Source organism: Oceanobacillus neutriphilus (assembly GCF_014645515.1).
Classification (GTDB): Bacteria; Bacillota; Bacilli; order Bacillales; family Amphibacillaceae; genus Oceanobacillus; species Oceanobacillus neutriphilus.
Window position 1 is genome coordinate 1 of sequence record NZ_BMLW01000008.1, and the last position, 57,671, is coordinate 57,671.

Here is a 57,671-nt window from a genome sequence, read left to right on the forward strand (position 1 = left end):
CACCTGACCAATTCATTATAAAGGATTTTTTTATGGCTTAAAACAGTAAAAACCGAAAATTAGGATTATTTTGTATTATTAGACATAATTAATGCAATGCTAGTGTTAAATTATTAAATATTCAATTTTCACATCTGAGAATAAACATCTATATCTTGCTATTCCAGGATGGACATGTTCTCTATTTACATGCTTGCTTTTAGCTAACTCATCTTTTTTAGCCTAAATAACAATCATGCTGGTGTTTCAAATGGTTTTTAGCAATTCAAATCATGGCAGCATGAATAATTCATATCAAGAATAGCTTTCATGCATCCCAAATAAGGATTGCTGAACATGTTTACCATGCAACACGAAAAATTTCTTCTGTCAGAACTGCCTTTTATTTGTTCAGTTATTTTAGTATAGAATACCCTGCTAGCGGAGGCGGACCGTTTTGACTCCTGAGGGATTAAGCACCATCTGAAGATCCACTTTTGCCAAGTGATCTTCTTGGCAAAAGTTAGCTGAAGAGCGTGCCCCTAGGAAAGCAAAACGGTCCGCCGCAGCGGTCGCTTTACACTTTACCTTCTATCTTTGTCAACAGATATATGGAAGAAATAATCAACCCCTGTTCCTATGGATAGGAAGTTACTTTTTAATGTGCGAATGCCAGGAAGTAAAACCTTTCATTCAACTTACATGAAAGAATTTCATAACATGGATAAACAAGCAATACAATGCCAGAAGACATCACTCTATTTTCCTATTTCTTGGTTTTGCCCTTGTAACAAAAAAGTTTATAGTATAAAATTCAATAAAGATACAGTATAATGGTACTATTATAGATAGAGAAGAAATGCTAGGGGGAAAAAAATTGAATTTAAGTTTAATAAACATTGGTTTTGGTAATGTTGTTTCCGCAAACCGCATTATATCTATCGTGTCTCCGGAATCAGCACCAGTGAAAAGAATTATTACCGTAGCCAGAGATAATAATAAATTAGTGGATGCAACATATGGACGACGTACCAGAGCTGTTATAATAACAGATAGCGATCATGTTGTATTATCTGCAGTGCAGCCTGAAACGGTTGGCCAAAGGCTTGTTACCAACGATGAAATTGCAGACGAATAACGAAGCTGGAAAATAGGAGGAAATGGTTTGATTAAAGAGAAAGGCATTTTATTCATTTTATCCGGCCCATCAGGTGTCGGTAAGGGTACAGTACGCAAAAAATTATTTGAGGAAGAAATGGATCTTCAATATTCTATTTCCATGACCACCAGAGAAAAAAGAGCTGGTGAAGTTGATGGTGTCGATTACTTCTATAAATCACAAGAAGAATTTGAAAAGCTGATTGAAGAAGGTGAGCTTTTAGAATACGCTCAATATGTAAATAATTATTACGGGACTCCCAGACAATATGTAGAGGAAACCATTGAAAAAGGATTTGATGTTTTTCTTGAAATAGAGGTACAGGGAGCGATGCAGGTGAAGAAAAATTTCCCTCAAGGTGTATTTATCTTCCTATTCCCTCCTAGTTTAGAAGAGTTGAAAAATCGTATCGTTAATCGTGGCACAGAATCGCAGGAACTCGTCCTTAATCGTCTGAAAGAAGCACGTAATGAAATAGAAATGATGGATGCTTATGATTATGTTGTTGTAAACGATAAGGTTGAGACAGCAGTAGAAAAAGTAAAAACAATTATTAAAAGTGAGCACTTAAAGCGTGAAAGAATCGCTAAACAATACAAGCAAATTTTGGAGGATGAGTTATCATGATGTTAGAACCTTCTATTGATTCATTGCAGACAAAAATTAAATCAAAGTACAGCTTAGTTACTTTATCAGCAAGAAGAGCCAGAGAGCTGAGTGAAACAAATGATGTGTTAGTTGAGCATCCAAAATCGCATAAATTTGTTGGAAAAGCATTGGAAGAAATTGAGGCTGGAAAACTGTATATTAAGAAATAAAACTTGGGATAACAAACTGAAAATGGACCTTTGCACAGTGTAAAATTCTTCATACAAGAATTTTCACCATGCAGAGGTTTTTCTTTTTGCAGGGATCCTTTTTCTGAACGATTTTTCTACAAGCCTTTATTCGGCAGAAGAAGCTTATTATATGTTATAACTATGTATAGAGAAAATAAAAAAATATGTCGAAATATACCTCCAAATGAAGAGGAATAGAATAAACTTTTTATACAGCAGACATATTCATTCCAAAGGATTACATGGAGATTAAAAAGTGCTTTTTTAGAGTATGAGTACGTGAAAAATAAATTAAAGAGAGGAAGTTTTCCATGCTCAATCAGAAAAAAATACTTTTAGGTGTTTCTGGTGGTATTGCTGTCTATAAAGTAAGTGCTCTGGCAAGTAAATTGACACAGCTTGGAGCGGAAGTGAAGGTTATCATGACAGAAAGTGCAGCCGAATTTGTTACACCGTTGACCTTTCAGGCTTTGACAAGAAACCCGGTATATACGGATACCTTTGATGAAAAAAATCCAAAGAAAATAGCGCATATTGATTTGGCCGATTGGGCGGATATTGCAATCATTGCACCGGCAACAGCAAATATTATTGCAAAATTAGCTCATGGACAGGCTGATGACATGCTGTCGACAACAATGCTGGCGACACAGGCAGAAGTATATATTGCACCGGCAATGAATGTGCATATGTATGGACATCCTGCTGTTATTCAAAATATGAAACAGCTTGAAAAGTGGGGATATCATTTTATCGAGCCGGGTGATGGATATTTAGCCTGCGGATATGTTGGGAAAGGCCGTCTGGAGGAGCCGCTGGAAATTATTTCTGCCATTGAACGCCATCAGCAGAAAGCTCTTGATTTGCAGGGGCAAAAAGTACTTGTATCTGCCGGGCCGACAAAGGAAATGATTGATCCAGTACGTTTTTTCACAAACCGTTCTTCAGGGAAAATGGGCTTTGCCTTAGCTGAAGCTGCTGCTGAACGCGGTGCGGATGTTACCTTAGTTGCAGGGCCGGTTTCTATAGAGGCCCAGCATCCATCTATTAAACGAATCGATGTGGTTTCTGCCGAGGAAATGTATCATGTGATGAACGATCAGTTTGCAGATAAGGATATTGTGATTAAAGCGGCTGCCGTAGCAGATTACCGTCCAAAAGAGGTGCATACCTCAAAGATGAAAAAGCAAGAGGGCGATGATGTCATCACTTTAGAACGAACAGAAGATATCCTGAAAAAGCTTGGTGAAAGAAAAGAAAATCAATTTCTGGTGGGGTTTGCTGCTGAAACAGATACTCCTATGGAATATGGATTAGGGAAGCTGAAAAAGAAAAATTTAGATGCTATTGTTGTGAATGATGTCAGCCGCCAGGGAGCGGGATTTGAAGGTGATACGAATATTGTTACCTACATTAATAAAGAGGAGTCCGTAACGAATTTGCAGCAGGCGACAAAAAAAGAGATAGCCGTACAGCTCTTAGACTGTATTTTACGAGATATGAAGGATGATTCCATTTGAAAATTGCAAGTGTCATAGTTGATGTTCCATCAAGTGCAACAAACCAGACATACGATTATCTGGTTCCGGAGAGATATCATGAAATAATCACTCCCGGAATGCGGGTCACTGTACCGTTTGGTCCCCGGAAAATCATGGGGTTTGTTGTGCAGCTGAAGAATGAGACCAGCTTATCAAAATTAAAAGAACTGCATGAGGTTTTAGATATTACGCCTGTATTAACAGAAGAGCTGCTGCAGCTTGGAAAATCGGTAGCCAAGAAAACGCTCAGTCTGTATATTACAGTGTTTCAAACAATGCTGCCCCAAGTATTAAAATCGCAGTATACAAAAGATTTAGTTCGTGAAACAGATGAATTCCTGAGTCCTGAGCTGGAAGATTTATTTGCAGGAAGAGAATCGATAGCCTTTGAAGAATTTACGGCATCTTCTATCAGTTATTATCATTTACAAAAACAAATAGAAGCAGGAAATATCGTTATCTACTATCATGTGAAATCAAGAATCACAAAAAAACAGCTGACAATGGTCCAGCTGGATGTATCAGAAATGCGTGCTTTGGAGGCTCTGGAGGATTTATCGAAGCAGGCAAAGAAACAAAAAGAATTAATTCAATATTTTATTGAAAATCCGGAACCGGTTGAACAGGCAAAATTGATTCAAACCATGGGCACCTCGGCACAGACTGTTAAAGCATTAGTATCAAAAGGGATTGTTAAGACATTTCAACAGGAGGTATTCCGCGATCCCTATAAAAATCAGCCTATTGAACAAACAGAAGCCTTCGAGCTGACGAATGAGCAGGATGCTGCTATGGAGCCGATTATCACATCTATAGATGAAAAAGAGGATAATGTATTTCTATTACATGGTGTGACAGGAAGCGGTAAAACAGAAATCTATTTACAATCTATTCAGCATGTTATTTCAAAAGGTCAGGAGGCCATCGTTCTTGTTCCGGAAATTTCTTTAACGCCGCAAATGGTCCGACGTTTTAAAGGCCGCTTTGGGTCAAATGTAGCTGTGATGCATAGTGGACTTTCCGCTGGAGAAAAATATGATGAATGGAGAAAAATTCAGCAGAAACAGGTTCAAGTTGTTGTTGGCGCTCGTTCTGCGATATTTGCCCCATTTACCAATATAGGTATTTTTATTATTGATGAGGAGCATGAAACAACATATAAGCAGGAAGACCAGCCAAGGTATCACGCCCGGGATGTAGCGATTGAACGGGCGAATAGTCACCGTTGTCCTGTAGTGCTGGGCAGTGCGACGCCTTCTTTAGAAAGCTTTGCCAGAGCTAAAAAAGGAGTTTACAAGCTTTTAACACTCAGCCACCGTACAAATTACCAGCAAATGCCAAGTGTAGAGATTGTTGATATGCGCAAAGAGCTGCACGCAGGGAACCGGACGATGTTTTCTGCCTCTCTGATGGAGAATATGAAGGCTCGTATAGAACGGGGAGAACAAATTGTCTTGCTGCTGAACCGCAGAGGATATTCCACTTTTGTGATGTGCCGTGATTGCGGGCACGTATCTGAATGTCCGCACTGCGACATTGCTTTAACCTATCATAAGAACAGTCACCGGCTTAAATGTCATTATTGCTCTTATGAGCAGGCTGTTCCTGAACGTTGTCCATCCTGTGAGAGCGACTCTATCCGATATTTTGGAACAGGTACGCAAAAGGTAGAAGAATCACTGGCAAAACTGTTACCAGAAGCCCGAGTGATTCGAATGGATGTAGATACAACCAGAAAAAAAGGATCGCATGAAAAATTATTAAAACAATTTTCCGAGAAGAAAGCTGATATTTTATTAGGGACGCAAATGATTGCAAAAGGTCTTGATTTTAAGGATGTCACTTTGGTTGGAGTTTTATCTGCCGATTCAATGCTGCATCTTCCTGATTTCCGAGCTTCGGAGCGTACTTTTCAATTATTGACACAAGTGAGCGGCAGAGCAGGAAGGCATGAGCTTACCGGGAATGTTATTGTCCAGACCTATACACCTGAGCATTATAGCGTGACCTACGCTGCAAAGCATAATTTTCTTGATTTTTATCAGCATGAAATGGCTGTCCGGAAAGCATTTCAATATCCGCCATTTGTATTTCTTGTGCTGATTACTGTCTCCCACGAAAATCATGTGCGGGCGGTTCAGGTGACAGGAGAAATCGTAAAGCGGCTTAGTGAGATTGTATCTCCGGGTACAACTATCTTGGGCCCGACGGCTTCTACTATTGCACGGATAAAAGATAGATATCGGTACCAGTGCATGATAAAATACAAGAATGAACCAGAATTAATAAGTTATTTAGAGCATATTCAATCGGCTTATGCTGATGAAATACGAAAACAATCTTTACAGCTGTTTATTGATATGCAGCCCTATTACATGATGTAAGGAAATGAGGGGAAAATCATGAAACGAATCGTTTTTATGGGAACACCGGATTTTGCTGTTCCTGTTTTACAAAAAATTATTGAAAATAAATATGAAGTAGTTCTTGTTGTTACACAGCCGGACAGACCTAAAGGAAGAAAGAAAATCATTACTCCTCCGCCGGTAAAAGAGGAAGCTTTAAAGCATGGGATAGAAGTATTTCAGCCAGAAAAGCTGAAGAATGATTTCCAGGCACTTGCAGATGCCAAACCGGACCTGATTATCACAGCAGCTTATGGGCAAATTCTTCCTAAGGAAGTGCTTCATATAGCGCCTTTTGGAGCAATCAATGTCCATGCTTCCCTGCTGCCAGAGCTGCGTGGCGGTGCACCAATTCATTATTCTATTATGCAGGGAAAGAAAAAAACAGGAGTAACGATCATGTACATGGCGGAAAAATTAGATGCAGGTGATATCCTGACTCAGGTAGAGGTAGAGATAGAAAACACAGATCATGTCGGCACACTGCATGATAAACTGTCCAGTGCCGGGTCAGATTTGCTGATTGAAACATTGCCTGATTTATTCGCAGGCAAAATAACTCCAAAAAAGCAAGACGAAGAATTAGCAACCTTCGCATCAAATATAAAGCGTGAGCAGGAAAAGATTGACTGGAATAGACCTGCAGGTGAGATTTACAATCAAATAAGAGGGCTTCATCCCTGGCCGGTTGCATTTACAACTTATGAAGGTAAAGTAATGAAAATCTGGTGGGGAGAAGAAGCTTCTGAGTCAAATTCAACAAGCCCGGCAGGTGAAATTATTGCCAGAGATAGTGAATCCTTTACTGTTCAGTGCGGAGAACAAACAAGTCTTAAAATAAAAGAAATTCAACCTGCCGGAAAGAAACGTATGAAAGTAAAAGATTACTTACAGGCTTCACAGGACAGGATTCAAATTGGTGTAATACTAGGAGAATAATATAATTATGAAATATCAATTGAGACAAACAATGCTCGACATTCTTATCCGGATTGAAAAAGATAAAGGATTCAGCAATCTGCTTTTAAATCATGAATTACAGCAAAAGGATTTGAATGAAAAGGATAAAAGGTTACTTACAGAGGTCGTTTATGGTACTGTACAAAATCAAATAACGATTGATTACTATATAGCGCAATTCATGAAAAATAAAAAGAAATTAGACTTATGGGTGAAGCAGCTTTTAAGAATGTCTGTTTACCAGATGGTTTATTTGGAAAAAGTTCCGGATCACGCCGTTGTTCATGAATCTGTTGAAATTGCTAAAATCCGCGGACACAAAGGAATTGCTAATTTTGTAAATGGAATATTACGCAGCATTCAACGAAACGGGCTTCCGGATTTATCCCTGATTAAGGATTCTGTAGAGCAGATTTCAATCGAGACAAGTCATCCAGTCTGGCTGGTTAAAAGATGGATGGAAATGTATGGAAAAGAGCAGACAGTGGCGATGTGCCGCGAGAATTTAAGACATTTTCCCATGTCTATCCGGATTCAGCCTATGAAAACGGATCGTCAGGCTATTATGGAGCAATTAGAAAAGCAAGGCTTCACTGTAGCAGCATCACAATTTTCACCACAGGGCATACTGATTCAAAAAGGAAATATATTTAAAACGAATCTGCTGAAGGAGGGCCTTGTAACCATACAGGATCAAAGCTCTATGCTGGCAGCAGAATCATTAAAACTGGAACCGGGTATGAAAGTACTGGATACTTGCAGTGCTCCAGGGGGGAAAGCTACGCACATTGCTGAAAAAATGGCGGATCAAGGTGAAATTCATGCTTATGATCTGCATAAGAAAAAAGTGAAATTGATAGAAGAAAAGGCAGCTATATTGGATTTGCATGCAATATCAGCTCTTCAAGGAGATGCCAGGAATCTTTCTGAGCAGTATGAAGAGGAAAGCTTTGACAGGATTCTTATTGATGCTCCATGTTCAGGATTAGGTGTTATTAATGGAAAGCCTGAGATTAAGTACGAAAAGCAGGCTTCTGATATTGAACGGCTTGCATTGATACAGCTGGATATTATTCAATCTGCAGCCAAACTGCTTAAGCCTGACGGGCTGCTTATTTACAGTACTTGTACGGTTGATAAATTGGAGAATAATCAGGTGGTCCGTACATTTTTAGAAGATAATCCTGCTTTTAGCATAGACCTCTCGTTCAGAGAAGCGCTTTCCGAATCATTACAGGATGCCCCAGGCTGGTCGCCGGAAGGTTTACAGCTGTTTCCTCAGGATTTTCAGACAGATGGTTTTTTCCTTACACGGATCAAACGGAATAAGTAAGCGATTTTTATCAGAGAAAATCTTCTGTAAAAATCCCGCTTCAGGCTGTCAGAAAATATTTTTGTGACCTTTCATAGTCAACACATAAGAAAGAAGTTTAAATATATTATTCAACTTGTACACTGCATAGTTTTATTATGCGGAAGATTGTGCAATAATTAAGGATAGAAGTATTTATTCAAAAAATGAGAAATTCGTAATGACGTTTTTAATGAACTTATTGAACAGCATTTAATGACAAAGTAATGATAATTGTTTGAAAAGGATATATTTTGATCTGTAAAGGGGGGAGCAGCTCTTGAAAGGGCTTTTCTTAACGCATTGCGGACAAGTTCGCAACCATAATGAAGATGCAGGCGGTATTTTTGAAAATAAAACAAATCAGCCTATTGCGATTATTGCTGATGGCATGGGCGGTCACAAAGCCGGTGATGTAGCAAGTATGCTGGCTGTTGAAAATATGAAAAACAGATGGCAAGAAACAGAAGCAGTTCAAAGTCCAAACGATATTGAACAATGGCTTGAAAATATAATTAATGAAACGAATGAGCAAATTTTTCGGAAATCGCAGGAAAACAAACAGCTGGAAGGAATGGGAACGACACTTGTTGCTGCAGTTATGTCAGGTAATTCGCTTACCATTGCCCATATCGGGGACAGCCGTTTGTATATTGCGAGAGGAGAGAATGTTGAGCAGTTAACGGAAGATCATTCCTTTGTGAATGAGCTTGTAAAAAGAGGCGAGATAACAGAGGGAGATGCAGAAGTTCACCCCTACAAAAATTATATTATCCGCGCGTTGGGAACAGAAGCTCAAGTGAATACAGACATAAAAACACTGACATGGGATACTGGAGATCGATTATTACTGTGCTCAGACGGTTTATCCGATAAGCTCAGCCAAACTGAATTAGCACAATTTATTACAGCAGATAAAGGGATGAATGAGATAGGTCAGGAACTTATTGATTTAGCGAATGAGCGCGGTGGAGAAGATAATATCTCGCTTATATTAATAGCACATGACGGTTCAGACTCGGAGGCAGGTGAACCTGCATGAATAAGGGACACTTATTAAATGACCGTTATAAAATCGAAAGAAAAATCGGCGGCGGAGGCATGGCAAATGTCTTCCTTGCCAGAGATACTATTCTTGACCGTGATGTAGCAGTTAAAGCATTGCGGACGGACTATATTCATGATCAGGAGTTTATTGCCCGTTTTGACCGGGAGGCACAATCTGCAAGCTCTCTTTCCCACCCGAATATTGTAAATATCTATGACGTGGGTGAGGAAGATCAAACGCTGTATATGGTCATGGAATATGTTGAAGGAATGACTTTAAAGGAATATATCCAACAATTTGGACCAGTGGAGGTTCCGCTTGCGCTGGATATTATGAAGCAGATTTCTTCTGCAATCGCACAGGCACATGAGAATGGTATTATTCATCGTGATATTAAACCCCAAAATATATTAATTGACCGTTTTGGTCAGGCGAAGGTAACTGACTTCGGGATTGCTATGGCTCTTAGTGCTACGGCATTAACACAAACAAATTCTATTTTGGGTTCTGTTCATTATTTGTCGCCAGAGCAGGCGCGGGGCGGGATGGCAACAAAAAAATCCGATGTCTATTCATTAGGAATTGTCCTTTTTGAATTGTTAACAGGGAAGCTTCCTTTTTCCGGACAGTCCCCTGTATCCATTGCTTTAAAGCATTTACAAAGTGATACACCGTCTGTCAAAGAGATTAATCCGGATATTCCGCAGAGCGTAGAGAATATTGTATTACAGGCAACAGCAAAAAATCCTTTTTATCGTTATGCGGATGTCTATCAGTTTGAGGCGGCCCTGGAGACAGCACTTTCTCCTGAAAAATTAAATGAAGAGCCGTTTAAAATTCCGGATGAAGCTGGTGATGAGACAAAAGCAATCCCGATTATTACGGATGATGACTTGACCTCAGAGGATGAGGCGGGCCAGACTATTGTCCATCAGGCAGCAGATACGGAACCGACAAAAAGCTATCCTGATGAAGGCAATGGAAAGAAAAACAATAAGAAAAAGAAGAATAAAAAGCCATCCAGTAAAAAGAAAAAAATAATCTGGATTTCAATTCTATTATTGTTGCTTATTGGTATTGGCACTGCTGCTGTTGTGTATGCTATGCAGCCAAAAGATGTTACGATAGATGATTTTATCAATAAGCCGGCTGATGAAGCAAAAGAGGCGCTGGAAAACAAGAAACTGACCGTGGAAACAGAAGAGGTCAATTCGGATGAGGTTGAATCTGGATATGTTGAAAGAACAGACCCTGTTGCAGGAAGAACGGTCAAAGAAGGATCGACGATAACCCTGTTTGTCAGCCAGGGGCCTGAACAAGTGGAATTTGATGATTACGTCGGAGAAGATTTTGAAGAAGTGAAAGAAGAGTTGGATCAAAAAGGATTTAATGTGGATGAAATTACGCCGTTTGAACGATACTCTGATCAGCCGGTCGGTGAGATTATTTCCCAAGTCCAGCCCGATCCGGGAGCATCTGTAGTGCCGGCAGATACAAAAGTAATTTTTGAAGTCAGTGCCGGACCGGAAATGGTGAGCCTGAATAATTTGACAGGAATGAATGAAGAGGAAGTAAAGGGTTATTTAGATCGTAATGAATTAAGCATAAATCAGCATGAGGAGCATTCCGATAGTGTCGAGAAAGGGCTGGTCAGCAGCCAATCTCCTGAATCTGGAACGGAGGTAGAAAAAGGATCAACAGTAGATGTTTATTTCTCTCTTGGACCGGAAGAGGAACCGCCGCGGTCTCACTCTGTTACTTACACGGTTATGTACACGCTGGATGAAGAAAACTCTGAATCCGGAGAAGAATCATCTGATGATGAAAATAGTGAAGAAGATCAAAATGATGAGACGAATGAAGAAAATACCGATGAAGAAAACGGAGATAATGAAAATACAGACGAAGGAAATGAAGAAGAGACTGAAAACCAGGATTCTGGAGAACAAATAGTCCGAATTTATATCGGTGATGCCAATAACGACATCTCAGATGTATATGAAGAACAGACCATCACAGGAGATACGGAGGTACGTTTTACACTGACCATTGCACAGGGAACTGATGCAGAGTATCGAATTACCAGAGATGATGAGGTGGTAGCTGAAAGGACTGTATCCTATGAGGGAGAGGAAGAGTAGATGGCAGTAGGCAGAATTATTAAAGCATTAAGCGGCTTCTACTACGTACAGTCAAATGAAGGAATTTATGCCTGCAAGGGGAGAGGTCTTTTTAGAAATAAAAAAATCTCCCCGTTAGTCGGTGATTATGTAGAATTTGAAATCCGTAACGAAGATGAAGGGTATATTATGAAAATAAAGGATAGGTCGAATGAACTTATTCGGCCTCCTATTGCTAATATTGACCAGGTATGTATTGTCAATGCAGCTACTTCACCGGATTTTAATCCGTTATTACTTGACCGGTTTCTTGTCCTTGTGGAGTCCAAGCATATTCAGCCTTTAATTTTTATTACAAAAATGGATTTAGCGACACCTCAGGAAGCAGCCAGAATTCAGGAATACCAAGCAGCTTATCAGCAAATTGGCTATGAGGTGAAACTATTATCTTCAAAAGAGCCTGAGTGGATTTCTGAAGTAATACCTTATTTCAAAGATAAAATTTCCGTATTTGCCGGGCAGTCTGGAGTAGGTAAATCAACCCTGTTAAATACGCTCGATCCTAATTTGTTTATAGAAACAGCGGAGATTTCTAAAAGTCTCGGGAGGGGTAAGCATACAACAAGACATGTTGAGCTTCTGGCAATCGGAGAAGGTCTGGTAGCTGATACACCGGGATTTAGCGCATTAGAGTTTTCTGATTTAGGGGCCGAGGATTTAGGTGTTTGTTTTCCGGAAATAAGGCTTCATATGTCAGACTGCAAGTTCAGAGGCTGTCTGCATGATAAAGAACCTAAATGTGCTGTTAAGGCAGCTGTTGATGATGGCACAATAGCTGAATTCCGATATAATCATTATTTACGATTTTTGGAAGAAATTAAAACAAGAAAGCCGAGGTATTAATGATGACAAAAATAGCACCTTCTATTTTATCAGCGGATTTTGCAAAGCTTGGAGAAGAGATTAAAGAGGTGGAGCAGGCCGGAGCTGATTACATCCATGTTGATGTGATGGATGGACATTTCGTTCCTAATATTACAATCGGTCCTTTAATAGCAGATGCCATTAAGCCAATTACCGATTTGCCGTTGGATGTTCATTTAATGATAGAAAACCCGGATGCGTATATACCGCAATTTGCGAAAAGCGCGTCCATTATCACCGTTCATCAGGAGGCATGTGTGCATCTGCACCGTACATTGCAATTGATTCGTTCTTATGGCGTAAAACCGGGAGTAGTAATTAATCCGGGGACGCCGGCAGAAATGATTAAACCTGTTTTAACAGAAGTGGATCTCGTATTATTAATGACAGTAAATCCAGGCTTTGGAGGGCAATCCTTTATTAAAGAGGTAGTTCCTAAAATTGCTCAAATTGCAGCATGGCGTGAAGAAATTGGCTTAAATTTTGAAATAGAAATTGATGGAGGAGTTAATGAGATAACAGCTCCAATCTGTACTGAAAATGGTGCAGATGTATTAGTCGCCGGAAGTGCTGTTTTTAACCAGAGTAATCGGAAAGAAGCTATTGACCTGATTCGTAAGAGTGCGGAGAAATAATGAAACGTGTTGGTATTGTGGGTAATGGTCCTAAAGGGCAATTACCCACTCTTTTAGACTATCAGGAGAAGATGGATTTTTGGATTGGTGCTGACCGGGGGGCACTTTATTTAGCAGAACAAGGAATAACGATTGATGTTGCACTGGGAGATTTTGATTCTGTCTCTGAAAATGAGTACACTATAATCGAAAAGCATGCTAAGGTATTTGATAAACATCCAGTGATGAAGAATCAGACAGATTTAGAGATTGCCATTGATATGGGAATAGAGAAAGAAGCAAGTGAATTTTATTTTTTTGGTGTAACCGGAGGCAGGATGGATCATGCATTAATGAATATTCAATTGCTATATCCATTATTACAGCAGGGAAAGCGCGCTGTTATTATCGATAAAGGGAATTATATGGAAATGTTTGAACCAGGTACTTATGCCGTTGAGCCGGAGGGATATTTCTATATATCTTTTTTATCATTTACTTCAGAGGTTACCGGATTAACATTGACAGGTTTTTTATATCCGTTAGAGAATCAAACAATACATTGGGGATCTTCTTTATGTATATCTAATGAGCTTAGTCAAAAAAAAGGTACTTTTTCTTTCTGTAAAGGCATACTAATACTAGTAAAGAGTTTTGATGCAGTTTAACTAGAAGCAAACAGGATGGTTAAACAGGGAGGGCCTTTATAAATGAAATTCTATACGATTAAGCTTCCTAGGTTTGTAGGCGGGTTTGTAAAAGTCATCATTGGTGTATTCAAAAAAGAAAAGTAATAGTAAACGAGCTTTTGTCATTGATGGCAAAAGCTCGTTTTTTAGGATATATAAATTGAAACAAACATTTCGATAAAGCAAAAAAACACCATGTATTTATGGTGTTTTTAGGGCATATGCACATATTTTCGTATATTATACACGTTCTACTTTGCCTGATTTTAATGCACGAGCAGATACATATACTTTCTTCGGTTTTCCATCTACCATGATACGTACTTTTTGTACATTTGCTTTCCAATTACGCTTGTTGGAATTCATAGCGTGAGAACGTTGGTTACCACTACGTGTTTGGCGTCCAGTTACAACACATTTTCTAGCCATGTTATTCCCTCCTTACATTCCAAAATCAGTATACCACTAACTTAATTTATCATAACTCACCCGATATTGCAATTGAATCTTTTCATTATCGCGAGAGAAGCTAAAACAAATAGATTTCAAATCATTATATTTTACTCTTTTGAAATGCTGTTTTGTTAAATAAGTAACTCAACTTTCGTACCTTAAAAAATAACTTGCTTATTATAGAGACAAGTGTTGATTGTTCCTTCCATCTCCCTCTTGACAAAGCATAAACTCTATCTAGAGAAGGTAACATGTAAGGCCACCGCTGCGGCGGACCGTTTTGCTTTCCTAGGGGCACGCTCTTCAGCTAACTTTTGCCAAGAAGATCACTTGGCAAAAGTGGATCTTCAGATGGTGCTAATCCCTCAGGAGTCAAAACGGTCCGCCTCCGCTAGAAGGGGATTCTATACTTTTTAATACAACGGAGCCAATAGAAATTAGATAGTAAAGAACATATTTTTCGTGGTGCATATAAAAATCTCCCGTTACGATTACTTTCTGTTCATAAAAAGTATCATTCCTTTCGCTGTGCTCAAGGCACAAATCTTAATGAAAGTAACTCTCTCCCCTCATGTTAAATGCTATACTATAGATGGATAGGCAGATACACTACAGAGCACGGTGGGGTGAGTGGTGTCAGTGATATACTGCCCGAATAAAAAGATGTGTCGTTTGCTTTTTCAAGCACAAATAAGTGTGCCATCGAGCACGTAAACTAATCCTTGTATAAACAATTCCTGTTTATCATGCGGCAAACAGTCAATGTCTGCCTTATCCACTATAAACTTTCGAGGGGATGTGTTATACGCCAAACAATTATCTTGCTATGCATCTTAGATTGCAGAATATATAGTTATACAATACTCAAATCTTTTGGAAACCAGATAGATTTTAAAAGCTTAACACCAAAATTACATTTTTTTACAATTTATATTTTGTGTTAAGTTTATTTGTCGTGTGCATTTTTTCTGATGATGCATTTTTACGTTCTTTCAAACTAGCTATTCCCGATATTTATTATTCATGCTGTGTGCTGTGTCATCGTTTCAATTGCCAAACTAACCATTTGAAACACTAAAATGATCTTTTCATCAAGCAAAAAGCAATGATTTCATTCAACTCCATCAGGATATGATTTCTTTCATTCGCTGTAGAAGCCTAACTGAGCGCAGACCAACCACGTAGACTCCTATGGGAACAGGGCGAGCTGAAGATCCACTTGAAAAGCGGTCTTCTTTTCAAGTTAGCTGAAGCCGTCCCCATGGAAAGCGGAGTGGTTGGTCGGAGCGGAGCTATACACAATCTGCATTTCAATAAAAAGGTGACAAAATGCAAGCAGGATAATGGAGAACATGCTTATCCTTGTAAGGTAAGGTATAGATGTCTATTCTTAGGTGCGAAAGTTGAGTAAGCAACAAAGAAAAATTGCTTGACAGATGAATGAAAATAATCCATTGTAATAGTGGAGTTTTTCTTCATTAAGAAAAACTTATAGCAGGATAGTGGAGGCGCAGGTTTTTCGTTTCCCGCAGGCTTACTTTTAAAATAACAGAGCGTATAGTATAATCTTAAGCATAAATAGTTGAGAAATTGAAAATATCAAGACGTAAAGTCTTAAAAGATGATACTGTATATTATTTGATGAATCATAATTCGTAATAAAAGGAGCTGTAGTTATGTCAATAGAGTTACATACAAACGATGGACTCGTTACGATAACAACAGATGTTATTGCAACAATAGCTGGTGGAACAGCTGTTGAATGCTATGGCATTGTAGGAATGGCTTCCAAAAGCCAAATTAAAGATAATATTGCAGAGATATTGCGTAAAGAAAATTATTCCAAAGGAATTGTTGTTCGTCAAGAAGACGGAAAGCTACATATTGATCTGTACATTATTGTAAGTTACGGGACAAAAATTTCTGAAGTGGCGCATAATGTCCAATCGCAGGTGAAATATACGCTTAGTCAATCTCTTGGCTTAGAAATTGATTCGGTAAATATATTTATTCAAGGTGTTCGGGTAGAAAAAGAATAGGGCAGAAGGAGGAGAAAATGTGGTAGTCGAGAAAATTGATGCGGCGTTATTATCGCAGATGGTGCTGACGGGAGCATATCATCTTTCAAATAATGCACAAAAAATTGACGCTTTAAATGTATTCCCTGTTCCTGACGGGGATACTGGAACAAATATGAATTTAACAATTACTTCTGGAGCAAATGAAGTAAAAAAACTGGATACGGATAAAGTTTATGAAGTTACGAGTGCATTTGCAAAAGGATTATTGATGGGAGCCAGAGGAAATTCCGGTGTTATTTTATCACAGATTTTCCGCGGCTTTGCAAAAGCGTGTGAAGGTAAAGAAGAACTCTATGTCACAGATCTTGCCGCGGCTTTTGAAGGCGCTGTTAATACAGCTTATAAAGCAGTTATGAAGCCTGTGGAAGGTACGATTCTTACCGTAGCGAAAGATGCAGGAAACAAAGCGGTTGAAATTGTGGATCGTGATTTAGATATCATTGAGTTTATGGAAGAAATATTAACAGAAGCAAAAGCATCATTAAAGCGTACACCGGACCTATTGCCGATTCTGAAAGAAGTAGGAGTAGTTGATTCCGGTGGACAAGGCTTAGTGACCATCTATGAAGGATTTTTGGCTGCTTTAAAAGGTGAAGAGCTGCCGGAAGAATCTGATGCTGATAATAAAATGGAAGAAATGGTTAACGTAGAGCACCATAAAGTAACACAAGACTTTATGAATACAGAGGACATTGTATATGGATACTGTACTGAGTTTATGGTGAAGTTAGAAGAGGAGAAATTAAAACAGCACCCATTTGATGAAACGGCTTTTCGTAATGAATTAAGCGAGTGGGGAGACTCTCTGCTGGTTGTTTCTGATGATGATATTGTAAAAGTCCATGTACATGCAGAATCACCGGGGACATGCTTAAATCTGGCCCAGCAGTACGGCAGTCTGATTAATTTGAAAATCGAAAATATGCGTGAACAGCATACAGCTATCGTTGGAGATAAAAATGAGAAGCCAAAAGAAAAATCTGCTTACGGTATTGTTACTGTAGCTATGGGAAATGGTCTGAAGGAGCTATTTGAGAATCTCGGAGTTGCAGTGGTCATTGAAGGCGGACAAACAATGAATCCGAGTACCAAGGATATCACTGACGCGATAGAAAAAGCAAATGCAGAAAAAATCATTATCCTTCCCAACAATAAAAATATCCAAATGGCAGCTGAGCAGGCAGCCGAACTGGCTGGTGACCATGTCAAAGTGGTACCGACAAAAACGATTCCTCAAGGTATTAGCGCCATGCTTGTTTTCCATCCGGAAGCCTCTTTAGAGGAGAATAAATCTGCAATGGAAGAAGCAGGGAAACAAGTACGAAGCGGACAGGTCACCTATGCAGTAAGAGATACTCAAATTGACGGTATTGATATTGCTAAAGGACATTTTATGGGAATAGATGAGGGCAGGATTGTAACAACACATAAGGATAAACAGCAAGCAGCCCGGGACCTTATTGACAAAATGATTTCTGATGACAGCGAGATAGTAACCATTCTTTCGGGAGAAGATGTGTCAGAAGAAGAGGTCGAGGCGTTAGAATCCTATGTGGAAGAGAAATACGATGAACTGGAAGTAGAAGTTCATCAGGGCGAACAGCCTATCTATTCTTATATATTTTCTGTAGAATAAGGATAAAACTTCAGTGTTCAAAGGTGGGAGAAATGGTCCCGGCCAGAAAAATATTTTATAATCTTTTTAACTGATACAAAGCCCCGTCTGATTATACTTATCAGGCGGGGCTTTGTTCTGTATCAATCTTTTAAAGGGATTCGAACGCATGATTGCCTTTTTTTGGATTAAGTTGTGAATCAATCCCGGATTTTTGTTATAATAATAGTAGTAGTCTTAAATAATTATAGGACGGTGTTATTCTATGAAATATAATTCCGTATTTGATATTATTGGTCCGGTTATGGTAGGACCTTCAAGTTCACATACAGCCGGAGCTGCACGAATTGGCAAAGCAGCCCGGAATCTTTTTGGCAGACAGCCCTCCTGGGCGAAAATTCATCTATATGAATCCTTTGCTAAAACCTACCGGGGGCATGGAACAGATTTTGCACTTGTTGGCGGTCTTTTAGGTATGGAAACCGATGATCCGCAAATTAGTAAGGCATTACAGCTGGCCAAAGAGAAAGGGCTGGAGGTTGAATTCATTGAGGACAGTGCATCGGCGAATCACCCGAATACGGTCCGCATGATTATTGGCGATGACAGCGATCAGCAGGAGCTGATGGGAATATCTATTGGCGGCGGTAAAGTAGAGATTACAGAATTAAACGGTTTCGAACTCAGGTTATCCGGGAATCATCCGGCTATTCTAATTATGCATAATGATCGTTTTGGAGCGATTGCATCTGTAACAAAGATCTTAGCGAAATATGAATTGAATATAGGCCATATGGAAGTAAATCGCAAAGATGTTGGCAAAGAGGCACTGATGGTTATAGAAGTAGATCAGAATGTAGATGATACTATACTGCAGGAGCTTCAGGCTGCTGACCATATTACCTCTATTGCAAAGATTGTAAGTTAAAAAAGGAGAAGGGGGTAAGATCATGTTTAGAACAGTGGCGGAATTAGTAGAGATGGCGGAAAAAGATAATATTCCGATTTCGGAAGTGATGATACGTCAGGAAATGGATGTTAAAGAGAAGTCAAGGGAAGAAATTTTTTCGGAAATGGAAAAAAATCTTGTTGTTATGGAAAAAGCCATTGAGGATGCTTTAAAGGGTGTCCAATCAGTAACGGGACTTACCGGCGGTGACGCTGTTAAAGTACAAAAATATATGAAAGAGAAAACGCCTCTTTCCGGGAATTTAATGATGGATGCTGTCAGTAAAGCGATGGGAACAAATGAAGTAAATGCCGCTATGGGGATTATTTGTGCGACACCAACTGCAGGGAGTGCCGGCTGTGTACCAGGTACGTTATTTGCGGTGAAGGAGCAATTAAACCCGACAAGAGAAGAGATGATCCGTTATTTATTTACTTCCGGTGCCTTTGGCTTTGTAGTGGCAAACAATGCTTTTATTTCTGGTGCAGCAGGAGGATGTCAGGCTGAGGTTGGATCAGCAGGGGCAATGGCGTCAGCAGCTATTGTAGAGATGGCAGGAGGTACACCAAAACAATCATCTCATGCTTTTGCAATTACATTAAAAAATATGCTCGGCTTAGTGTGTGACCCGGTTGCCGGTTTAGTGGAGGTCCCATGTGTGAAGAGAAATGCAGCAGGATCATCTCTTGCTATTGTATCCGCTGATTTGGCATTGGCAGGTGTAGAAAGCCGTATTCCGTGTGATGAAGTGATTGGTGCCATGTACCGAATTGGAAAACAAATGCCTTCATCCCTTCGTGAAACTGGAGAAGGCGGCTTGGCGGATACACCAACAGGGCGGTTCCTGAAAGAAAAAATATTTGGTGTATCTGTCTAAGTAATAGAAAGGGGAAGTCCCATCGGAAACCGTTGTAGCGGACATCCCCTTGGCAAGAACACCAGTATCTTAAAGATCAAGCAGTTTTCTTGGTTTTTCTTATTAAGCAGGAGCGAATTGCGCTTCTAGTTCTGGAAAAGGATGTTGGAAATGAACGAACCAATATTAGAAGTGAAAGGTGTCGGCGAAAAATTAGCAGAACAGCTTGCTTTAATGCGTATTTATGACACTGACGATATATTAGAATATTTCCCGTATCGATACGATATTTATGAAGAAAAACCTCTGCAAGAGCTGGTTCATGACGAGAAGGTCACGATTAAAGGGAAGGTCATTTACGATCCTTCTCTTACTTTTTTTGGGAAGAAAAAGTCCAGACTGAGCTTTACAGTAGAAGTCGAAGGTATTGCTGTAAAAGCAATTATGTTTAACCGGGCATTTGCAAAAAAACAGATTCAGCAAGAACAGGATATTACCTTAACAGGAAAATGGGACGCGCATCGGCTGCAAATTACAGTCAGCAAATATAAAATCGGGAAAATGGAAGAAAATGATTCGATTACACCTGTCTATTCAGTGAAGGGAGATTTGACTTCCTATAAATTTCAGAAGCTTTTAAAGCAGGTGTTTAACTCACATGAAGAAGATATCAGAGAAATTCTTCCTGCCTCTTATTTAGAAAGTTATAAGCTTCCACCACGGAAAGAAGCAGTAAGAACAATGCATTTTCCCGAGAGCAGAGTTGCTTTAAAGCATGCACGGCGCAGGTTTATTTATGAGGAATTTTTGCTATTCCAGCTGAAAATGCAATTAATTAGAAAAATAAATCGCGAATCAACCAAAGGAAATGCGCAAGCGTTTCAGACCGGCAAGGTAGACCGTTTTATCGCCTCATTCCCTTTCACTCTTACAGAGGCACAGCAAAAAGCGTTGACAGAGATTTTAAAGGATATGAAGAGTGCTTATCGAATGAACCGGCTCCTTCAAGGTGATGTTGGTTCAGGGAAAACGGCTGTGGCGGCAATCTGCTTATACGCTGCTGTTACTGCGGACAAGCAGGGAGCGCTAATGGTTCCTACTGAAATTTTAGCAGAGCAGCATTTTCAATCTTTTCAATCGATGCTGGGGGAAAGAGCAAGCGTTGCTTTGTTGACGGGATCGGTAAAAGGGAAGAAACGCAGAGAGTTAACACAGAAAATAGAAAACCAGGAAATAGATATCGTAATTGGCACACATGCACTTATTCAAGAAGACGTTCTGTTTAAAAATCTCGGTTTAGCAATTGTCGATGAGCAGCATCGCTTTGGGGTTGCACAACGCAGAACATTGCGGGATAAAGGTCTGGACCCTGATATATTATTTATGACTGCAACCCCGATCCCCCGGACACTTGCAATTACAACTTTCGGTGATATGGACGTTTCTATCATTAATCAGCTTCCTTCTGGAAGAAAAGAGATAGAAACACTATGGGTCAAAGAAAATATGTTTGAGCGGATTCTTGATTTTATTCAAGAGCGGGTAAAGCAGGGAGAGCAGGCATATATCATTAGTCCGCTGATCGAAGAATCGGATAAATTAGATATTCAAAATGCCGTTGATCTGTATCATCAGCTGACAGCTTATTATGATAATGAAATGGAAATCGGCTTAATGCACGGACGTTTATCCTCAGCGGAAAAAGATGAGGTGATGCGCGATTTCGCTGCTAATAAAGTAAAAGTTTTAGTATCGACTACCGTTGTTGAAGTAGGGGTGAATGTTCCCAATGCTACGGTGATGGTTATCTATGATGCGGAGCGCTTTGGTTTATCACAACTGCATCAGCTTCGGGGCAGGGTAGGAAGAGGAGACAAGCAAAGCTATTGTATCCTGATCGCAGAGCCTAAAGGAGAGGTCGGCAAGGAACGTATGCGGATTATGTCAGAAACAAGTGACGGATTTGAGCTGTCTGAACAGGATCTGCAGTTACGCGGACCGGGAGATTTCTTTGGCAGAAAACAAAGCGGTATGCCGGAATTTAAAGTAGCTGATATGGTGCATGATTACAGAGCACTGGAAACCGCACGGCAGGATGCACAAAATATTGTTGAGCACAATTTATTACAAACCAGAGAATATCAGCAATTGAAAGAAATGCTGGCAGATGAAGAAGGTCTTTTGGAAAAATTGGATTAAACAAAAGTGTGATAGGACTATAGCGAATAATCATCCTATGACAGTCTTTATTTCAGAAATTTAATTTTGATCTATCAGGCATGAAGCACTATAATCAGTATGAATTTTCTCCAGGAGTATGATTGCTCAACAGTGATTTCTTTCCTTTAAAATGTATTATTTTGTACACCGATTAATCAATAGATTACTTGCATAAAAAAGACTGCTATTATATATTACTATTAGTACCAAGTCATAAATTGAAATTTCCTTCCGCTGGAGGGTTGGTTCTTTCCCTGTGGAAACCTGAACTAATCAGGAGATAAGCTGTCTGTTTTCCCCATTTATACGCATTGTTTCCTTCAAACTTCTATAGGGGATTACGGATAATTATAATATGATAAATTGAATTGACATCTCTGAAAAATATTAAATGAAAGTTTGATGGTAGAAATGAGACGTTCAAAAGCAGAACGACAGTCGTTGTTAAGAGAAAAAATAGAAGACTCCCCATTTGTAACAGATGAGCAGCTTGCGAAGGATTTTCAGGTGAGCATACAAACGATCCGTCTGGACCGTATGGAGCTATCCATTCCTGAACTCCGTGAACGGATTAAACATGTTGCGACAAAGCAATGGAACGAGACCGTAAAAGCCTTGCCAGTTGAAGAAGTAATTGGAGATATCATAGATTTGGAATTGGATCAGCGGGCGATATCTATGCTTGATATAACATCAGAGTTCGTTTTTTCCAGAAATAAGATTGCCAGAGGGCATCATTTGTTTGCCCAGGCTAATTCATTAGCAGTAGCTGTAATTAACGATGAGCTTGCTTTGACAGCCAAGTCTAACCTGCGTTTTAAAAGACAGGTGAAAGAAGGAGAACGAGTGGTTGCAAAAGCTGTTGTTAAAGGAAAAGATAACCGCGGACACACGATTGTAGAAGTAAACAGCTTTGTAAATAATGAGCCTGTTCTTACAGGTGAATTTTTCATGTTCCATTCCAGTGAAAGCAAAGGAGAATAGATGAATGCGATTAGCAATTGATGCAATGGGAGGCGACCATGCACCAAAGGAAATTGTTTTAGGTGCAATGGAAGCTGTAAAAGAAAATAAGGATTTACAAATAACACTTTATGGTGACGAGAAACAGATTAACCCAATTTTAACGGATAATCAGCAAATCAAAGTAATACATACAGATGAAAAAATTACATCAGAGGATGAGCCGGTGAAAGCTGTACGCCGCAAAAAGAATGCTTCTTTGGTTTTGATGGCAAAGGCAGTCAAAGACGGAGAAGCAGATGCCTGTATTTCTGCCGGTAATACAGGTGCGTTGATGAGTGCGGGCTTATTTGTTGTGGGGCGCATCCCCGGAATTGATCGTCCTGCATTAAGTCCAACCTTTCCGACTGTTGATGGACAAGGATTCCTGATGCTGGACGTTGGAGCGAATGTGGACGCAAAACCGGAGCATCTGCTTCAATATGCCATTATGGGGTCGGTATATGTAGAGAGGGTAAGAAATATCAAAAGCCCTAGAGTCGGATTGTTAAATGTGGGTACTGAAGATGGAAAAGGGAATGATTTAACGAAAAAAGCATTTCAGCTTTTAGAAAATGCTCCTATCCATTTTGTAGGCAATGTAGAGGCAAGAGATATATTAAATGGCGTTGCCGATGTTGTTGTGACAGATGGATTTAGCGGGAATGTAGCATTGAAGACAATGGAAGGTGTTGCTGAGACGATTTTTTCACTTTTAAAAGGTGCTTTTATGTCCTCTGCTAAAACAAAAATTGCTGCTGCACTTATTAAAAATGATTTAAAAGGTTTAAAGAACCGGTTAGATTACTCAGAGTATGGCGGTGCGGGTTTATTCGGTCTTCGTGCTCCGGTTATTAAGGCACACGGCTCCTCAAAAAGCAGGGCGATAACGAATGCTGTAAAGCAAGCTGTTTACATGGTTGACAACAATGTTACAGCCACTATTCAAGAAACGATTGAGACGATGAATAAAGAGGAGGAGAAATAAATGAAACGTATTGCATTCATGTTCCCGGGGCAAGGGTCACAGGCTGTAGGTATGGGGAAAAACTTGTATGATGCTTACCCGCAGGTGAAGGAATTGTACAAGGAAGCAAATGAAGTTTTAGATATGGATTTACAGACATTGATGTTTGAAGGTCCTAAAGAAACATTAACAGAAACAGAGAACACACAGCCGGCATTATTATTATCAAGTGTAGCAGTAACCAGGCTGTTAGAGGAAAATGATATTCAGCCTTCTATGGTTGTCGGACATAGTTTAGGAGAGTACAGCGCACTTGTTGCAGCTGGTGCAATTACATGGCAGGATGCTATCCAGCTTGTTAAAGTGAGAGGCCGTTTAATGGAACAGGCTTTTCCTAAAGGGCAAGGAACGATGGCAGCTGTCTTAGGTCTTGGTCAGGATAAGGTTCAGGAAGCACTTAATCAAGTGACAGACGAAATTGTAGATATGGCAAATTTGAACTGTCCGGGACAAATTGTTATTTCCGGTTCTGTACCAGGTGTTGAACAAGCAACAGCATTATTAAAAGAAACTGGAGCAAAACGGGTACTTCCACTAAATGTAAGTGGTCCATTCCATTCCAGATTGATGAAGCAGGCGAACGAAGGTTTTGCAGCTTATTTAAGCGACACAGCTTTAGAAGATGCGAAGATACCTGTTTATGCAAATGTTTCTGCCAGCGCAGTCACTTCGAAAGAAACAATTAAAGAATTATTAGTACAACAGCTATACTCACCAGTTCGATTTGAAGAATCGGTTCAAAATATGTTAGATGAAAATGTTGATGCCTTTGTTGAAGTGGGCACAGGAAAAGTACTATGTGGATTGTTAAAGAAAATTGACCGGAAAACAAAAACGTTTGCCGTCCAGGATCAGGAATCACTCGAAGCGTTTATTCGCTGGTACAAGGAGGAAGAATAATGTTACAAGATCAAACAGCAGTAGTAACAGGAGCTTCCAGAGGGATTGGCAGAGCAATTGCTTTGGAGCTTGCTAAAAACGGGGCTAATGTTATTGTGAACTACTCCGGAAGTGAAGCAAAAGCCGAAGAGGTTGTCGGAGAAATCCAGGCTCTTGGAGTAAAAGCAGTTAAAATTCAAGCAAATGTTGCTGATGAAGAGTCTGTGAAGCAATTAATGAAGCAGGCAGTTAAAGAATTCGGTTCGATAGATATTCTTGTTAATAATGCCGGTATTACCAAAGACAATTTATTAATGCGAATGAAGGAAGATGAATTTGATCAGGTGATTCAAACAAATCTGAAAGGTACATTCCTGTGTACAAAAGCAGTCAGCCGTCAAATGATGAAACAAAAATCAGGACGTATTATTAATGTTGCATCGATTGTCGGAGTGAGCGGTAATCCCGGACAGGCTAACTATGTTGCAGCAAAAGCCGGTGTAATAGGTTTAACAAAAACAACAGCAAAAGAGCTTGCCTCCCGGAATATTTTGGTGAATGCTGTTGCTCCCGGTTTTATTTCTACAGATATGACGGACCAATTAAGTGAAGAGCAGCAGGAATCTTTATTACAATTAGTACCACTTGCCCGTTTAGGGAAACCGGAAGATGTGGCAAGAGTTGTCCGCTTTTTAGCAAGCGAGGATGCAAATTATATTACAGGGCAGACCATTCATATTGACGGTGGAATGGTGATGTAATACAATTACAGAACAAAAATAAACACAAAAAATAGTGGTATATTCTTGAAAGGGGGTGAACGGAAATGGCAGATGTGTTTGAACAAGTAAAGTCAATTATTGCTGATCGTCTTGATGTAGACGAAGAAAAAGTAGTTTTAGAAGCTTCATTTAAAGATGACCTTGAAGCAGACTCATTAGACGTTGTTGAACTTGTTATGGAATTAGAAGATGAGTTTGATATTGAAATCGCTGATGAAGACGCTGAAAAGATTAATACAGTAGGTGATGCTGTGAATTACATAAACAGCAAATCTTAATGAATAAATGGCTAAAGGGAAAGCTTCTTCGTAAGAGGCTTTCCTTGTATTGTTTAAAGGCAAGTAATTTTCTTGGTTTTTCTTATACAATGGAGGAGGTTAATATGGACTTAAGTCAGCTGGAGAAGGAATTAGGAATAACCTTTCAACAAAAGGATTTATTAAAAGAAGCATTTACACATTCTTCTTATGTCAATGAGTATAAAAAAAGTAAGCTGAAGGATAATGAGCGGCTGGAATTTCTGGGTGACGCAGTGCTTGAATTAGCTGTTTCACAATATTTGTATCGGAATAACCCGGATATGCCTGAAGGAGAAATGACAAAATTACGGGCGGCCATCGTTTGTGAAGCATCTTTAACCGTCTTCGCAAAGCAATCTGACTTTGGGCAGTATATCCTTTTAGGGAAGGGCGAGGATAAAACAGGCGGAAGACAAAGACCGGCAATTTTAGCTGATGCATTTGAGGCTTTTTTAGGAGCGCTCTATTTGGATCAGGGCTTCGATGTAGTATTGAACTTTTTGAACCTGCATATCTTCCCTACATTAACAGTAGACACATCAACAAGTGTGATGGATTATAAAAGCCATCTGCAGGAAATTGTCCAGCAGCAGAAAGATAGAAAAATTGAATATCAAATTATTAGTGAGCAGGGACCCTCTCATCACAAAGAGTTTGTTGCCCAGGTTATGATTCAGGGAGAACCGGCAGGAAAAGGAAATGGAAGAACAAAAAAAGAAGCAGAACAAAAGGCAGCAAAAGCAGCATTGGAGAAAAAACTCCCGAAATAAAAAGTGCTTCTTATTCTGAAAAGAAGCTCAAAAAAACGTTACGCAAGAGTAATTTGGTTGCTTGTTCTTGCGTAACGTTTTTTTACTAAATCCTATTTTCGAATAGCGGCCAATTCATTAATAAAAGCTTGTGTTTCTGAGGTACTTAAACGGCCTTTACTCATAACCATATCATACATCCATTTTAAATCTTCATATTTTTCGATATTGTAATCCTCTGCATCCATAATAGAACGATTTACTACTTGAAGCTTTTCAGCTAATTCTTGAAGCATATATTCCATATTTTCCATACTTGGCTGTTCTAATTGCATGATGTCCTCCTTATACCTGTTCCTAGTCAAGAATTTATTATAACATAAGTTTTCTAAATCGTTAAAGGCCTGTTTCTTAATTAATAGCGTGCAACGCATAGGCTAAAGTGTCATAATATGATAAAATATATTAGCTAAAGAATTCGGGAAATGATAGAAGATCATGTTGTATTCTACATAGATTTAATAACTATAAAGATTAGTAAGTTTTAGGAGAATGATTATGCATTTAAAGCGATTAGAAAGTGTTGGATTTAAATCCTTTGCAGAGCGTATCAGTGTAGACTTCGTGCCTGGTGTGACAGCGGTAGTGGGTCCAAATGGCAGCGGGAAAAGCAATATTACGGATGCGATACGCTGGGTGCTGGGAGAACAATCTATGAAATCCCTTCGCGGATCGAAAATGGAAGATATTATATTCCAGGGGAGTGACTCAAGATCTCCTTTAAATATCGCTGAAGTAACACTTGTATTAGATAATAAAGACCAGCGTGTGCCGCTGGATTATGAAGAAGTCAGTGTGACGAGGAGAGTTTACCGCTCTGGAGAAAGTGAATTTTATATCAATAAGCAGGCCTGCCGCCTGAAGGATATTGTTGATCTGTTTATTGATTCAGGTCTGGGCAGAGAGGCTTTTTCTATAATCAGCCAGGGCAGAGTAGAAGAGATTCTCAGCTCAAAGGCAGAAGAGCGCCGTGTCATCTTTGAAGAAGCAGCGGGCGTTTTAAAATATAAACAACGCAAGAAAAAAGCCGAATATAAGCTTGCTGAAACACAGGAAAATCTGAACCGTGTCGAGGATATTGTTTATGAAATAGAGCAGCAGCTGGAACCGCTTGAACAGCAATCAAAAAAAGCAAAAGAATATCAGACCTTACAGGCCGAGCTTCAAGAAACAGAGATTTCGGTATTAATTACCGAAATGGAGCTGATTCATAATGAATGGCAACAGCTTTTAGAAAATTTGGCAGTGAATGAGAAGAAGCAGAAAGAGCAATCGGAAACCATCCGTTTTATTGAAGGGGATTTAGGGAAAGAAAAAGAACTTGTGCAGCAGTATGAAGCAGAAATAGAGCAGCAGCAGGCAAACTTATTAGATGTAACAGAACATCTGGAGAAGTTTGAAGGAAAAAAACAGTTATTTGAAGAACGGTCCAAGCATGCAGATGAGAACAAGGAAAAATTGGCTCAGCAATTAGACCGGGTTATCAATAATGTTAAAGTACTCGAGGAGCAAAAGGAAAAAGAGCAGAAAAAACTGGAAGTGTTAGAAGCGGAAAAGGCAGATACCCTAGCTCAAAAAAAAGAGATAGAAAAGAAATTAGCGATACGTCCGGAAGATGTAGCAAATCGAATTGAGGATTTAAAAGCGGAGTATATTGAATTGCTGAATCAGCAGGCTGCTTACCGGAATGAAAAGCAGTCAATCAACCGTCAACAGGAACAAATTGAGGTAAAAAATAATTCACAATCGATGAAATTTAAAGATATACTTACGGAGAGAAATGAGCTGCAGGACAAGCAGACAGCCGCAGAAAAAGTCCTGCAGTCCTATCAGAACCATTTAGAGAAAAAGAATCAGCAATTACAGGCGTTAAAGCATGAAATGCAATCAGAGCGCATGAAATATGAGGAAGCACAATCCAAGCTTTATCAGGGCTATCAATATATTGAAAAAGTAAAATCAAAAAAAGAAATGCTTGAAGAAATGAAAGAAGATTTTCAAGGCTTTTTCCAGGGCGTCCGCCAGGTTTTGCGGGCAAGAGAAGAAGGAAAATTAACCGATATCGAAGGAGCGGTAATTGAACTGATTGATGTTCCTAAAGACTATATAACGGCTATTGAAACAGTATTAGGCGGTCAGGCACAGCATATTGTTGTGGAATCAGACCAGGCAGCAAGAGCAGCTATTAATTGGCTGAAAAAAAACAATAGCGGCCGGGCAACATTCCTACCGCTGCAGTCGATTCAACCGCGCTTTTTATCAAGTGAAGGAAAGCAGGAATTAAAAAATCATCCCGGATTTATCGGGATTGCTTCTGAATTAGTACGCCCAAAAGCTAAAAAATATGACAAAGCTGTGCAGCATTTAATTGGAAATGTTGTTATTGCCAAAACCTTACGGGATGCGAATGATATTGCGATAAAACTGCACAGGAGATACCGGATTGTTACCTTAGACGGGGATATGGTGCATCCGGGCGGATCCATGTCAGGGGGAGCGCAGAAGAAGCAAAATCAATCACTCTTCACCCGTGAAAAGGATTTGCAGGAGCTGCATGTGCGGTTAGAGGAATACAGGCAGAAAACAGAGCAATTCGAAAAAGGCGTACAAGAAAAAAGAGATTATTTAAAGGAATTAGATGAGAAAATAACGCTTACTGAACAAGCTGTGCAGAAAATGCAAAAAGATGTTCATGAAAGTCAAGCTGATTTCCAAACGCTGCAGGCAAAACTGACATCCATCAATGATAATTTATCCATTTATGATATGGATAAAAAGCAGAATGAAAAGAGCCATACGAAGTTGGAAGACCGAAATGAAGTGCTGACAAAAGAATTAGAAGGAATAAGTAAACAGCTTCAAACTGTACAAAAAGAAGTGGATGAATTAACCGAAGAAGAGTCAAAACTAAAAGAAACGCGTGCAAAATTACAGGATTCATTCTATGAAATTAAAATAACTTCAGCAGAACAGGAAGAACGTTTTAAAAATCAGCAGGCTAATACAAAAGCATTACAAACGCAGCTTGAACGGGCTGTACATGAGAAAAAGCAGGTAGAAGAAGAACTCGATGCGATAACGGCAATTAAAAATCAAGAAGAGACCGAGGAAGAGATAGAAGAAAAGATTATTCTCGCGAGAAGCTCTAAACAAGAGATAACAGAAAGCATTGAGAAGCTTCGTAAAAAAAGAAAAGAAAGCTCTGATACGCAGCAGATCCTTGAAGAGAAGCTGAAAGAAGCGCAGAAACAATATGCCATGACAAATGAGCATTATCAAAAGCAGGAAGTGAAATCCAACCGCTTAGATGTAGAGCTTGATAACCGTCTGCATCAGCTTGAAAAAGAGTATATGATGACATATGAGATGGCAAAAAGAGATTATACGAAGGTTGAAAATATGGAAGAAGCAAAATCGGTTGTCAGCCGCCTGAAAAATAAAATAAATCAATTAGGCACAATTAATCTGGGAGCTATTGATGAATATGACCGTATCTCTGAAAGATATCAATTCTTAAAGGAGCAAAGAGATGACCTTGTAGAAGGCAAGAGAACGCTATATACTGTTATTGGAGAGATGGACACGGAAATGAAAGAAAGATTTGAGTCAACTTTTTCAAAAATAAAGGAAGAGTTCTCCCAAGTATTTATACATTTATTTGGCGGCGGCCACGCAGAGTTAAAATTAACAGATCCCAAGAACTTATTAGAAACAGGTGTAGATATTATTGCACAGCCGCCAGGTAAAAAATTGCAGCATTTAAGTCTGTTATCGGGTGGAGAACGTGCATTAACTGCAATTGCGCTGCTCTTTTCCATTTTACGTGTCCGGCCGGTTCCTTTTTGTATATTGGACGAAGTAGAAGCAGCATTGGATGAAGCAAATGTAGTCCGCTTTGCTAAGTATGTGAAGAAATTTAGCAGTGAGACGCAGTTTATCGTAATAACACATCGTAAAGGTACAATGGAAGAAGCTAATGTTCTTTATGGTGTAACGATGCAGGAATCGGGTGTATCGAGACTGGTTTCTGTCCGGTTAGAGGATACAAAAGAATTGATTCAATCGTAGGGGGATATCAGTATGGGATTTATGGATAAGCTTAAACAGCGTTTTAAGCAAAACGAAGAAACAAAAGAAGTTTCCGAGAAATATCAGGAAGGTATGACAAAGACAAGAAATACCTTTTCAGGGAAAATAAATGATTTAATTGCGCGTTATCGCAAAGTAGACGAGGATTTCTTTGAGGAATTAGAGGAAGTTCTAATTACTGCAGATGTAGGTGTTTCGACAGTTATGGATCTTGTCGAGGAACTGAAAATGGAAGTAAAACGCCAAAAGATCAAAGATTCTTCTGAAATGAAGGATGTTATCTCTGAGAAACTGGTAGAAATTTATTATGGAGAAGAAGATAAGTCTATCCAGCATTTACAGCTGGATGGAGAAGGGTTACAGGTTATTCTTGTTGTTGGTGTTAATGGAGCCGGGAAGACAACAAGCATTGGTAAGCTTGCGCATCAATTGAAGGCAGATGGCAAGAAAGTTATTTTAGCAGCTGGGGATACCTTCCGTGCCGGGGCAATTGAACAGCTTGAGGTTTGGGGCGAGCGCGCCAATGTTCCAGTAATTAAACATAATGAAGGAAGTGATCCGGCAGCAGTGATTTATGATGGAATTAAGGCTGCCAAGTCCCGTGAAGCAGATGTTTTGATCTGCGATACTGCCGGAAGACTTCAAAACAAAGTAAACCTGATGAATGAGCTTGCCAAGGTAAAACGTGTGATTGAACGCGAGATTCCCGGAGCACCTCACGAAGTTCTGCTTGTTTTGGATGCTACTACCGGTCAGAATGCCTTAACACAGGCACGCATCTTTTCAGAAGCAACAGATGTAACAGGAATTGTTTTAACAAAATTAGATGGTACTGCCAAAGGTGGAATTGTATTAGCCATTCGCAATGAGCTGCAAATTCCGGTGAAGTTTGTCGGATTGGGTGAAGGAATTGACGACTTGCAGCAATTTGACGCAGATGCGTTTGTATATGGGCTGTTTGCTGATTTAGGGATAAATGAAGAAGAAGAGGAATACGAATAAGCAGCAGCTCGTCTACTTGACAATTCACGATTTTGTTGGATATGATAAATGTAAAGGAAAATCACTTAACAAGAGGTGTACCCGGTGCTGGAAAAGACGAATCGGATAAATTATTTGTTTGACTTTTATCAAGCGCTGTTAACACCAAAACAGCGCAGTTATATGGAAATGTATTATCTGGAAGATTATTCTTTGGGCGAAATTTCCGAGCTCTTTGAAGTTTCCAGACAAGCTGTATATGATAATATTAAAAGAACGGAAAAAATGTTAGAGTCCTATGAGGATAAGCTTCATCTTTTTTCGAAGTTTGAAAAGCGAACGCAAATTATCTCTAAGCTTTCGGAAGCTGTAAAGAGCCCGGAAGTAAAAAAGTATGTTCAACAATTACAAGATTTAGATTAGGGGGATACCTTCTATGGCATTTGAAGGATTAGCGGACCGTCTCCAGGGTACGATAAAGAAAATTACTGGTAAAGGTAAGGTCTCTGAGCAAGATGTAAAAGAGATGACAAGAGAAGTCCGTCTGGCACTTTTAGAAGCTGACGTAAACTTCAAAGTTGTAAAACAGTTAATTGCCAGGATAAAAGAAAGAGCTGTTGGACAAGAAGTGATGGAGAGCTTAACTCCAGGACAGCAGGTTATTAAAGTTGTAAAAGATGAATTAACAAATTTAATGGGCGGAGAGCAAAGTAAAATTGCAGTAGCGGACCGTCCACCGACAGTTATTATGATGGTTGGTTTACAAGGTGCCGGTAAAACGACGACTACCGGGAAGCTGGCTAACCATTTACGTAAGAAGCATAATCGCAATCCTTTGCTGGTTGCGTGTGACATTTATCGTCCGGCGGCTATTAAACAGCTGGAAACACTTGGTACACAGCTGGATATGCCGGTGTTCTCATTAGGAACAGAGGCTAACCCGGTTGATATTGCCAATCAGGCGATTGCCAAGGCAAAAGAAGACCATAATGATTATGTCATTATTGATACAGCAGGCCGTCTTCATGTTGATGAGAATCTTATGGAAGAATTGCAACAGATTAAAGCAGATGTTAAACCGGATGAAATTTTCTTAGTGGTTGACTCTATGACAGGACAGGATGCTGTTAATGTAGCAGAGAGCTTTAATGAACAGCTAGATATTACGGGAGTAGTTCTTACAAAATTAGATGGAGATACCCGTGGAGGTGCTGCGCTTTCTATCAAAGCAGTTACGGATAAGCCGATTAAATTTGCCGGGATGGGTGAAAAACTGGATCAATTAGAAGCTTTCCATCCTGAACGTATGGCATCCAGAATTCTGGGCATGGGCGATGTTCTCTCCTTAATTGAAAAAGCACAGACTAATGTTGATGAGAAGCAGGCAAAAGAATTAGAAGAAAAAATGCGTACGATGTCCTTTACATTTGATGATTTCCTGGATCAGATGGGACAGGTCCGTCAAATGGGACCGCTGGACGACTTGATGGCAATGATTCCTGGTGCGAACAAGATGAAAGGATTGAAAAATGCGCAATTAGACGAGAGTCAATTAACAGAGGTAGAAGCAATTATTCAATCCATGACGAAGAAAGAACGACAGGACCCTGCTATCATTAATGGAAGCAGAAGAAAACGTATTGCAAAAGGTTCAGGAACCTCTGTTGCGGCTGTAAACCGTCTATTAAAACAGTTTTCAGAGATGAAAAAAATGATGAAGCAAATGACCAATATGCAAAAAGGCAAAAAAGGAAAAGGCGGATTTAAATTTCCTTTCATGTAGGGGTTGATTCTTGCGTATTTTTATAATAAAATATGCTTGTAATGGAAAAATACTTTACAGACTAAAAACTATCTGTTAGAATCAATTCTTGTGATAACATAATTATTGGAGGTGCAAAGCATGGCAGTAAAAATTCGTTTAAAACGCATGGGTTCAAAAAGAAATCCATTTTATCGTATTGTAGTAGCGGACTCTCGTTCTCCACGTGACGGACGTTCTATTGAACAAATCGGTACGTACAATCCTGTAGTGAATCCGGTTGAGGTTAAAATAGATGAAGAAAAAGCACTTGATTGGATGACAAAAGGTGCAAAACCTAGCGATACAGTACGTAATTTATTCTCTAACGAAGGCATCATGAAAAAATTTCACGAACAAAAAAATTCTAAATAAGTAGTGTGATATCATGAAAGCCCTGATTAAATCGATTGTTACCTCATTAGTAGATCATCCGGATGATATTGTTATTAAAGTAACAGAGGAAGATTCGAAGGTTATTTATCATTTAACAGTTCATCCTGATGATGTCGGAAAAGTCATTGGCAAAAATGGACGTATTGCTAAAGCAGTACGTACGGTTGTGTATGCAGCGAACACTGGTGGTAATAAACGCATTTTTTTGGATATTATGTAAGGTTCGTATCCAAAAAGCTGATACATTCAGTCTTTTTGGATAAACTGGTAAAGGGAAAGCTGACCCTGCTTTTAGGGGCTCAACTTTCCCTTTTTTAAAAGAAATAGGAAAGAATTAAAAAAGCTGGAGATAGCCGTTCCAACGTTTTTCATGGGGTGAGTAATCTTAGGCCCCGGAAATACACTACGCTTTCCGTGGGCCCCGAGCTCATCTTCTCGAAAAAAAGAAGAGCACTTTTTTTCTGTGGGGGGCATACAGGATGTATGTCAGTTCGGTGCCTGAGACAGGACGTCGCGAGCTTAACCGAACTTCCTTTTTCCGTTCTGCGCATTCCCACTGGAGTCTCCGTGTATTTCTTCCGCTAGAATAGTTTGATTTCATTGTAAGAGAGCAAAAGAAATATATTTTTTCTTAGATGGGAGCGGAAGGAAGTCGACTCCTACGGGAAAAGCAACAGGTGAAGACCCCGCAGAAAGTGGTTTTCTTTCGAGGAGGCTGAGGCGTTGCCCGTGGAAAGCGACTTCCTGTAGCGGACATCTTTCTGGCAAGAACACTAAATCTTTAAAGACTAAGTGATTTTCTGAACATTTGTTACTCGAATCTATCAGGCAGGAGCTGAATCTGAATGAAGTTAATAAAAAAAGTTCCCATCAAGCTAGTAGTGACAGAAGAAAGCAAAGAAAAGATCCGCCAGAATTTTAATAATCATAAATTACGTCTTGAACAAGAGTGTCAACAACTCCAATTTGAAATACGAAAATTAAAAAATAAAAGTGTTAATGTTCGTTCAGATATGGAAACACGGTTTAACCAGGAAATTAAAAACCGCCAGGAAAAAATGAAGCTATTGGATTTTAAAATAGAGCAATTAGATGAATTAAAAATGGGTAGCGAAATCGTTGAAAAAGAAGTTGAAGTTCTTGTTGAGGTCGAAGTCGGTTCTGATTGGAATCACATTATGAAAGAGCAGGCTATCGTAATTAAAGATGATAAAGTTATCCGAATTGATGAGTAGAATAGGTGAGAGATATGAATACAGAGAAATTAAAAATTGGTAAAATCGTTAATACACATGGAATTCGCGGCGAGGTGAAAGTTTTACGCATCACAGATTTTGAAGAACGTTTCACACCAGGAAATGAAGTGATTATTACATCTGAACAAAAGGATATCACTTTAACGATTGATTCACACCGTATCCATAAAGGCTTTGATTTGATTACTTTTAAAGGATATACAAATATTAATGATGTTGAAAAGTGGAAGGGCATGAATTTGTATATTAATAAGAATCAGGCTGCAGAATTGGAAGAAGATGCTTATTATTATCATGAAATTATTGGCTGCAGGGTTGAGACAACTGAAGGTGAAGCTTTAGGGGAAATAAAAGAAATATTGTCTCCTGGAGCAAATGATGTATGGGTAGTACAGAGACCCGGCAAGAAAGATTTGTTATTGCCTTACATTGAAGATGTGATTAAAAACGTGGATATTGATACTGGTACAATTTCCGTTGAATTAATGGAAGGGATGTTAGATTAGATGCATATTGATATTCTGACACTTTTTCCAGAGATGTTTCATGGTGTTATGGAGAGTTCTATTTTAAAGAAAGCAAAAGAGAAGGAACAGTTTTCGTATCAGCTCGTTGATTTTCGTAACTATTCCACCCATAAACATAAGAAAGTGGACGATTATCCCTATGGCGGAGGAGCCGGTATGGTACTGACGCCACAGCCTGTATTTGATGCTGTTGGGGCAGTAAAAAAAGAATCACGGCCCCGTGTGGTTTTATTGTGCCCTCAGGGAGAAACATACACACAGAGAAAAGCAGAAGAACTGGCTAAGGAAGATCACCTTATTTTTATCTGCGGGCATTATGAAGGGTATGATGAACGGATTCGTGAGCATCTCGTTACAGATGAAATTTCTATTGGGGATTATGTTCTGACAGGTGGAGAGTTAGGGGCAATGGTTATTATTGATAGTGTTGTCCGGCTGTTACCAGAAGTCCTGGGGAATGAGGAGTCTGCACAGCAGGATTCTTTTTCAACCGGGTTACTGGAGCATCCACATTATACCCGCCCTTCTGATTTCCGCGGATTGAAGGTTCCGGATGTATTATTATCAGGGAATCACGCTAATATTGAAGCCTGGAGAAGGAAGGAATCCTTGAAACGGACTGTCCAAAGACGGCCTGATTTATTAGAAAATCATGAGCTGAGTGAAGCAGATAAAAAAATACTTCGAGAAATAAAAAATGACTAAAAATAGTTGTACTTTACGATGGGATATGCTATATTATTAATTGTGCTTATATGCGTGTAAGCATGTAGAACGATGTTCCGCTGTTCAAATAAGGGCATGAGCATTAGTTTGGAAGGAGTGAAAATCATGCAACAAATTATTGCTGATGTAACAAAAGATCAATTGCGTACAGATCATCCTGATTTTCGACCTGGTGACACTTTAAAGGTTCACGTTAAGGTTGTAGAGGGTACTCGCGAACGTATCCAGGTATTTGAAGGTGTTGTAATTAAGCGTCAAAACGGCGGAATCAGCGAAACATTCACAGTAAGAAAAATTTCTTATGGTGTTGGTGTTGAACGTACTTTCCCATTACATTCACCAAGAGTTGATAAAATTGAAGTTTCTCGTCGCGGTATCGTACGTCGTGCGAAGCTTTACTATCTGCGTAACCTGCGTGGAAAAGCAGCTCGTATTAAAGAACGTCGCTAATCAACGAGTGAGAAATATGAAACTAATAAAAAGGGGCTATGTCAATATTGGCAATAGCTCTTTTTCATTGTATAGGAAAATATAATCAGATTAGATGCAATTTAGATTTTATATATAATGTTGTGCAAATGCCGCGCCTTTTAAAGAATGGTTTATCAATTTTTCTTTTTTATTCGGGAAAATTAATAATACTTAGAAGTTGTTTATCTAGTGGTTACTAGCTACAATAAAAGGTAGACTGAAGTTATCGGAGGAAGTCAGATGACAGAGAAAGAGCAAAAAAAGAAAAAAAATGAATGGTTGGAGTGGATAAAAGCAATATTGCTTGCTGTTGCATTTGTATTCATCGTGCGAATGTTTTTATTTGCTCCTATCGTTGTCGAAGGGCCGTCCATGCTGCCAACCCTGCATGACCGCGATCAAATGATTGTTAATAAAATTGCTTACACAATTGGGGAACCGGATCGATTTGATATTGTTGTCTTCCATGCACCCGAGAAAAATGATTTTATCAAGCGTATCATTGGTTTACCTGGAGAGCATGTAGAAGTAAAGGATAATGTACTATATATAGACGGAGAGCCCATAGATGAGCCTTTTCTAAACGACCAGATCTATACGAATGATTTTAAGCTGGAAGAATTAGAAGAGGGTTATGAAGTGGTCCCAGAGGACAGTGTTTTCGTAATGGGTGATAACAGGAGCAACTCGACAGACAGCCGGATTATTGGTGTTGTACCAATGGATGAGGTTGTCGGGAAAGCAAAATTTGTCTACTGGCCATTGGACCGTATACATTTCAGTGAATAAGGAGTGAAAAAAATGCCTATACAATGGTTTCCAGGTCATATGGCAAAAGCACGCAGAGAAGTGCAGGAGCAGTTAAAGCTCGTTGATTTTGTCATTGAATTAGTAGATGCAAGAGCCCCATACTCCTCACAAAATCCAATGCTGCAGGAAGTTTTAGGTCAAAAACCGAAGCTTGTTCTTTTAATGAAAAAGGATTTGGCAGATCCGGCAAAAACGGCTGAGTGGATAGAAAGCTATCAGGAAAAAGGTGTACAGGCAGCCGCAGTTGATGTGAATCAAAAAGGAGATATTCAGCAGGTTATTCAGCTGGCAAAGGCAATGGGGCAGGAAAAAATGGATAAGCTGAAAGCTAAAGGAATTAAACCGAGACCTGCAAGAGCAATGATTGTCGGTATCCCAAATGTAGGAAAATCTACATTGATTAATCGGCTGGCCAATAAAAAAATTGCTAAGACGGGGGATCGCCCCGGAATTACGAAGCAACAATTATGGATTAAGATAAAGAAAGACTTTGAATTATTAGATACACCAGGTATTTTATGGCCGAAATTTGAGGAAGAGATTGTAGGATATCGGCTTGCGGCAATAGGGACGATAAAAGACCAGCTGCTTCCTCTTCAAGATATAACGGCATTTGTTATTCGTTTTTTATTTGAGGAGTATCCCAATCTTCTCAAGGAACGTTATGGCATTGAGAATAGCTCTGATATGGTAGAGTTATTTGAAGGGATAGGAAGAAAACGCGGGGCTTTGGAAAGTGGAGGACATGTGAATTTTGATAAAGTCTCAGATATTGTACTTCAGGATTTACGTTCAGGAAAGCTGGGTAAATTTACGTTGGAACAACCGTAAATCCCTCCCTGCTGAACTCCATAAGTTTCTACATCAAGAAAAAAGAATTTTTATTCAATCAGTAGCCTGCAGGGATTGTTCTTTGCAGGCTATTTTCTTAGAGCATAGGAAACTATAGAATTGTAGCCTTGTGGATAACTATTTATAAAAATACAGCCGAGTCCAGCTCCGAGCGCCAAAAACTAGGAGATTTCACGTCGCGCCCTACGATAAGTCAACATCGGTTCGTCACCTCACCGTGTTTCCTTTATCTCAGTTGCGCCGCTCCAATCTCTACGTTTTTAAGCAGGCGCTCTGCGCTTTTGTTCTTAAAAAAAGAAGATGACTTAATATGTCTGATAAAATGACGATAATAAAAGAAAGCAGGGTAGCTATGAAGAAGCAGTCAATCGCAGAGATTAAAATATTGCTTAATGAAGGCAATCTGACCACTGAAGAATGGGATATACTCGTTCAAGATGATAGAAAAGGTGTGCAGACACTCATAAAATCATATCAGCGAAAAAAAGAACGTGAGACATTATTAATAAATCAGTTTGAAGAAATGCAGCAATATGAGAACAAAGCTTTTCAAAATGGCGCAGGACGGGTTGCCGGTGTAGATGAGGTAGGGAGAGGGCCGCTTGCAGGCCCTGTTGTTGCAGCAGCAGTCATACTCCCTAAAGATTTCCGATTAATCGGCTTAAATGATTCAAAGAAACTAAAGGAAAATGTAAGGGAAGAATATAGTGCTTATATTAAGGAGCACGCAATCAGTTATCATATTTCATTTATAAATAATCAGGTTATCGATCAAATCAACATTTATGAAGCGACTAAAAAAGCAATGTATGAAGCTTTAGCTGGTTTAACGGCATATCCTGATCATGTTTTGATTGATGCAGTCCATTTACCGAATTTAAACTGCTCTCAGGAAGCAATTATAAAGGGAGATGCATCCAGCATCAGTATTGCAGCTGCCAGTGTTTTGGCAAAAGTGGCCCGTGATCAGTTTATGAAGGAACTGCATGAGGAGTTTCCTGGATATGGCTTTAATAAAAATATGGGATATGGCACAAAAATCCATTTAGACGGGTTAGCCAAATTTGGGGTAACACCCTATCATAGAAGATCATTTGCACCAATCAAGACATTTGGAAAATGATGAAGAAAAAGAGGAGAAGCTATGAGGATTCAAGGAAATACAACAGCGGGAAAGTTATTGGATTCATCAAAAGCAAGCCTGCTTAACAATTTGAAAATAGGGGACGTTTTACAAGGTACTGTAAAACAGCTCTATCCAAATCATAAAGCAGCTATTCAAATGCAGGGTAATCAGCTTATTGCCCAGCTTGAGGCTTCTCTTTCTGTTGGCGGAAAGTATTTTTTTCAAGTAACGTCCAGTGAAGGAAAAGTACCTGAATTGAAAGTAATGACAGGTGAACAGCAAAACGGAAAACAATTAATTGGTAATCTGCTGCAACAGCTTGGTATAAAAGAAACCAGGCTATCCTCCCAGCTGGTCAGTATGCTTGTCAGAGAACAGATTCCGATGCAGAGGAGGGATCTGCTGCAGGCAGTTCAATACATACAGGATAATAAAATTTCAGCGCAGCAGGCTCAGCCGGTTCTAATGCAATTAATGAAATTGCGTATTCCCGTGACAGCAGCTTCTTTTCAAGCAATGCAAGCGTATCAGACTGGTGATTTAGGTGAAAGTTTAGCAGTACTTCAACGCTCGCTTCCACCTGGTCAGCAGCCAATGCTGCAAGCTAATTTAGAACATATTTTAAAAGGTTTCGCATCTGAAGAAAGTGCCGTACGTGCTATTTTAACTGCTGATATACAACAGGATAAACCTGTGTTATTTCCGCTTCTCCAAAGACTTGGACTTGTTTCAAAAGCACTGGATAAACAGGGATGGACAGGTGTCTTACAGCAATTGGGGCAAGCAGTCTCCCAGAATCAAACAGGAGCTGCACCATTTACTGTCAGCTTGGAAGGAATGAAGGAACAGATTAAATCTATTTTAGCGAATCAGCAGCAGCTGATAATGGAAGCTGTCGCTGCACAGGGGGGATCTGTTCCAGCACAGGACAGACCGAATTTAGCAGCTCAATTCCCGCAATATTTTTCAAATCATGCACAAGAGAATCAAGGAGCTGTCCGCCAGGTAGTTGAAGTTTTATCAGAACCTAAAAATTATCAAGTATTAGAGAGGCTTATGAACATTTTGGAATTTTCTAATGAAAAAGCTTTGAAAATTGTGCTGACAGCAGATGCAAAGCAGGCAAACCCGGCACTATTCCCTCTTTTGCAGAACCTTGGATTTGTTCCAAAAGCGCTTGACAAACAAGGCTGGGCTAATACATTACAGCAATGGAATCCTCCTGGAGCACAAAATCCGGGAACAGTAACTCCACCTTTTACTACAAGCGTTGAAGGAGTTAGAGAGCAGCTGCAGTCTATTTTGGGGAATAAAATGCAATTAATGACAGAAGCCAGAGTGTTATATGGAGCAATGATGCAAGGGACCAGTTTTTCTGAGCATCCCAAAGCAAATTTAGCTGCTCAATTTCCGCAGTACTTTTCAAATCCTGCTCAGGTTACGCAAGGGAATGAGGGGGCAATTCGTCCATTACTGGAATCATTAGCAGAAGCGAAAAGTTATCAAGCGATAGAACGGCTTATGAATATTTGGACAGCGTCAAGTGAAAATGTAAATAATAACCCTAAGGAGCAATTTCTGCACCAGATTCAGTGGGTTCTTCGCGATGCTGGTGTAAATGCAGAAAGCTCGTTAAAAACAGATGAAGCGAACTCGATGCAGATGAAGCATTTATTACTGGAAATGCTTCAGAATAACAGTGGAGGGACAGGAAGAGAGAATGCTCAGCAGGTTTTGCATTTTTTAAATGGCATGCAATTAAATAATATACATGACAGCAGTTATTTTGTTCAGGTTAATATACAGATACCCAGTCAAAAACTGGGTTTATCAAAGGATATTGATTTGCATTTTGAAGGAAAGAAAACTTCTGATGGAAACATTGACCCTGAATATTGCCGTATTATTTTTGATTTGCAGCTGCAAAGTATGAAAGAAACAATCATTGATATACATGTTCAAAAGAAGGCACTATCTATTACTGTTTATAATGATCAATCCACTACACCGGTGCTGATAGACACATTTCGACCCAATCTGCAGGAAGCATTGGAACAAATAAATTATCAGGTAGCGTCTATTGTCTGCAAGCCTTATACAGAGGCTGATAAACAGCAGCGTCAAACAGGAAGAATAGCTGACGAAAAGGCTGGTCAGGGAAAGGTGGATTTTCGAGTGTGAATGAGAAACGGAAAAAAGCAGTAGCCTTAAGCTATGAACAAAATATGGACGATGCCCCAAAAGTGACAGCATCCGGGAAAGGATTTATTGCTGAAGAAATCATCGAAAGAGCTATTGAACATAATATACCAATTTTAGAGGATCCATCTTTAGTAGAGCTTCTGGGAGAACTGGATATTAATGAAAAGATTCCGGAGGAACTGTTTCAAGTAGTTTCAGAGGTGTTTGCCTTTATTTATCGGACTGATAAAGAGACTGGAAAAGAAAATTGCAGATAACCCGTTTAAAACGAAATAGAGAAATAATATTGGATTTGTTTTCTCTATTTCTTGTTTATTTTATATATTTTTAATACAATAGTATTGCATTGATTTTGATAGGAGGATGGAAGATGAACATTCATGAGTACCAAGGTAAGCAAGTTTTACGAGAATTTGGTGTAAAAGTTCCGAACGGTCATGTTGCCTATTCAGTTAACGAAGCTGTAGAAGCTGCAGAAAAGCTTGGCTCACCTGTAACCGTTGTCAAAGCACAAATCCATGCAGGTGGACGTGGAAAAGCTGGCGGTGTAAAGGTTGCGAAGAGCCTGGAGGAAGTTCGTACATATGCGGATGAAATTTTAGGGAAGACACTTGTAACACATCAAAACGGTCCTGATGGTACAGAAGTAAAACGTTTACTTATTGAAGAAGGCTGTGATATTCAAAAAGAATATTACGTAGGGGTTGTACTTGACCGGGCAACATCCAGGGTTGTTATGATGGCGTCTGAAGAAGGCGGCACAGAAATTGAAGAAGTGGCAGAAGCAACTCCTGAGAAAATCTTCAAAGAAGTGATTGATCCTGTTGTCGGCTTGGCACCTTATCAAGCTAGAAGACTGGCATTTAATATTAATATACCGAATGAATTACTAGGTAAAGCAGTTAAATTTATGACAGCACTCTATGAAGCTTTTGTTGCAAAGGATTGCTCTATTGCAGAAATCAATCCGTTGGTAACAACAGGTGATAATGAAGTGCTTGCCTTAGATGCAAAATTAAACTTTGATGATAATGCGCTGTACCGTCATCCAGACATAGCGGAATTACGTGACTTAGGTGAAGAAGATGAAAAGGAAATACAAGCTTCCAAATATGACTTGAGCTATGTCTCATTAGATGGAAATATCGGATGTATGGTAAACGGTGCCGGTTTAGCAATGTCTACAATGGACATTATCAAACACTATGGCGGCGATCCGGCTAACTTCCTTGATGTGGGGGGCGGTGCTACAGCTGAAAAAGTAACAGAAGCATTTAAAATCATTCTTTCAGACAAAAATGTAAAAGGAATTTTTGTAAACATTTTTGGCGGAATTATGAAATGTGATGTCATTGCTGAAGGTGTTGTAGAAGCAACCAAACAAATCGGCTTAACTATCCCGTTAGTTGTTCGTTTAGAAGGTACAAACGTAGAGCGCGGAAAACAAATTTTAGACGAATCAGGTCTGAATATTACTTCTGCAGCTTCTATGGCAGATGGCGCAGAAAAAATTGTTGCTGCAGTGAAATAAAGTAGTTACCGTATGATTACTTACAAATAAAGGACGTATAATAGGAAAGGGCGGACTTAGAATGAGTGTTTATATCAATAAAGATACAAAAGTAATAGTCCAAGGGATTACAGGTGGAACTGCACGTTTCCATACAAAGCAAATGTTAGAATATGGTACAAAAATTGTTGGCGGTGTTACTCCTAAAAAAGCAGGTACGGAAGTAGAAGGGGTTCCTGTTTTTAATACAGTGGAAGATGCAGTAAAAGCTACTGGAGCAACTGCATCTGTTATCTATGTACCGGCACCTTTTGCTGCAGATGCAATTATCGAAGCAACAGATGCGGAGCTTGATTTAGTTATCTGTATTACAGAGCATATTCCAGTAATGGACATGGTCAAAGTAAAACGCTATATGGAAGGCAAGAAAACACGTCTTGTCGGACCTAACTGCCCAGGTGTCATCACTGCTGATGAAACCAAAATTGGCATTATGCCTGGATATATTCATAAAAAAGGGCATATCGGTGTTGTTTCCCGTTCTGGTACATTAACGTATGAAGCAGTTCATCAATTAACAGAAGCTGGTTATGGACAAACAACAGCAGTTGGTATTGGTGGCGACCCGGTTAATGGAACAAACTTCATTGATGTGTTAGATGAGTTTAATAAAGACCCTGAAACGGAAGCTGTTATCATGATTGGTGAAATCGGCGGTACAGCTGAGGAAGAAGCTGCTGAATGGGTCAAAGCCAATATGACAAAACCGGTAGTCGGATTTATCGGCGGTGTAACGGCACCTCCAGGAAAACGCATGGGTCATGCCGGTGCGATTATCTCCGGAGGGAAAGGTACAGCGGATGAAAAGATCCGTGTTATGGAGTCCTGTGGCATTAAAGTAGCAGATACACCTGCTGTAATGGGAGAAACAATGATTGCAGCATTAAAAGAAAAAGGCCTGGAAGAAAAATGTAAGACACACTAAGCCTGTTATAAATTATTTTAAAGAAGCCTGCCGGAATAGGAAGCTTCTATCTCACTGTCAGATAGAGGCAAGATTCTGTCCAGGCTTCTCATTTTAGCTGAAAGGGGAATTATATGCATTGAATTATCATATTGATCGTCTAGATTTCATTCATCTCAGCCGATGCCGTTATGCTGGCCGCGCTTTTATCCGGAAATGGATCGAACTGGATCCTGAATTAAAAAAAATTTATCAAATTTCCTCTCAAGAATTGTCAAAAATTATTCGAATTCCTCAGAAAAAAGCACAAATCCTCTTGAAAGATCTTCATAATACCCATTTAAAAAAGAAGATTCTGGCAGAAATAAGAGAATATCATATCATCACATTAGTTGACGAATATTATCCCAATATGTTAAATACAATTAAAGACGCACCGCTCGTTTTATACGGAGCAGGAAATCCCGATCTTTTAAAAAAACAGCCGGCGCTTAGTGTTATTGGTACAAGGAATCCATCTAATGAAGCTTTTAGAAAGCTTAACTTTGCAGTAACCCCTCTTATTGACGCTAATTGGGTTATTGTCAGCGGGATGGCCAGAGGGATTGACAGTATGGCACATCGGTTGACATTAGAGCGGGGAGGGAATACGATTGCTGTTCTGGGAAGCGGGTTTCATTCGATATATCCACGGGAGCATATTCCTCTGTACCAGCAAATAGCAAAAGATGGGCTGGTTCTGTCAGAATATCCTCCTGATCAGCCGCCTCAAAAATATCATTTTCCAGAAAGAAATCGGATTATAAGCGGTTTGACAATGGGGACTTTAGTTATTGAGGCAATGAAGAAGAGTGGAACAATGATTACTGTTGACCAAGCTCTGGATCAAGGAAGAGATGTGTTCGCTGTTCCGGGCAGTCCACTTTTAAAACAGTGCACAGGTTGTAATGAGCTCATTCAAAATGGCGCAAAATTAATACAATCCGCCGAGGATATTTACACAGAGTGGAATTATTATTTTCAATTATTCAATAAATAGTGTTTGACAAAATCGTATTCTATCTATAATATTAGGAGCGATTTCTATTCGTAAATTGTCAACCTCATTATGGGAGGAACGTACATGTCAGATTATCTCGTTATCGTTGAGTCGCCAGCGAAAGCAAAGACGATTGAACGATATTTAGGAAAAAAATATACAGTAAAAGCTTCCATGGGACATCTTCGGGATTTGCCAAAGAGTCAAATGGGAGTAGATGTAGAGGAAAATTATAAACCAAAGTATATTACCATTCGAGGAAAAGGAGATATACTTAAAGACTTAAGAAAATCAGCAAAAAAAGCAAAAAAAATATATCTTGCAGCCGATCCGGATCGTGAAGGAGAAGCGATTGCATGGCATTTGGCACATATTTTAGATGTTGATGAGAAATCTAAATGCCGTGTCGTGTTTAATGAAATTACAAAGGATGCCATTAAAGAATCCTTTAAACATCCCCGTCCAATAGACCTGGACTTAGTTGATGCACAGCAGGCACGCCGTATCCTTGATCGGTTAGTCGGCTATAATATCAGTCCTATACTATGGAAGAAAGTGAAAAAGGGACTGAGTGCAGGACGTGTGCAATCTGTTGCTTTAAAAATGATTATTGATAGAGAAAAAGAAATAGAGAATTTTGAGCCTGAAGAATACTGGTCCATTGATGGGATATTTGCAAAAGGAAATGAGACATTTGAAGGCTCATTCTATGGTATTGATGGCAAGAAAACAAAGCTTAAAACAAAAGATGATGTCGAAGAGGTTAAAAAGAAGCTGGACGGAAAAGAGTTTACGATTAACAGCGTGAACAAAAGGGAAAGAAAAAGAAATCCCGCACTTCCATTTACAACATCGTCACTTCAACAGGAAGCAGCAAGAAAGCTTAACTTTCGGGCAAAGAAAACAATGATGATTGCCCAGCAATTATATGAAGGAATTGATCTGGGGCGTTCTTCAGGCGGGATTACAGGTCTAATCACATATATGCGTACAGACTCTACCCGAATTTCGGATGGAGCAAAGGAAGAAGCAAAAAACTATATAAAAGAGAATTACGGAGATGAATTTTTAGGCAAACAGGGACCTGTTAAAAATAAAAGCGGCGCCCAGGATGCCCATGAAGCCGTCCGTCCGACATCAACCTTACGCGATCCAAAGGAACTAAGGAATATTTTATCAAGAGATCAGCTGCGATTATATAAGCTGATCTGGGAACGCTTTGTCGCCAGCCAAATGGCACCGGCTGTAATGGATACTATGACAGTACATCTGTTAAATAACGGAGTAGAATTTCGTGCAACCGGTTCAAAAATAAAGTTTAAAGGCTTTATGAAGGTCTATGTAGAAGGCAATGACGATAACAAAAAAGTGGAAGATAAAATACTGCCGGACTTAGAAGAAGGTCTAAAGGTTGAGTCCAAAGAAGTGAAACCGAATCAGCATTTTACACAGCCGCCGCCACGCTATACAGATGCGAGACTGGTAAAAACAATGGAAGAGATGGGGATTGGCCGTCCATCTACTTACGCACCAACATTAGATACGATTCAACGCAGAGGTTATGTATCTATTGATAATAAACGGTTTGTTCCTACTGAACTGGGTACCATTGTCTGTGAACTCGTGGAAGAATTTTTCCCAGAAGTGATTAATGCGGAATTTACTGCAAAAATGGAGACAGATTTAGACTCTGTCGAAGAAGGAAAAACCGCATGGATTCAAATTATTGATGACTTTTATCAAGATTTCAGCAAACGGCTTGAAAAAGCAGATGCTGAAATGGAAAAGGTAGAAATACGCGATGAACCTGCTGGTATTACCTGTGAAGAATGCGGACATGAGATGGTTTATAAAATGGGGAGATACGGTAAATTTCTAGCGTGTTCCAATTTTCCTGATTGCAGAAATACAAAGCCGATCTTAAAGAAAATTGGTGTCACCTGTCCGAAGTGTCATAAAGGCGAAGTAGTAGAAAGAAAATCGAAGAAAAAAAGAACATTCTATGGCTGCGACCAATTTCCGGAATGTGATTTTGTTTCGTGGGATAAACCTATTGCCAGAAGCTGTCCGAAATGTGACTCCATGCTTGTTGAAAAGAAAAGTAAAAAAGAAACGCAAGTTCAATGTTCCAATTGTGAATATAAGGAAGTTGCACAAAAATAGCTGATTATTTAATTAGCTATTTTTATTGTGGATAAAGAATATAAATTGGAATATAACAATCTAATCTCAAATGTAATAACAAATATAAGAACATTAAAGTTGACTAAAAATACATTTGTTATTATAATCACTAGTTGGTAAGGTAATTACCTTTACAGAAGATAAACGATAAGTTGAATGATAATATTGCCCCGGATTATTTGAATAGTTATTTCCGTCCCTTTGCCTGAGAGAATCTTACACCATAGCTGATGATTCTCTTCTATCTATTTACAGAAAAATAAGGTAAAAGGGAATGTATATAACTTCTAATTACCTGGTTAAATGTTTCTTCATTTCATTGAATTTTCTTAACCGTAAGCACCTTTCAGAATTTTATTACAATTGCGTTAAGTTCATTGCATTCTTATATGGATTATGCTATGCTTTATCCGTTATACGATGATGGGGTGAATTCTTTGTGAATTTAAAAGCATATATGGATCAATTTATAGAGTATTTGCAAATTGAAAAAAATGCCTCACCGTATACTGTGCAATATTATCGGAGCGATTTAGAAACATTCGAAGCTTTTATGCAAAGAGAAGACGTAAATGATTTAAAAGAAGTAAGTTATCGGGAAGTCCGGGTATTTCTTACAGAATTGTATGACGCTTCATTAAGCAGAAGGTCTGTTTCCAGAAAAATATCTTCCCTTAGAAGCTTTTACCGTTTTTTAGAACGGGAGAAGCTCGTTGTGGCGAATCCGTTTATACAGCTTACACTGCCTAGAGCAGAAAAGCCTGTACCCGGCTTTTTTTATGAAGAAGAGCTGGAGAAGCTTTTTAATGTAAGTGATTTGATGTCGGATTTAGGGCAGCGTGACCAGGCGCTGCTGGAGGTTTTGTATGGAACCGGAATCCGGGTCAGTGAATGTCAGCAGCTGCAGGTGCAGGATATTGATTTTTCAATAGGAACTATTTTTGTTAAAGGAAAAGGACGTAAAGAACGTTATGTCCCTTTTGGCAGTTTTGCAGAAGCTGCTTTAGAAAAGTATTTGATTAATGGAAGGAAAAATTTACTGAATAAATCAAATAACATGACAGAGAATGTATTTCTAAATGCAAGAGGAAATCCGATAACGACAAGAGGCATTCGTACTGTGTTAAATAAAATAGTAGAAAAAGCTTCTTTAAATATTCAAATACATCCTCATAAACTCAGACATACATTTGCAACACATATGCTGAATGAGGGAGCCGATTTAAGGTCAGTACAAGAATTGTTAGGGCATGAAAGTTTATCCTCTACACAAATATATACACATGTCTCTAAAGAGCATTTGAAGAAGGCTTATATGAAAAGTCATCCGCGCTCAAGTGAGAATCTAAAGCGAAGAGCGCCCGTTCAGCAACGTATGAACTGGACTGAGGAGCAGGAGATAAAGGAAACACGACGACGGTAGGAGTCGATGTTGACTTATCATACGGAGCTGAGGGAAGCTGCAGTAGCTGTTGGGCGCCCGGAGCTGGATGCGGCTATTTTCGAAACAAAAATAAATTCTGCAAAATTGTATTCTTACTTTACTATTAAAAATTAGATGAGGTGGATATATGGATTCTGGGATGCACGCCACAACTATATTTGCAGTGCAGCATAATGGAAAGTGTGCAATGAGTGGTGACGGCCAGGTTACATTGGGTAATGCTGTTATTATGAAGCATACTGCAAAAAAAGTAAGGACTTTGTATAATGGTAAAGTTCTGGCAGGATTTGCCGGCTCTGTTGCAGATGCTTTCACGCTGTTTGAGAAATTCGAAAATAAGTTACAGGCTTTTAATGGTAATTTGACAAGAGCGGCTGTTGAATTAGCACAAGAATGGCGTACTGATAAGGTTCTTAGAAAACTGGAGGCTATGCTGATAGTAATGAATAGAGATAGCATGTACCTTGTATCTGGTACGGGGGAAGTTATCGAACCGGACGATGGTATTTTAGCTATTGGTTCTGGAGGCAATTATGCGTTAAGTGCCGGCAGAGCATTGCTGCAAAAAGCTCCTCAGCTGTCTGCTGCTGAAATTGCACAGACAGCATTAGAAATTGCAGGAGATATTTGTGTGTTTACCAATGATCAGATTACATTAGAAGTGTTGGAATAAAACTTTAACGAAGTGTTTAAAAAACGTCAACTAAAGGGTTTGTAGCCTGTCACTTGGGGTTGTGGTTACTTATCCCCAAGTGATAGGCTGGTAACTTTATGCACATCTTTTTTAAAGTGATTTCATGCTTTTAATGAAGTCTTGATAAGGGAGGATACTTTTGATGACGGCAGACTTAACGCCAAAGCAAATTGTGACTCAGTTAGATCGATATATTATAGGGCAGAAGCAGGCCAAGAAATCTGTGGCTGTGGCCCTTAGAAATCGTTATAGACGTATGAAGCTGGACGAAGATTTTCAGGATGAAGTTGTGCCCAAAAATATTTTAATGATTGGGCCGACAGGTGTAGGAAAAACCGAAATTGCAAGGCGTCTTGCCAAGCTGACAGGTGCGCCCTTTATTAAGGTAGAAGCTACAAAGTTTACAGAAGTTGGTTATGTCGGCAGAGATGTTGAATCAATGGTTCGTGATTTAGTTGAAAAAGCTGTTCGAATGGTGAAAGAAGAAAAGATGGAAGATGTTATGGATTCTGCAGAAAAAGAAGCAAACCAAAAGCTTATAAAACTGCTTGTCCCTCAAACAAAATCTAAAAATTCTGTGAAAAACCCTTTTGAAATGCTGTTTCAATCTTCTGATTCGGATGAAGATCAAGAGGATGATTCTTCTAATGAAGAATCAGAAATTAAATCAAAGAGAAAGCGGATAGCCCACCAGCTGGCTTTAGGCGAGCTGGAAGACCATTATGTTTCTATTGAAGTGGAAGAAATTCCGCCATCTATGTTTGACATGCTGCAAGGTTCGGGAATGGAACAAATGGGGATGAATATGCAGGATGCTTTTGGTCAGTTCATGCCAAAAAAGAAAAAGAAACGTAAATTAACCGTTTCAGAGGCGAGAAAAGTCTTGACCCAGCAAGAAGCACAAAAGCTTGTCGACATGGATGAGGTCACACAGGAAGCTATTAAACGTTCTGAACGAACAGGTATCATTTTCATTGATGAAATTGATAAAGTTGCTGGAAAACAAGAAGGCTCTGCAAATGTTTCCAGAGAAGGTGTACAAAGAGATATCCTGCCAATTGTGGAAGGGTCAACCATTGTCACCAAGCATGGAGCGTTAAAAACGGATCATATCCTTTTTATCGCAGCAGGAGCTTTTCATATGTCGAAGCCTTCTGATCTGATTCCTGAACTGCAAGGCAGATTTCCGATTCGCGTAGAGTTAGAAAAGCTTACAATCAATGAATTTAAGCAAATTTTAACAGAGCCTTCCAATGCTTTATTAAAACAATATAAGAAAATGCTGGAAACAGAAGGTATAAAACTTAAATTTACGGACGAAGCTATAGAAAGACTTGCACAAATTGCTTTTGATGTGAATCAGAATACAGATAACATCGGAGCACGCAGATTGCACACTATCTTAGAAAAATTATTAGAAGACCTATCCTATGAAGCTCCTGATATTTCAATGACAGAAGTTGAAATTACCGGGGGATATGTTAATGATAAGCTTTCGACTATTGCTCAAAACAAGGATCTCAGCCAATTTATACTATAAGAGGAAGTTCAAAAAGCCCCAAATGATAAGCGGCGAACACTTTAGTTGACATGACTTTTACGATGGGGCTGCGATTACTCGCCCCACCAAAAGCGTTACTCACTTATTAAAAAGCATCGAGGAACTTCTGTTAAGAACGTCCACGTCCTGTGGACAACACAGAAGTCACCACATCCTGTGGAAGGCCGTTCGTAAAAGTCATGTCGCCTTGACCTTCTTGCTTCTAATTTGACTACTTTTTGAACATACTATAATTTAAAATTCTAAAATGGAGGAATATCAAATGGATTTATTAACTAGAGCAAGAAAAATTAATGCAATGTTACAAACAGCAACAGGAAAGTCAGTAAACTTTAATGAAATGTCAGCGTCATTACGTGATGTGATTCGCGGGAATGTCTATATTGTCAGCAGACGTGGAAAATTATTAGGTGTCGCAGTAAATCAAGAGGTAGAAAATGATCGTATGAAATCAATGCTTGAAGAAAAGCAATTTCCTGCAGAATATACAGAAGGATTACAGGAAATCCGCGAGACTACTGCAAACCTTGATATTGATAACAAGCACACAGTGTTTCCTGTTGAAAATAAAGAATTATTTAAAGATGGCTACACTACAATCGTTCCAATTATCGGTGGTGGAGAACGTCTCGGCACATTAATCATTGGCCGCGTAAATGAAACATTTAATGATGATGATTTATTATTGGCTGAATACGGTGCAACCGTAGTAGGGATGGAAATTCTTCATGAGAAAACAGAAGAAATTGAAATGGAAGCAAGAAGCAAAGCTGTTGTACAAATGGCAATCAGCTCTCTGTCTTATAGTGAACTAGAAGCAATTGATCATATTTTTGAAGAATTAAACGGAAAAGAAGGCTTATTAGTTGCAAGTAAGATTGCTGACCGTGTTGGAATTACACGTTCTGTAATTGTTAATGCACTTCGTAAGCTGGAAAGTGCCGGAGTTATTGAATCCCGCTCTTTAGGTATGAAAGGAACTTATATTAAAGTATTAAATGATAAGTTCTTAGTAGAACTGGAAAAAATCCGTACACGCTAAATAAACTGATAAAAAAGCAGTGGAGGAATATTCCCTCACTGCTTTTTTTTAGGAATAAGAAAAAATATATAAATGCTGAAGTCAGCCCCTTCAGCGGGTTTCATGGGGGGAGTAATCTTAGGCCCCAGAAATACACTACGCTTTCCGTGGGCCCCGAGCTCATCTCCTCGAAAAAAAGAAGAGCACTTTTTTTCTGCAGGGGCATACAGGACGTATGTCAGTTTGGTGCCTGAGACAGGACGTCGCGAACTTAACCGAACTTCCAATTCTGTTTTTACGCATTCCCACAGGAGTCTCCGTGTATTTCTTCCGGGACTGGGACTGCGATTACTCTCCCCATCCAAAACCGTCGCTAAAATTAGCTTTACTCTTTTGTAAAAAAGCAAATAAAACATATTTCTGCATAGATGGGAGCGGAGGGAAGTCGACTCCTGCGGGAAAAGCAACAGGTGAAGACCCCGCAGAAAGTGGTCTTCTTTCGGGGAGACTGAGGCGTTGCCCGCGGAAAGCGACTTCCCGTAACGGACATCTCCACGGCAAGAACACAAGTGTTTCAAAGACCAAGTGATTTTCTTGGTTTTTTTAATGCGAAAAAAATTCAAAAAACGTTCTCTGAACAGGTCTATGATGAATAAATCTGGTTTAATTGTCCTTTGCTGTAACTTTGGCTACAAAGGACAGAATGAGTAATGGCAATTTCAAAGAAGTATTTTAATGATGTAGAAGTCTTCATGCGCAACATTAAAAGTGAGAAATTAAGCTTTCTAATATATGTTGAGAAATAAATATATATTTATAGTAAATTAGATTTAAATAAAAATTAAAATGAGTATATTGAATTCCTTGGCTGGAAAGGGTAGAATGAAAAAAGAGGTCTAATTACCTGTTTTTGATCATTTTTCGATATATAGCTTTATTTTCTGTGTTATTTTGTAATAATTTATCATGAATTATCAAATGTTTAGGTGTTAAGTTCTAGTCTTAAGGATTCATTTTGAGAATTGTCAAGAATTATGTAGAAATTGCATAGACTTTATCAATTACTTAATTTAAAATTAATTCGTATAATGAATATCATTTATGGGTGTCAATGCTAAAAAAGAAGGTGTGAAATACAAATGGATTTATTTAGCGGAACTATTAACCAGTTAGAAAGTTCGATACAGTATGCTTCTGCAAAGAATAATGCTATTTCCAATAACATTTCAAATGCAGATACACCGAATTATAAAGCTGAAAAAGTAAGCTTTAAATCTGCTTTAGAAAATGAGATGGGTGTTCTTCAAGCAAAAAAGACTAATGCACGTCATTTGGATTTTAATGAAAGTGAAAATAAGCCTTTTCGTATTATGAAAGATTCATCAACTACATATAATCATAACGGGAATAATGTCGATATCGATAAAGAAATGTCAGAGCTGGCTAAAAATCAAATCTATTATAATAGTCTTATTGATCGTATGAATGGGAAATTCAGCAGTTTACAATCCGTTATTCGAGGAGGAAATTAAAAATGTCTATCTTTCAGTCAATGAATACCAGTGCAAGCGGCTTGACCTCCCAAAGATTGCGCATGGATTTAGTATCTTCCAATTTGGCGAATGCGCAGACAACCCGGGCTACACAAAATGCAGATGGGGAATTCGAACCGTATCGCCGGAAAATGGCTACCTTTGGTACAGGACAGCCTTCATTTAAGCAAATGTTAAAATATGCTGAAGGTGCCAATGGCTCTGACGGTGGTGTGAGAGCCACAGGAATTGTTGAGGACCAGACACCATTTGAGCTTGTCTATAATCCGGAACATCCTGATGCAGATGAGGATGGCTACGTAGAAATGCCAAATGTAGATCCTTTAAAAGAAATGGTCGATATGATGAGTGCTTCCCGTTCTTATGAAGCAAATGTGACAGCTTTCAATGCCAGCAAAGGAATGCTGATGAAAGCATTAGAGATAGGAAGAAACTAAAATAAAGGTGGTATAGTGGAATGAATATAGCTGGTACTAATTTTCCTTCATTAAATAAAATTGGAAATGAACAACCTTCGCGTGTAACTCCAAACGAAGTACAAAGTAATTTCTCTTCCATGTTAAAAAACGCTATAGAGGATTTAAATCATATTCAATTAGAATCTGACAAGCAAACAGAGGGATTAGCAAATGGTAATGTGGAGAACCTTCATGATGTAATGATCTCAGCTCAAAAAGCAAGTATTACACTGGAAACTGGAGTACAGGTACAGAGAAAAGTAATTGACGCTTACAACGAAATTATGCGAATGCAGGTGTAAATATAATTAAAAGAAGCTGTTAAAACCAGGGTGATAATGAATTTGCCCGCGTTGTGCGGCTGGAACCGGGGTACTCCCTGCCGGAAAATTGCGTTTAGTAGCAATATTAAAAATTGTTGGCGTTTTGGAACCGCACATCATAAATAAGAATAAAGATTACAGTTTTTTGAATTTAGTGAGGGTAGTGTATATGAAAGAGAGATTACAGAGATGGAAAGAATCCACTTTTACTTTTTGGAAATCCAGATCTAAGGGGCAAAAAGGGACCATGATTGGTGGAGTAATACTGATTATTATGCTGATTGCTGCGATGGTTTTCTTTACTGCAAATACGAAATATGTTCCTCTGTATAATAATTTATCCCTGCAGGAAGCCGGTCAGATTACGGGCGAATTGGATACAAGAGCTGTTCCATATGAGCTTGAAAATGGCGGGACATCTATTCTGGTTCCTGAAGAGCAGGTTGATTCGTTATTGTTGGAGTTTGCCTCTATGGGCCTTCCAAGCAGTGGAAGTATAGATTATTCATTTTTTAGTGAAAATGCCTCCTGGGGAATTACGGAGAATGAATTTAGTGTTATGAAGCTGGATGCGATGCAAACAGAACTTGGGAATTTGATTTCCGGAATTGATGGCATACAAGATGCGAATGTCATGATCAACATGCCGGAGCAGCCTGTATTTGCTGATGAGTCAGCAGGGGAAGCAAGTGTTGCTATTATGCTGCATACACAACCGGGATATCAATTTGAAGGAAATCAGGTCGAAGGACTTTATCATCTGGTATCAAAGGCAGTTCCCAATTTGGATCCGGAAGATATTATCATTATGAACCAGTATTTTGAATACTATGATCGGGATACGCAATTTGCCGGAGGGCAGGATACATATTCAAATCAGCAATCTATTAAGAAAGATGTAGAGCGGGATATTCAACGAAGATTACAGCAAATGCTCGGTACCATGTTAGGCAATGAAAATATTGTTGTTTCTGTTACTGCAGATATTGATTTTTCACAGGAGAACCGGACGGAAGATTTAGTAGAGCCTGTCGATTTAGAAGCAATGGAAGGCATTCCTGTCAGCTTAGAAACGATTCAGGAGTCTTATGCAGGTCAAGGAGGCCCGGACGATGTTGTGGGCACCGGAGAAGAAGATATTGCTAACTTCCCTGCGGGTGATGGCGATGATGGTGAATATGAATTAGATAAAGAAACCATTAATTATGAGTTTAATCGTATCCGTCGTGAGATAGTAGAAAGTCCTTACCAAGTCAGAGACCTAGGTATACAGGTTGCAGTTAACAGTACAAGGCAAGGTGCAGATGGAGAAACAGAATTTTTAAATCAGCAGGAACAGACAGACGTGCAGCAAGGTGTCGAATCCATTCTGAATTCTATCATTGAAACGTCGGTTGATGCTGATTTACAGGATGAAGAGAACGTTGCTAATACGTCGATTGTTTTCCAGGAGTTCAGCGCTTCTGCCGGAGAACAGGAAGAACCATCTGGATCAGGAATTCCATTATGGCTATATATTGCCGGCGGAATATTACTAATTGTCATAGTTATTTTAATAGTTATGCTCAGAAGAAATCGTACTGAGGAAGAATGGATGGAAGAAGAGATACAGGAAGAACGGCCATTAACATCTGTAACCAATAACGAGGAACCGGTTATTCCTGATCTGGCTACCACAAAAGATACTGAAGAGGTTATCAGGAGAAAACAACTTGAGAAAATTGCAAATGAAAAACCAGAAGAATTTGCGAAATTGTTACGCAGCTGGATGAATGAAGACTAGGAGGTTTTATTTATGGCAAGAAAAAATACACTAACAGGAAGACAAAAAGCAGCCATTCTCTTAATCTCATTAGGTCCGGATGTATCAGCGCAAGTGTATAAGTATTTATCAGAAGAAGAAATTGAGAAACTCAGCTTAGATATTTCCTCTGTTAAAAAGGTAGATTCACATTTAAAAGAAGACATATTAGATCAATTTCATCAGATTGCAGTTGCGCAGGATTATATCTCTCAAGGAGGTATAGGATATGCCAAAACAGTTTTGGAAAAGGCATTTGGGAAGCAGGAGGCATCGAGTATTATCAATCGTCTGACCTCTTCCTTGCAGGTAAGACCATTTGATTTTGCAAGGAAGGCAGACCCGCAGCAGGTTCTAAATTATATTCAAGGAGAGCATCCGCAAACCATTGCACTTATCCTTTCCTATTTAGATGCCGAGCAAAGCGGCCAAATCCTTTCTGCCCTGCCTAAAAATGTGCAGGCAGATGTTGCCCGCAGAATCGCTACGATGGATTCAACATCGCCAGAGATTATCAGCCAGGTAGAGCAGGTGTTAGAAAAAAATATATCTTCTTCTATGACAGAGGATTACACACAGACTGGCGGTATTCAAACGGTGGTAGAGGTACTTAATGGGGTAGACCGTGCAACTGAGAAAACAATTTTAGATGCTTTAGAGTCACAGGATCCGGATTTAGCAGAAGAAATTAAAAAGAGAATGTTTGTATTCGAAGATATTGTTACATTGGATAATCGTGCCATTCAGCGTGTCATCAGAGAAGTGGATAATGATGATTTACGATTAGCCCTTAAAGTTGCCAGCAATGAAGTGAAAGATATTGTCTTCAATAATATGTCGGAACGGATGGTAACCACTTTTAAAGAGGAAATGGAATATATGGGACCGGTGCGTCTAAAAGATGTAGAAGAGGCGCAAACACGAATTGTCAATGTAATACGTGGGCTGGAAGAAAAAGGAGAAATTGTTATCGCGCGAGGCGGAGGAGACGATATTATTGTCTAGTTATAAAAAACAAATATCGATTAAACCGATTGAATCCATTGTTCCTCCATTAGATACGCATCAAGAGGACGCGAATAAAGTACATCAGCAATTATCCGAAACTATTACCTTACAAAAACAGGAGTTAGCCTCTATTGAAGAACAGCAGGGGAGACGGATTGAAGAAGCTGATAATCAGATAAAAGAAGCTCGCAGCAAGTGGGAAGAAGAAAAACAAAAGCTCATTGAGGAAGCTCAGAAGAAAGGATTTCAAAAAGGATATGAGGATGGGAAGCA

Annotated in this window: 56 protein-coding genes (1 of these 56 running past the window's edge); 54 read left to right on the forward strand and 2 right to left on the reverse strand. The window is 39.2% G+C overall.

Annotated elements, in window-relative coordinates:
* Positions 1-856: 856 nt before the first annotated feature.
* From remA to spoVM, 13 genes are all read left to right on the forward strand, one after another.
* Positions 857-1,117, forward strand: a complete 261-nt coding sequence (gene remA / locus IEX29_RS13615; RefSeq protein ID WP_042535126.1) for an extracellular matrix/biofilm regulator RemA — start codon at positions 857-859, stop codon at positions 1,115-1,117.
* 27 nt (positions 1,118-1,144) lie between these two features.
* Positions 1,145-1,765 carry a guanylate kinase gene (gene gmk, locus IEX29_RS13620; RefSeq protein ID WP_188734950.1) on the forward strand — a complete coding sequence of 207 codons (621 nt, stop codon included), beginning with the start codon at positions 1,145-1,147 and terminating at the stop codon, positions 1,763-1,765.
* Positions 1,762-1,956 (forward strand): DNA-directed RNA polymerase subunit omega, encoded by a 195-nt coding sequence (rpoZ, locus tag IEX29_RS13625; protein WP_147209589.1) that lies wholly within the window; start codon positions 1,762-1,764, stop codon positions 1,954-1,956. Before gmk ends, rpoZ begins: the two co-directional genes overlap by 4 nt.
* Positions 1,957-2,288: 332 nt before the next feature.
* Positions 2,289-3,497 (forward strand): bifunctional phosphopantothenoylcysteine decarboxylase/phosphopantothenate--cysteine ligase CoaBC, encoded by a 1,209-nt coding sequence (coaBC, locus tag IEX29_RS13630; protein ID WP_188734951.1) that lies wholly within the window; start codon positions 2,289-2,291, stop codon positions 3,495-3,497.
* Positions 3,494-5,902 carry a primosomal protein N' gene (priA, locus tag IEX29_RS13635; RefSeq protein WP_188734952.1) on the forward strand — a complete coding sequence of 803 codons (2,409 nt, stop codon included), beginning with the start codon at positions 3,494-3,496 and terminating at the stop codon, positions 5,900-5,902. The genes coaBC and priA overlap by 4 nt, the downstream gene beginning before the upstream one ends.
* Before the next feature lie 18 nt (positions 5,903-5,920).
* The gene (gene fmt, locus IEX29_RS13640) at positions 5,921-6,862 is read left to right on the forward strand and encodes a methionyl-tRNA formyltransferase (RefSeq protein ID WP_188734953.1); all 942 of its coding nucleotides are present in this window, start codon (positions 5,921-5,923) and stop codon (positions 6,860-6,862) included.
* A 7-nt stretch (positions 6,863-6,869) separates the two neighbouring features.
* Positions 6,870-8,216, forward strand: coding sequence for a 16S rRNA (cytosine(967)-C(5))-methyltransferase RsmB (gene rsmB, locus IEX29_RS13645; RefSeq protein ID WP_188734954.1), 1,347 nt, complete (start codon positions 6,870-6,872; stop codon positions 8,214-8,216).
* Positions 8,217-8,514: 298 nt separating this feature from the next.
* Complete coding sequence (locus IEX29_RS13650) at positions 8,515-9,276, forward strand: Stp1/IreP family PP2C-type Ser/Thr phosphatase (protein ID WP_188734955.1); 762 nt, start codon at positions 8,515-8,517, stop codon at positions 9,274-9,276.
* Positions 9,273-11,423, forward strand: a complete 2,151-nt coding sequence (gene pknB / locus IEX29_RS13655) for a Stk1 family PASTA domain-containing Ser/Thr kinase (RefSeq protein ID WP_188734956.1) — start codon at positions 9,273-9,275, stop codon at positions 11,421-11,423. The genes IEX29_RS13650 and pknB overlap by 4 nt, the downstream gene beginning before the upstream one ends.
* Positions 11,424-12,305: a ribosome small subunit-dependent GTPase A gene (gene rsgA / locus IEX29_RS13660; protein ID WP_188734957.1), complete on the forward strand. Its 882-nt coding sequence runs from the start codon at positions 11,424-11,426 to the stop codon at positions 12,303-12,305.
* Positions 12,306-12,307: 2 nt separating this feature from the next.
* Positions 12,308-12,961 (forward strand): ribulose-phosphate 3-epimerase, encoded by a 654-nt coding sequence (gene rpe / locus IEX29_RS13665; protein WP_188735163.1) that lies wholly within the window; start codon positions 12,308-12,310, stop codon positions 12,959-12,961.
* Complete coding sequence (locus IEX29_RS13670; RefSeq protein WP_188734958.1) at positions 12,961-13,608, forward strand: thiamine diphosphokinase; 648 nt, start codon at positions 12,961-12,963, stop codon at positions 13,606-13,608. Before rpe ends, IEX29_RS13670 begins: the two co-directional genes overlap by 1 nt.
* A 42-nt stretch (positions 13,609-13,650) precedes the next feature.
* Positions 13,651-13,734 carry a stage V sporulation protein SpoVM gene (spoVM, locus tag IEX29_RS13675; RefSeq protein WP_188735164.1) on the forward strand — a complete coding sequence of 28 codons (84 nt, stop codon included), beginning with the start codon at positions 13,651-13,653 and terminating at the stop codon, positions 13,732-13,734.
* Positions 13,735-13,869: 135 nt separating this feature from the next.
* On the opposite strand, the gene rpmB is transcribed toward spoVM, so the two are convergent.
* Positions 13,870-14,058, reverse strand: coding sequence for a 50S ribosomal protein L28 (rpmB, locus tag IEX29_RS13680; protein WP_010649390.1), 189 nt, complete (start codon positions 14,056-14,058; stop codon positions 13,870-13,872).
* A gap of 1,700 nt (positions 14,059-15,758) precedes the next feature.
* Between rpmB and IEX29_RS13685 the strand changes: the two genes are divergently transcribed.
* The 11 genes from IEX29_RS13685 to rnc all read left to right on the forward strand — a co-directional run bounded on the left by IEX29_RS13685 (position 15,759) and on the right by rnc (position 26,562).
* Positions 15,759-16,121 carry an Asp23/Gls24 family envelope stress response protein gene (locus tag IEX29_RS13685; RefSeq protein WP_077601127.1) on the forward strand — a complete coding sequence of 121 codons (363 nt, stop codon included), beginning with the start codon at positions 15,759-15,761 and terminating at the stop codon, positions 16,119-16,121.
* Positions 16,122-16,140: 19 nt separating this feature from the next.
* Positions 16,141-17,799: a DAK2 domain-containing protein gene (gene fakA, locus IEX29_RS13690; RefSeq protein ID WP_188734959.1), complete on the forward strand. Its 1,659-nt coding sequence runs from the start codon at positions 16,141-16,143 to the stop codon at positions 17,797-17,799.
* 244 nt (positions 17,800-18,043) lie between these two features.
* Entirely contained in the window at positions 18,044-18,706 is a 663-nt protein-coding gene (sdaAB, locus tag IEX29_RS13695) for an L-serine ammonia-lyase, iron-sulfur-dependent subunit beta (RefSeq protein ID WP_188734960.1), read from the forward strand.
* 22 nt (positions 18,707-18,728) lie between these two features.
* A complete protein-coding gene (gene sdaAA, locus IEX29_RS13700; protein ID WP_188734961.1) occupies positions 18,729-19,604 on the forward strand; it encodes an L-serine ammonia-lyase, iron-sulfur-dependent, subunit alpha in 876 nt (291 codons plus the stop codon).
* A 150-nt stretch (positions 19,605-19,754) separates the two neighbouring features.
* Positions 19,755-21,782, forward strand: coding sequence for an ATP-dependent DNA helicase RecG (gene recG, locus IEX29_RS13705; RefSeq protein WP_188734962.1), 2,028 nt, complete (start codon positions 19,755-19,757; stop codon positions 21,780-21,782).
* Between the two features lie 432 nt (positions 21,783-22,214).
* Positions 22,215-22,787 carry a transcription factor FapR gene (gene fapR, locus IEX29_RS13710; RefSeq protein WP_188734963.1) on the forward strand — a complete coding sequence of 191 codons (573 nt, stop codon included), beginning with the start codon at positions 22,215-22,217 and terminating at the stop codon, positions 22,785-22,787.
* 4 nt (positions 22,788-22,791) lie between these two features.
* Positions 22,792-23,793 carry a phosphate acyltransferase PlsX gene (gene plsX, locus IEX29_RS13715; protein WP_188734964.1) on the forward strand — a complete coding sequence of 334 codons (1,002 nt, stop codon included), beginning with the start codon at positions 22,792-22,794 and terminating at the stop codon, positions 23,791-23,793.
* Positions 23,794-24,732 (forward strand): ACP S-malonyltransferase, encoded by a 939-nt coding sequence (fabD, locus tag IEX29_RS13720; protein ID WP_188734965.1) that lies wholly within the window; start codon positions 23,794-23,796, stop codon positions 24,730-24,732.
* Positions 24,732-25,472 carry a 3-oxoacyl-[acyl-carrier-protein] reductase gene (gene fabG, locus IEX29_RS13725; protein WP_229720225.1) on the forward strand — a complete coding sequence of 247 codons (741 nt, stop codon included), beginning with the start codon at positions 24,732-24,734 and terminating at the stop codon, positions 25,470-25,472. Before fabD ends, fabG begins: the two co-directional genes overlap by 1 nt.
* A 65-nt stretch (positions 25,473-25,537) precedes the next feature.
* Positions 25,538-25,771, forward strand: coding sequence for an acyl carrier protein (gene acpP, locus IEX29_RS13730; RefSeq protein WP_188734966.1), 234 nt, complete (start codon positions 25,538-25,540; stop codon positions 25,769-25,771).
* Positions 25,772-25,875: 104 nt separating this feature from the next.
* A complete protein-coding gene (rnc, locus tag IEX29_RS13735; protein WP_188734967.1) occupies positions 25,876-26,562 on the forward strand; it encodes a ribonuclease III in 687 nt (228 codons plus the stop codon).
* 92 nt (positions 26,563-26,654) lie between these two features.
* Here rnc and IEX29_RS13740 read toward each other — a convergent pair whose 3' ends face one another.
* Positions 26,655-26,876 (reverse strand): DUF1128 domain-containing protein, encoded by a 222-nt coding sequence (locus tag IEX29_RS13740; protein ID WP_188734968.1) that lies wholly within the window; start codon positions 26,874-26,876, stop codon positions 26,655-26,657.
* Between the two features lie 223 nt (positions 26,877-27,099).
* On the opposite strand from IEX29_RS13740, the gene smc reads away from it, so the two are divergent.
* The 30 genes from smc to fliH form a co-directional block, all read left to right on the forward strand.
* A complete protein-coding gene (gene smc, locus IEX29_RS13745; protein ID WP_188734969.1) occupies positions 27,100-30,669 on the forward strand; it encodes a chromosome segregation protein SMC in 3,570 nt (1,189 codons plus the stop codon).
* 12 nt (positions 30,670-30,681) lie between these two features.
* Complete coding sequence (ftsY, locus tag IEX29_RS13750; RefSeq protein WP_188734970.1) at positions 30,682-31,692, forward strand: signal recognition particle-docking protein FtsY; 1,011 nt, start codon at positions 30,682-30,684, stop codon at positions 31,690-31,692.
* Between the two features lie 84 nt (positions 31,693-31,776).
* The gene (locus IEX29_RS13755) at positions 31,777-32,094 is read left to right on the forward strand and encodes a putative DNA-binding protein (protein WP_188734971.1); all 318 of its coding nucleotides are present in this window, start codon (positions 31,777-31,779) and stop codon (positions 32,092-32,094) included.
* A 13-nt stretch (positions 32,095-32,107) separates the two neighbouring features.
* A complete protein-coding gene (gene ffh / locus IEX29_RS13760) occupies positions 32,108-33,454 on the forward strand; it encodes a signal recognition particle protein (protein WP_188734972.1) in 1,347 nt (448 codons plus the stop codon).
* Positions 33,455-33,574: 120 nt separating this feature from the next.
* Positions 33,575-33,847, forward strand: a complete 273-nt coding sequence (gene rpsP, locus IEX29_RS13765) for a 30S ribosomal protein S16 (RefSeq protein WP_040980064.1) — start codon at positions 33,575-33,577, stop codon at positions 33,845-33,847.
* A gap of 13 nt (positions 33,848-33,860) precedes the next feature.
* The gene (locus IEX29_RS13770; protein ID WP_077601142.1) at positions 33,861-34,088 is read left to right on the forward strand and encodes a KH domain-containing protein; all 228 of its coding nucleotides are present in this window, start codon (positions 33,861-33,863) and stop codon (positions 34,086-34,088) included.
* A gap of 625 nt (positions 34,089-34,713) precedes the next feature.
* Entirely contained in the window at positions 34,714-35,103 is a 390-nt protein-coding gene (locus tag IEX29_RS13775; RefSeq protein WP_188734973.1) for a YlqD family protein, read from the forward strand.
* 14 nt (positions 35,104-35,117) lie between these two features.
* Positions 35,118-35,630, forward strand: a complete 513-nt coding sequence (rimM, locus tag IEX29_RS13780) for a ribosome maturation factor RimM (protein ID WP_188734974.1) — start codon at positions 35,118-35,120, stop codon at positions 35,628-35,630.
* On the forward strand, positions 35,631-36,356 hold the full coding sequence (gene trmD / locus IEX29_RS13785; RefSeq protein ID WP_188734975.1) for a tRNA (guanosine(37)-N1)-methyltransferase TrmD: 726 nt from the start codon (positions 35,631-35,633) through the stop codon (positions 36,354-36,356). It abuts the gene before it with no gap.
* A 126-nt stretch (positions 36,357-36,482) separates the two neighbouring features.
* Complete coding sequence (gene rplS, locus IEX29_RS13790) at positions 36,483-36,827, forward strand: 50S ribosomal protein L19 (RefSeq protein ID WP_077601146.1); 345 nt, start codon at positions 36,483-36,485, stop codon at positions 36,825-36,827.
* A gap of 261 nt (positions 36,828-37,088) precedes the next feature.
* Complete coding sequence (gene lepB / locus IEX29_RS13795; RefSeq protein WP_188734976.1) at positions 37,089-37,637, forward strand: signal peptidase I; 549 nt, start codon at positions 37,089-37,091, stop codon at positions 37,635-37,637.
* A gap of 12 nt (positions 37,638-37,649) precedes the next feature.
* On the forward strand, positions 37,650-38,489 hold the full coding sequence (gene ylqF / locus IEX29_RS13800; RefSeq protein ID WP_188734977.1) for a ribosome biogenesis GTPase YlqF: 840 nt from the start codon (positions 37,650-37,652) through the stop codon (positions 38,487-38,489).
* A gap of 373 nt (positions 38,490-38,862) precedes the next feature.
* Positions 38,863-39,633, forward strand: a complete 771-nt coding sequence (gene rnhB / locus IEX29_RS13805) for a ribonuclease HII (protein ID WP_188735166.1) — start codon at positions 38,863-38,865, stop codon at positions 39,631-39,633.
* A 21-nt stretch (positions 39,634-39,654) separates the two neighbouring features.
* The gene (locus tag IEX29_RS13810; protein ID WP_188734978.1) at positions 39,655-41,817 is read left to right on the forward strand and encodes a TP0910 N-terminal domain-containing protein; all 2,163 of its coding nucleotides are present in this window, start codon (positions 39,655-39,657) and stop codon (positions 41,815-41,817) included.
* Positions 41,814-42,095 carry an EscU/YscU/HrcU family type III secretion system export apparatus switch protein gene (locus IEX29_RS13815; protein WP_188734979.1) on the forward strand — a complete coding sequence of 94 codons (282 nt, stop codon included), beginning with the start codon at positions 41,814-41,816 and terminating at the stop codon, positions 42,093-42,095. Before IEX29_RS13810 ends, IEX29_RS13815 begins: the two co-directional genes overlap by 4 nt.
* A 113-nt stretch (positions 42,096-42,208) precedes the next feature.
* Positions 42,209-43,369: an ADP-forming succinate--CoA ligase subunit beta gene (gene sucC, locus IEX29_RS13820; RefSeq protein ID WP_188734980.1), complete on the forward strand. Its 1,161-nt coding sequence runs from the start codon at positions 42,209-42,211 to the stop codon at positions 43,367-43,369.
* Positions 43,370-43,430: 61 nt separating this feature from the next.
* Entirely contained in the window at positions 43,431-44,333 is a 903-nt protein-coding gene (sucD, locus tag IEX29_RS13825; protein WP_077601153.1) for a succinate--CoA ligase subunit alpha, read from the forward strand.
* Positions 44,334-44,451: 118 nt separating this feature from the next.
* Positions 44,452-45,351: a DNA-processing protein DprA gene (gene dprA / locus IEX29_RS13830; protein ID WP_229720226.1), complete on the forward strand. Its 900-nt coding sequence runs from the start codon at positions 44,452-44,454 to the stop codon at positions 45,349-45,351.
* 84 nt (positions 45,352-45,435) lie between these two features.
* Positions 45,436-47,514 (forward strand): type I DNA topoisomerase, encoded by a 2,079-nt coding sequence (gene topA / locus IEX29_RS13835; RefSeq protein WP_188734981.1) that lies wholly within the window; start codon positions 45,436-45,438, stop codon positions 47,512-47,514.
* A gap of 478 nt (positions 47,515-47,992) precedes the next feature.
* On the forward strand, positions 47,993-48,958 hold the full coding sequence (gene xerC / locus IEX29_RS13840) for a tyrosine recombinase XerC (RefSeq protein WP_188735168.1): 966 nt from the start codon (positions 47,993-47,995) through the stop codon (positions 48,956-48,958).
* A 6-nt stretch (positions 48,959-48,964) separates the two neighbouring features.
* Positions 48,965-49,093: a hypothetical protein gene (locus IEX29_RS27035; RefSeq protein WP_268239056.1), complete on the forward strand. Its 129-nt coding sequence runs from the start codon at positions 48,965-48,967 to the stop codon at positions 49,091-49,093.
* Positions 49,094-49,106: 13 nt separating this feature from the next.
* Positions 49,107-49,652, forward strand: a complete 546-nt coding sequence (gene hslV, locus IEX29_RS13845) for an ATP-dependent protease subunit HslV (RefSeq protein WP_188734982.1) — start codon at positions 49,107-49,109, stop codon at positions 49,650-49,652.
* 163 nt (positions 49,653-49,815) lie between these two features.
* A complete protein-coding gene (gene hslU / locus IEX29_RS13850; RefSeq protein ID WP_188734983.1) occupies positions 49,816-51,213 on the forward strand; it encodes an ATP-dependent protease ATPase subunit HslU in 1,398 nt (465 codons plus the stop codon).
* Between the two features lie 283 nt (positions 51,214-51,496).
* The gene (codY, locus tag IEX29_RS13855) at positions 51,497-52,276 is read left to right on the forward strand and encodes a GTP-sensing pleiotropic transcriptional regulator CodY (protein WP_077601158.1); all 780 of its coding nucleotides are present in this window, start codon (positions 51,497-51,499) and stop codon (positions 52,274-52,276) included.
* 1,118 nt (positions 52,277-53,394) lie between these two features.
* Positions 53,395-53,787 (forward strand): flagellar basal body rod protein FlgB, encoded by a 393-nt coding sequence (gene flgB / locus IEX29_RS13860; protein ID WP_188734984.1) that lies wholly within the window; start codon positions 53,395-53,397, stop codon positions 53,785-53,787.
* 2 nt (positions 53,788-53,789) lie between these two features.
* Positions 53,790-54,245, forward strand: a complete 456-nt coding sequence (gene flgC, locus IEX29_RS13865) for a flagellar basal body rod protein FlgC (protein ID WP_188734985.1) — start codon at positions 53,790-53,792, stop codon at positions 54,243-54,245.
* Between the two features lie 20 nt (positions 54,246-54,265).
* On the forward strand, positions 54,266-54,568 hold the full coding sequence (gene fliE, locus IEX29_RS13870) for a flagellar hook-basal body complex protein FliE (protein WP_188734986.1): 303 nt from the start codon (positions 54,266-54,268) through the stop codon (positions 54,566-54,568).
* Positions 54,569-54,758: 190 nt separating this feature from the next.
* A complete protein-coding gene (gene fliF, locus IEX29_RS13875) occupies positions 54,759-56,372 on the forward strand; it encodes a flagellar basal-body MS-ring/collar protein FliF (protein WP_188734987.1) in 1,614 nt (537 codons plus the stop codon).
* Positions 56,373-56,384: 12 nt separating this feature from the next.
* Positions 56,385-57,395: a flagellar motor switch protein FliG gene (fliG, locus tag IEX29_RS13880; protein ID WP_147209551.1), complete on the forward strand. Its 1,011-nt coding sequence runs from the start codon at positions 56,385-56,387 to the stop codon at positions 57,393-57,395.
* A protein-coding gene (gene fliH / locus IEX29_RS13885; protein ID WP_188734988.1) for a flagellar assembly protein FliH crosses the window boundary here: on the forward strand, positions 57,388-57,671 show its start. It continues 454 nt past the right edge of the window; only the first 284 of its 738 coding nucleotides appear in the window; its start codon is at positions 57,388-57,390; the stop codon falls past the right edge of the window. Before fliG ends, fliH begins: the two co-directional genes overlap by 8 nt.

What these genes read in the sequence shown, in the direction of transcription:
- rpoZ (WP_147209589.1), top strand. Translation starts at nt 1,762, where the DNA reads ATGATGTTAGAACCTTCTATTGATTCATTGCAGACAAAAATTAAATCA.
- coaBC (WP_188734951.1), top strand. Translation starts at nt 2,289, where the DNA reads ATGCTCAATCAGAAAAAAATACTTTTAGGTGTTTCTGGTGGTATTGCT.
- fmt (WP_188734953.1), top strand. Translation starts at nt 5,921, where the DNA reads ATGAAACGAATCGTTTTTATGGGAACACCGGATTTTGCTGTTCCTGTT.
- rsmB (WP_188734954.1), top strand. Translation starts at nt 6,870, where the DNA reads ATGAAATATCAATTGAGACAAACAATGCTCGACATTCTTATCCGGATT.
- pknB (WP_188734956.1), top strand. Translation starts at nt 9,273, where the DNA reads ATGAATAAGGGACACTTATTAAATGACCGTTATAAAATCGAAAGAAAA.
- rsgA (WP_188734957.1), top strand. Translation starts at nt 11,424, where the DNA reads ATGGCAGTAGGCAGAATTATTAAAGCATTAAGCGGCTTCTACTACGTA.
- rpe (WP_188735163.1), top strand. Translation starts at nt 12,308, where the DNA reads ATGACAAAAATAGCACCTTCTATTTTATCAGCGGATTTTGCAAAGCTT.
- IEX29_RS13670 (WP_188734958.1), top strand. Translation starts at nt 12,961, where the DNA reads ATGAAACGTGTTGGTATTGTGGGTAATGGTCCTAAAGGGCAATTACCC.
- spoVM (WP_188735164.1), top strand. Translation starts at nt 13,651, where the DNA reads ATGAAATTCTATACGATTAAGCTTCCTAGGTTTGTAGGCGGGTTTGTA.
- rpmB (WP_010649390.1), bottom strand. Translation starts at nt 14,058, where the DNA reads ATGGCTAGAAAATGTGTTGTAACTGGACGCCAAACACGTAGTGGTAAC.
- IEX29_RS13685 (WP_077601127.1), top strand. Translation starts at nt 15,759, where the DNA reads ATGTCAATAGAGTTACATACAAACGATGGACTCGTTACGATAACAACA.
- sdaAB (WP_188734960.1), top strand. Translation starts at nt 18,044, where the DNA reads ATGAAATATAATTCCGTATTTGATATTATTGGTCCGGTTATGGTAGGA.
- sdaAA (WP_188734961.1), top strand. Translation starts at nt 18,729, where the DNA reads ATGTTTAGAACAGTGGCGGAATTAGTAGAGATGGCGGAAAAAGATAAT.
- recG (WP_188734962.1), top strand. Translation starts at nt 19,755, where the DNA reads ATGAACGAACCAATATTAGAAGTGAAAGGTGTCGGCGAAAAATTAGCA.
- fapR (WP_188734963.1), top strand. Translation starts at nt 22,215, where the DNA reads ATGAGACGTTCAAAAGCAGAACGACAGTCGTTGTTAAGAGAAAAAATA.
- plsX (WP_188734964.1), top strand. Translation starts at nt 22,792, where the DNA reads ATGCGATTAGCAATTGATGCAATGGGAGGCGACCATGCACCAAAGGAA.
- fabD (WP_188734965.1), top strand. Translation starts at nt 23,794, where the DNA reads ATGAAACGTATTGCATTCATGTTCCCGGGGCAAGGGTCACAGGCTGTA.
- fabG (WP_229720225.1), top strand. Translation starts at nt 24,732, where the DNA reads ATGTTACAAGATCAAACAGCAGTAGTAACAGGAGCTTCCAGAGGGATT.
- acpP (WP_188734966.1), top strand. Translation starts at nt 25,538, where the DNA reads ATGGCAGATGTGTTTGAACAAGTAAAGTCAATTATTGCTGATCGTCTT.
- rnc (WP_188734967.1), top strand. Translation starts at nt 25,876, where the DNA reads ATGGACTTAAGTCAGCTGGAGAAGGAATTAGGAATAACCTTTCAACAA.
- IEX29_RS13740 (WP_188734968.1), bottom strand. Translation starts at nt 26,876, where the DNA reads ATGCAATTAGAACAGCCAAGTATGGAAAATATGGAATATATGCTTCAA.
- smc (WP_188734969.1), top strand. Translation starts at nt 27,100, where the DNA reads ATGCATTTAAAGCGATTAGAAAGTGTTGGATTTAAATCCTTTGCAGAG.
- ftsY (WP_188734970.1), top strand. Translation starts at nt 30,682, where the DNA reads ATGGGATTTATGGATAAGCTTAAACAGCGTTTTAAGCAAAACGAAGAA.
- ffh (WP_188734972.1), top strand. Translation starts at nt 32,108, where the DNA reads ATGGCATTTGAAGGATTAGCGGACCGTCTCCAGGGTACGATAAAGAAA.
- rpsP (WP_040980064.1), top strand. Translation starts at nt 33,575, where the DNA reads ATGGCAGTAAAAATTCGTTTAAAACGCATGGGTTCAAAAAGAAATCCA.
- IEX29_RS13770 (WP_077601142.1), top strand. Translation starts at nt 33,861, where the DNA reads ATGAAAGCCCTGATTAAATCGATTGTTACCTCATTAGTAGATCATCCG.
- IEX29_RS13775 (WP_188734973.1), top strand. Translation starts at nt 34,714, where the DNA reads ATGAAGTTAATAAAAAAAGTTCCCATCAAGCTAGTAGTGACAGAAGAA.
- rimM (WP_188734974.1), top strand. Translation starts at nt 35,118, where the DNA reads ATGAATACAGAGAAATTAAAAATTGGTAAAATCGTTAATACACATGGA.
- trmD (WP_188734975.1), top strand. Translation starts at nt 35,631, where the DNA reads ATGCATATTGATATTCTGACACTTTTTCCAGAGATGTTTCATGGTGTT.
- rplS (WP_077601146.1), top strand. Translation starts at nt 36,483, where the DNA reads ATGCAACAAATTATTGCTGATGTAACAAAAGATCAATTGCGTACAGAT.
- lepB (WP_188734976.1), top strand. Translation starts at nt 37,089, where the DNA reads ATGACAGAGAAAGAGCAAAAAAAGAAAAAAAATGAATGGTTGGAGTGG.
- ylqF (WP_188734977.1), top strand. Translation starts at nt 37,650, where the DNA reads ATGCCTATACAATGGTTTCCAGGTCATATGGCAAAAGCACGCAGAGAA.
- rnhB (WP_188735166.1), top strand. Translation starts at nt 38,863, where the DNA reads ATGAAGAAGCAGTCAATCGCAGAGATTAAAATATTGCTTAATGAAGGC.
- IEX29_RS13810 (WP_188734978.1), top strand. Translation starts at nt 39,655, where the DNA reads ATGAGGATTCAAGGAAATACAACAGCGGGAAAGTTATTGGATTCATCA.
- sucC (WP_188734980.1), top strand. Translation starts at nt 42,209, where the DNA reads ATGAACATTCATGAGTACCAAGGTAAGCAAGTTTTACGAGAATTTGGT.
- sucD (WP_077601153.1), top strand. Translation starts at nt 43,431, where the DNA reads ATGAGTGTTTATATCAATAAAGATACAAAAGTAATAGTCCAAGGGATT.
- topA (WP_188734981.1), top strand. Translation starts at nt 45,436, where the DNA reads ATGTCAGATTATCTCGTTATCGTTGAGTCGCCAGCGAAAGCAAAGACG.
- xerC (WP_188735168.1), top strand. Translation starts at nt 47,993, where the DNA reads ATGGATCAATTTATAGAGTATTTGCAAATTGAAAAAAATGCCTCACCG.
- IEX29_RS27035 (WP_268239056.1), top strand. Translation starts at nt 48,965, where the DNA reads ATGTTGACTTATCATACGGAGCTGAGGGAAGCTGCAGTAGCTGTTGGG.
- hslV (WP_188734982.1), top strand. Translation starts at nt 49,107, where the DNA reads ATGGATTCTGGGATGCACGCCACAACTATATTTGCAGTGCAGCATAAT.
- hslU (WP_188734983.1), top strand. Translation starts at nt 49,816, where the DNA reads ATGACGGCAGACTTAACGCCAAAGCAAATTGTGACTCAGTTAGATCGA.
- codY (WP_077601158.1), top strand. Translation starts at nt 51,497, where the DNA reads ATGGATTTATTAACTAGAGCAAGAAAAATTAATGCAATGTTACAAACA.
- flgB (WP_188734984.1), top strand. Translation starts at nt 53,395, where the DNA reads ATGGATTTATTTAGCGGAACTATTAACCAGTTAGAAAGTTCGATACAG.
- flgC (WP_188734985.1), top strand. Translation starts at nt 53,790, where the DNA reads ATGTCTATCTTTCAGTCAATGAATACCAGTGCAAGCGGCTTGACCTCC.
- fliE (WP_188734986.1), top strand. Translation starts at nt 54,266, where the DNA reads ATGAATATAGCTGGTACTAATTTTCCTTCATTAAATAAAATTGGAAAT.
- fliF (WP_188734987.1), top strand. Translation starts at nt 54,759, where the DNA reads ATGAAAGAGAGATTACAGAGATGGAAAGAATCCACTTTTACTTTTTGG.
- fliG (WP_147209551.1), top strand. Translation starts at nt 56,385, where the DNA reads ATGGCAAGAAAAAATACACTAACAGGAAGACAAAAAGCAGCCATTCTC.